Consider the following 56,907-nt stretch of genomic DNA (forward strand, 5'->3'; position numbering starts at 1 on the left):
CGCCTTGGCGTCGTCGAGCTCACGCGCCTTGCGCGCGTTGCTCTGACTGACCAGGTAGAACACCCCTGCGACCAGCAGTACCAGCACGACAACCCACACGACGGTGCCCACGGTTACCTCCCACACCAGGTAAACCGTCAACGAGTGAACGACGGGCGTAGTTCCGTCAGAACACCTCAGGGCAATGCGGCTCTTCCGTACCGATGAACGCCAACGTCAACATGTCCACGTGTCCTGGCGTGTGTTCCACCACGCGGTGTGCACGCTTGAGCACGGAAAGCCGTACACCGCCGAGGAAAACGCTGCCGAGTGCGGCCGCGTCGAGAGAGACGTCCGCCGGATCCTCGGTGCGGGTGACGACCGCTTCACCACCCTTGACGGTGAAGCGCCAGCGGCCGGAGTTCCACGGGCAGAACGAGTCCTCGACCTCGATCACACTGTCCACATCGGACGAGTAGCGCCGCAGCGGCAGCGCGCGGTCGACGTCGACGATTCGCAGCCACAGCGCATCGACGAGGTCACGGCTCACCTGCCGCGGGTTGCCGACCATGTGCAGGATCGGGTCGTCGGCGGCGGTGTAGAAGGAGAGCTCGGCCGTCAGATCGGTGTCGAGCAGGAACCGGTACAGGTCCGCGTACGCCTGCTCGGTCTCGCACACCAGCTCCCGCACGTGCAGCTCGTCCTGCGGCCCGCGCGGACTGCGGCCGCCCTTGACCCGGAACACGACGTACCCCTCGGGGTGCAGGCAGTAGCGGTACGCGGTGAGTCCGTCGCGGTCGACCTCGCGGTCGGCGAGCTGCACGTCCCACGTCGCCTCGACGCGGTTCAGCCAGCCGACGCGCGTGCGGCGCACCCGGTCGTGCATCTCGCGCATGAACGGCATCGCCTCCTCGCGGCTCACCTGCCGGATGCGGGTGCCGCTCACCGGGACGCCGGGGTGGAACGCCACCCGCGTCGGCATCGTCATCCGGTTGAGGCTGGTGGCGAGCTCGCCGTAGCCGAACCGGCGGTAGATCGAGCCCTCCGACGCCCAGAGGATCGCGATCGGCTCACCCGACTCGTGCAGGCCGTGCAGCTGGGTCTTCATCAGCAACGACGCGACGCCCCGGCGCCGATGGCCCGGTTTGACCGTCACGACGGTGACCGCGCCGGCCGGTGCCTGAAGACCACCCGGAACGGTGATCTCGCGGGTCAGGATCCCGGCGGTGCCGATGATCTCGTCGCCGTCGAGGACCACGTGCGCGCGGTCGTGCTCGATCACTTTGAGCCACTTGCTGTCCACGCCGCGGGGGTCGTCGTTGAACGCCCACGCCATCACCCGTTGGAACTCGGGGATGTCGGATTCGGTGATGGTCCTGATGCTCAGCGCCGAGTCAGCCATGGCAGCAGTGATACGCCGCCACGGCGTGACTCGCAGCTCAATTACCGCTGGACCGACTTGATCTCGCAGAACTCGTCCAGGCCGAACCTGCCGAACTCGCGGCCGTTGCCCGACTGGCGGTAGCCACCGAACGGCGCGCTGGTGTTGAACGCGGCGGCGTTGATGTCGACCTGACCGGTCCGCAGCCGCTTGGCCACGCGCAACGCCCTGTCGGTGTCGGCGGAGAACACGCCGCCCGCCAAGCCGTAGATGGTGGAGTTCGCGATCCGCACCGCGTCGTCCTCGTCCACGTACGGCATGACCGACAGAACCGGCCCGAAGATCTCCTCCTGGGCGATCGTCATCTCCGGCGTGACGTTGCCGAACACCGTCGGCGTGACGTAGAACCCTTGCGGCAGAGGCGATTCCGGCCCACCGGCGGCAAGTCGCGCGCCCTCCTCGACACCCTTGCGGATGTAACCGATCACGCGGTCTCGCTGGGCCTTCGACACGGCCGGTCCGATGCGGGTGGACGGGTCCGCGGGGTCGGCCGGCGTGTACTTGGCCGCGGCCTGGGCCGCCAGTTCGACGGCCTCGTCGTGGCGGTCGGCGGGCACGAGCAGCCTGGTCCACGCGCTGCACGCCTGGCCGTTGTTCATGAACGAGTTGGCGACCGCGATCTTCACCGCCCGGCCGAGGTCGGCGTCGTCGAGCACGATGCACGCCGACTTGCCGCCGAGCTCCAGCGCGACCCGCTTGACCGTCTCGGACGCCACCGCGGACACCCTGCGCCCGGCCTTGGTCGAGCCGGTGAACGACACCATGTCCACGTCCGGGTGCGCTGCGAGCGCCTCACCGACGACCGGCCCGGTGCCGTGGACGAGGTGGAACACGCCCGCCGGCACGGCGCCCACGATGATCTCGGCGAGCAGGTCGGCGGTCCGGGGCGCGAGCTCGCTCGGCTTGAGCACCACGGTGTTGCCCGCGGCGAGCGCCGGCACGACCTTCGCGACCATCTGCTGCAACGGGAAGTTCCACGGCGTGATGGCGGCGACGACACCGATCGGCTCGCGGAAGATCAGCGAGTTGCCGATCTCCTCGGGCTCGAAGTAGCCGCTCTCCAGCACGTCCGCGACGCCCTCCGCGATGGCGATCGGGTTCGCGACCTGGACCTTCTGGCTGAACGTGATGGGCGTGCCCATCTCGCTGGTCATGGTGGCGGCGAGCTCGCCCGCGCGCTCCTCGAGGCCTTCGACGACGGTGCGGACGATCTTCGCGCGCTCGTCCACCGAGGTCTGCGACCACGCCGGGAAGGCGGCCACCGCGGCGGCCACGGCCGTGTCGACGTCGGCCGGTGTGCCCTCGGCGAGCGTGCCGACGACTTCCTCGGTGGCGGGGTTGACGACCTCGATCACGAGAGCCCTCCAGGCGGATGTGACACTTGATGCACTGACGGCCTCCAGGGTGTCACATCGGGTCGCGGTGCACGAGGGGCGACTCACCCACTCGAAGCCGCCACCAGACCCGCGAGCCGCCGCTCCCGCAGCACCCTCAGGTGCACCGCCGCCCACGTCCGGTACGGCCGCCACGCCTCGGACACCTCGGCCAACGGCCGCCCGTACCGGTGAGCCACCTCGTCGGTCAGCCGGGACTCGTTGTGCGGCACGGCATCCGGCGCGTTCGCCCCGCGCAGCACGACCAGCTCGGCGGCGAACGGGCCCAGCCCCTTGACCTGCTGCACAGCCAGAACGGCCGCCGCGGGCTTCATCGAACGCAACGTCACGGCGTCCAGCAGGCCGTCGAGAGCCGCCTCGGCCACCGCGCGCAGGTACTCGGGCTTGCGACCGGGCAGGTCCAGAGAAAGCCCCAGCAGCTCCGCCGGTGCCGGGAACACGCCGTCACGGGACAGCGAGGCCTTCAGAGCGGCCGCCTGCGTCACGCGGATCCGCTGCGACAGCACCGACCAGGCCGCGGCCTCGTACGGCGAGTAGAAGCCGCACGGCCGCAAGCCGGGTAACGAGGCCTGAGCGGCGGCGATCACCGGATCGCGCGCACCCACCTCAGTCCAGGCCCGGCCGTCGACGTCCAGGGACAGGAACCGGCTCACCTGCGCCGCCGCCAGGTCGAGGTCGCCGGCGCCGGACAGGGAAAGAACAGCTGTGGCGCCGCGCTGGGTCACCGAGACCGAAGCACGACGCCACTCACCCTCGACCAGGAACGTCGCCTGCAGCGCCTCGCCTTCGCGCGCAGGCAACGCCGATGGTGTGAAGCCCTCCCAGAAGGCCCGGGACGTCGCCAGCGACCAGGGCCCCTGAACCGCGACTTCGACGTGGTGGTGTGCCATGGTCGAGGACGTTAGCGAGCACCACCGACAAAGAACTCAGCTGAAGTCCAGCTCGCCCGACCTCGTGCGCTTCAGCTCGAAGAAGTACGGGTAGCCGGCGAGCAGCCGGGCGCCGTCGAAGATCTTGCCGGCCTCCTCGCCCCGCGGGATCTTCGTGAGCACCGGACCGAAGAACGCCACGTCGTCGATGTGGATGGTCGGCGTGCCGACGTCCATGCCGACCGGGTCCATGCCGCGGTGGTGGCTCTTCTTCAGCTCGTCGTCGAAGTCGGTCGACGTCGCGGCGTCCGCCAGCTCGGCGGGCAGCTCGGCGTCGGCCAGCGCCAGCTTGATGACTTCGTCGAAGTCCTTGTTGCCCTCGTTGTGGATCCGGGTGCCCATCGCCGTGTACAGGCGCGGCAGCACCTCGTTGCCGAACTTCTGCTCGGCGGCGATGGCGACGCGGACCGGACCCCAGCCCTTGGTCATGAGCTCCTTGTACTGCTCGGGCAGGTCGCGGCCCTCGTTCAGCACGGAAAGACTCATCACGTGGAAGCTCAGGTCGATCTCGCGGACCTTCTCCACCTCGAGGATCCACCGGGAGGTGATCCAGGCGAACGGACAAAGAGGGTCGAAGTAGAAGTCGACCTTCGCCTTGTCGGCCATGCGTGCCCCTTCAGTCGCGTTCTGTCGCGTTGGGTGCGGTTATCGCCCCATCAGCCCAACCAGATCACCCTGTCATCTCTTCCCGGACGCCGGTTCCGTGATTGGATGCGGGAGTCATAACCATTCCCGACGACGTCAGCGCGTAACCAAACGCGTGGCAGACGAGGTGACCAGTGGCCGCGCCCAACCTCACCCGCGACCAGGCTCAGGAACGTGCTGAGCTGCTGGAAGTGGAGTCCTACCGGATCGAGCTGGACCTGACCGACGGCGGCGGAAAGCCGGGTACGGACACGTTCCGCTCCACCACCACCGTGGTGTTCCGCAGCCGGACTCCGGGTGCTTCCTCGTGGATCGACATCGTGGCGGCGACCGTGCACCGCGCTGTGCTGAACGGCGGCGAGCTGGACGTCTCCGACTACCGCGAGGAGGACGGCGTCAAGCTGCCGGACCTCGCGGAGACCAACGAGCTCACCATCGAGGCCGACTGCCGGTACATGAACACCGGCGAGGGCCTGCACCGGTTCGTCGACCCGGTCGACGGCGGTGTGTACCTGTACTCGCAGTTCGAGACCGCGGACGCCAAGCGCATGTTCGCGTGCTTCGACCAGCCCGACCTGAAGTCCGTCTACTCGATGAAGGTGACGGCGCCGCACGACTGGAAGGTCATCTCGAACGGCGAGATCACCGCCACCGAGGACGGTGAGGGCGGCGCGGACGTGCACACGTTCGCCACCACCAAGCCGATGTCGACCTACATCGTCGCGCTGGTCGCCGGGCCGTACGCGGAGTGGCGCGACGAGTTCGTCGAGGGCGACTTCCGCATCCCGCTCGGCATCTACTGCCGTGCCTCGCTCGCGCCGCACATGGACGCCGAGCGCCTGTTCACCGAGACCAAGCAGGGCTTCGGGTTCTTCCACAAGGCGTTCGGGGTGCAGTACCCGTTCGGCAAGTACGACCAGTGCTTCGTGCCGGAGTTCAACGCGGGCGCGATGGAGAACGCGGGCTGCGTCACGTTCCTGGAGGACTACGTCTTCCGCAGCCGCGTCACGCGCTACCTCTACGAGCGGCGCGCGGAGACCGTGCTGCACGAGATGGCGCACATGTGGTTCGGCGACCTCGTGACCATGCGCTGGTGGGACGACCTGTGGCTGAACGAGTCGTTCGCCACCTGGGCGTCCGTGCTCGCGCAGGCCGAAGCCACCGAGTACCGCCAGGCGTGGACGACGTTCGCGAAGATCGAGAAGTCGTGGGCGTACCGGCAGGACCAGCTCCCGTCGACGCACCCGGTCGCCGCGGACATCTCCGACGTGCAGGCGGTCGAGGTCAACTTCGACGGCATCACCTACGCCAAGGGCGCTTCCGTGCTGAAGCAGCTCGTCGCGTACGTCGGCCTGGAGAACTTCCTGGCGGGCCTGCGGGTCTACTTCGCCAAGCACGCCTGGGGCAACGCGACGCTCGCGGACCTGCTGGGCGCGCTGGAGGAGGCGTCGGGCCGCGACCTGTCGTGGTGGAGCGCGCAGTGGCTGGAGACGACCGGCCTGAACCTGTTGCGTCCCAAGTTCACCGTTGACGCCGACGGCCGCTTCACCGAGTTCGCGGTGCTGCAGGGCGGCGCGCGTCCCGGTGCCGGTGAACTGCGCACGCACCGCATCGCGATCGGTGTCTACGACGCTGACTCTTCGGGCAAACTCGTCCGCACGCACCGCCACGAGCTCGACGTGACCGGCGACCGCACCGAGGTTCCGGAACTGGTCGGCGTGCACCGCGGCAAGATCGTGCTGGTCAACGACGACGACCTCACGTACTGCACGATGCGCCTCGACCCGGACTCGCTGGCCGGGCTGATCGACCACATCTCCGACATCGCCGAGCCGCTGCCGCGCACGCTGTGCTGGTCGGCCGCGTGGGAGATGACCCGCGAGGCCGAGCTGAAGGCCCGCGACTTCGTGAACCTCGTGCTCGGCGGTCTGCACTCGGAGTCCGAGGTCGGTGTCGTGCAACGGCTTCTGCTGCAGGCCCAGACCTCGCTGTCGTCGTACGCGGACGACTCGTGGCGCGCGGAGGGCTGGCGCCGGTTCGTGGCGAAGGCTCTGGAGCTGGCGCAGGCGGCCGAGCCGGGCTCGGACCACCAGCTGGCGTTCGTGAACGCGCTGTCGTCGTCCGTGCTGGACGAGTCCACTTTGGACGTGCTGCGCGGCTGGTACGACGGCAGCGCGGTTCTGGAAGGCCTGGACGTCGACACCGACCTGCGCTGGCGTCTGCTGCAGGCCCTCGTCGCGCACGGCAAGGCGGACCTGCCGGAGATCAACGCCGAGGAGGAGCGCGACCCGACCTCCACCGGCCACCGCCGCGCGCAGCAGGCCCGTGCCCTGCGCCCGACGATCGAGGCCAAGGACGAGGCCTGGGACCGCGCGGTGAACGACGACGACCTGCCCAACGCGGTCAGCGAGGCGATCATCGCGGGCATCTCGCACCCCGGACAGAAGGAGCTGCTCGCGCCGTACGTCGAGCGCTACTTCGCCGACGTGAAGAGCGTGTGGGACCGCCGCACGTCCGAGCGCGCGCAGTCCATGGTCGTGGGCATGTTCCCGGCGTGGTCGATCGCCAGGTCCACTGTGGAGGCCGCGGACGCGTGGCTCGCCGACGAGCACCCGCCGGCGTTGCGCCGCCTGGTGTCCGAGGGGCGTGCCGGCATCGTGCGTGCTCTGGCGGCTCAGGAGTTCGACCGCTCCTGAAAATCGCTCGATGATGACGGCCCTGTGGCGCTTCGACGCGTCACAGGGCCGTCCCGTCTCTTGGGGGAAGTTGTGAACGAACTCGTGAAGCGCTGGTGCGCGGGCTGGACCAAGGCCGACGGGCTGGTGGGACACGAAGGCCCGGGGTGGCTGGAGATCCGCGTCGACCGGCCGGGCCGGCGCATCGAACGCGTCGTCACCGACGAGTCCACCGTGACCGGACTCACCGCTCTGACCGGTCAGGACGACTGGCTGACCGTGCCGACGAGGTCTCCGGAAGCCGTCACGAAAGCCTTGCAGGGTGCCGGTTTGACCGTGCGCGCACCGGAGACGTTCATGCGACGCACGCTCGCCGATCATCCCGCTCCGCAACCGCCCGATGGCTACTCGGTGGTGGTGACGCGCGAGAACGTCATTGAAGTCCGCCTGTTGCACAACGGCGCACCAGCGGCGAGCGGACTGATGGCCGTGGTCGGTGAAGACGCTGTGCCGCACCGCATCCAGACGTCACCGGAGCACCGGCGCCGAGGCCTCGGCAGTGTCGTGATGGGCGTGCTCGCCCAGGAGGCCGTAGCGGACGGCACGACGACCGGGCTGTTGTTCGCTTCGGACGACGGCCTGCACCTCTACCGCAGGCTCGGCTGGGAGGAGGTCGCCGATGTCGTCATCGCCCGCAGGGACTGAGACCCTCGTGGAGCGCTGGCACCGCGGCTGGATCGCGGCTGACCAACTGACTTCCCACTACGAGGACGGCTATCTGGTCGTCGACGTCAAGCGACCTCATCGGCGGGCCGAGTGGATCGCCACCGACGAGGCGAACGCGACGGCGGTGGCCCACCGCGTCGCTCTCAAGCGCGAACCGACCTGGCTCAGCGTGCCGACGCACTCGCCGGAAGCGGTGTGCCGGGCCGTGGAGAACGCCGGACTGGTGGTGGCCCGGCCGGATGAAGCCTTCATGCGGTGCACGCTCACCGGCCACCCGAGGCCGTCCGTCCCAACCGGATACACGGTGGAAGTGGAGCGCACGTCCGTGATCCAGGCGCGGATCCTGTCGTCGACCGGTGAGGAGGCGGCGAGCGGCCTGATGGCCGTGGTCGGTGAAGACGCCGTGGCGCACCGCATCTGGACCGAGCCCGAGCACCGGCGGCGTGGCTTGGCGAGCGTGCTGATGGGTGCCCTGGTGCACGCGGCGGTGGCAGAGGGCGCGACGACCGGGTTGCTGTTCGCCTCAGCCGAGGGCGCACACCTCTACGCCCGGCTCGGCTGGGAGAAGGTGTCCGACCTCGTGGTGGCGCGCAACGACCGCGCCGACGTGCAGCCGTGGGTGGACCTCGGCACGGTCGCACGACAAGCGTGCCTCGACGACACCACCGGCCTGGGTCCGGACGACGTGGTCGAGGGCGAACGCGAGATGGAGGGGCTGTTCGTCACCGACGAACCAGGCTTCCACCTCGCGCTCGGCGAAGCCCTGCTGGGACCTGGCCGGCACTTCGGCCGCACGCTCGACGAACTGCGCGTTCACCTCGCCGCCCGCTCCGGCTTCACGCTGAAGAAGTGGCACCAGTGGTACGTCGCCTCCGCGGCGATGCCGACGTACTTCGAACGCGTCTTCGCGCTGCTGAACGAGTACGGCGTCCTGGACAGCAGGCTGTCGGCCCTGGTGGCCGAACACCACCCGCACTTCCTGCTGTCCCGTCAGGTGCGCCGGTGGTACCAGGCCTGGTGCAAGACGATCGGCCGCAAGCCCCGCAACCCGTCGCACAACATGCTTCCCGGACGGGACGGAGAGGTCGTCGTGGCCAGTTCGGACTCACCGAACTACCACGTGAGCGTCAACACCGAACACGCGGACCGGCTCGTGTACCCCACGATCGACGTGGACGACGTGCTCACCTACGCCCGTCTCCGCGGTCGTCCCGCGGGTCCGCTGGAGAAGTTCCTGCGCACCGATCTCACCGCGCCCACCGAGGTTCCGGAGGGCTGCACGGTGTCGGTGACGCGCGGCGAGGTGATCTCGGTGCGGATCACCCGTGACGGCGAGCTGGTCGGGTCCGGCACGATCGGCGTGCACGGCGAGGACGCGGCTCCGCACGACATCAGCGGCCAGTTCGAGGTGGTGCTCGGTGTGCTCGTCGACGAGGCGCGGAAAGCCGGTGCGCGCACGGGGTTCGTGATCACCGCCGAGCCCGGCCGCTACCAGGGCTGGACCCAGGTCTCCGACGTGGTGATCCTGCTCAAACCGTAAAGGCCCCCGGCGCGTGCACCGGGGGCCTTCACAACGGAGATCAGGAACGCGGTGCGTTGCCCGCCTGGTCGGTCAGCATGCGCAGGCCCGACACGAGGCCGCCCGCGAGGTCGCCCTCCTTGAAGGACGCCACCATGCTCATCACCGCGAGCTTGGCGCCGCGGTCGGGGAGACGGCGGTGGGACTCCTCGCCGGTCACGACCTCGACGACGCGCTCGCCCGGCGACACGGCCACCAGGACGTGGTGCGACGGGCGGTCGGTGGAGGCGTGCAGCTCCTCCGCGCGCTCGCGGGAGGACGAGCCGAGCTCGCCCAGGTACACGCTGAAGTCGAGGCCGGTCGTGCGGCTCGACAGCGTCAGCGCCTCGTCCAGCTGCGCGAGCTGGGTCGGCGTGAACGGCAGCTCCGGCGCGTGCGGCTCGTACATCTTCGCCACGGACACACGGCCGCTGTTCGTCACGACGGCACCGACCGGCAGCGTCGACGGGTCGACGGCCTCGATCGCCTTACCAGTTGCCACGGGCACCTCCCTTGGCGGTCGAGCCCGAGGTAGCGGGCTCGGCGGCGCTGTGGTGCTCCGCGCTCAACCCGGCCGGGTTCGCGCTCCACCACACCGGGGCGTAGCCCCACTCCTGGCCGGGCCGGTACCGGGGAATCCGGGTGGCCTTTGGCCTCACCGTCAGCAGCGTGATCACGCCGTAGATCGCCAGCGGGATCAGCGCGAAGACGAGAACGGTCTCCACGATGGTCACGGCGGGTACGGTAGCCCAACTCACCCGCGCGTGAGCGGCCGGGCCAGCGTGATCGCGATCAATCCCACGATCGAGCCGCCTAGCAGAGCTCCGGCCGCCGTGGACGCGACATGGTGCGGAACCACCGGTTCGGCGAGACCGAGCACCTGGATGGAGCAGAGCGCCGGTCGTGGCCGTGCAGAACGGCTGTGATTGCGGCAGCAACTACCAGTGACGGCGGGTCGACGGGCTCATGCGGTCACGAGCGCGGGCCGCACGCTCCGGTCACGCGTTCTGGGGTATGACGCATATCACGTTCCTCTGGCTCGGAGGCTACGCAGCGTGCCGATACCGGCCAGTAGAGGCAATGAGTGCTCTCGTGCGGCGCAGCGGTTACACCCGGTCAGTCCTCACCCGGTCGGATGCGAACGGGTGCCGGTTTGGGGTCTTGTTCCCGGATCACCCACCTCTTAGCTTTTCACCTATACGGGTCTTGCGCACCCGTCCCGAGAGTCCTGGAGGACACAAAATGTTCACGATGACCCGCCCCCAGGCCGTGACCTTCACTCTTCTGAGCTACAAGGACGATTCAGTGCGTATTACGGCAAGTGACTCCGTCCGGATCACGATGGACGACTCCGTTCGGATCACCGCCGACGATTCGGTCCGGATCACGGCGTCCGACTCGGTGCGCATCACGATGGACGACTCCGTGCGCATCACTGCCAGCGACTCCGTGCGCATCACCGCCGAGGACTCGGTCCGGATCACCATGGACGACTCGGTGCGCATCACCGCCCACGACGACTCCGTCAGGATCACGGCGCTCGACGACTCGGTCCGGATCACCGCGCTCGACGACTCCGTGCGCATCACCGCTCAGCAGGACAGCGTCCGCATCACCGCGCGTGAAGACTCCGTGCGCATCACGATGGACGACTCGGTCCGCATCACGGCCCACGACGACTCGGTGCGCATCACGGCGCGCCAGAACGACTTCTCCCTCGCGGCCTGACCCGGAAAGCCAGATCAGGCCGCGGGTTCACCCAGGTACGGCAGCCACTGCGGATCAGCCTCGGCCACCCCGGCGAGCAGCCGCCAGTGAGGACCACGTGGCGCCGCGGGAACGACGCGCAGCCGCCAGCCCAGTTCGGACAGCAGCTTGTCCGCCTTGCGGTGGTTGCACTTCGCACAGCAGGCGACGCAGTTGGTCCAGGCGTGAGGTCCGCCACGAGAGCGCGGCACGACGTGGTCGATCGTCTCGGCCCGCCCGCCGCAGTAGGCGCAGCGATAACGGTCCCGGTGCATGAGCCCGGCACGGGTCATCGGCACACGACCGCGATAAGGCACCCGCACGTAGGTGCTCAGCCGGATCACGGACGGCACGAGCACCTCGGACTTCGACGAGTGCAGCACCAGCCCGGAGGCGTCTCCGTGCACGACTTCGGCCTTGCCGCACACCACCAGGACTACCGCCCGGCGCAGTGACAGGGCCGTGAGCGGCTCGAACGTGGCGTTCAGCAGCAGGACCTTGCGTCTTCCCCAGGGGAAAATCGCCGGTGTCTGACCGGAACCTCCCCCGTCTCGCTCCCCATCGGGCACTGCCCGCAGTTCGGCCTGTTTTCGGCATGGGGGCACCGTCGGCGCCGTCTCGCCGGCCAGCGAGGCGCCGATAGGGGTCGGTTGTCGGTCTGGCACGCGACCACCTCCACCGGTTCAGCCATAGGAGACCACACTTACCAGCAAAAAATCACGTGTGATAAGTGACGCGTCATGGATGTGTGATCAAACCCGGGGTGAACCAGCTCCCTATCGGAGATGGTTTTCATCGCCCGCTACCCTTGACAAGGTGACAGAGGCACCTTCCACTCCACTGCCTGCGACGATCACCTACCCGATCGCCGAGCGGCTGAACCTCGCCGAGCAGATTCACGGGCGCGAAGTCGCCGATCCGTACCGCTGGCTCGAGGACACCGCGGACCCGCGCACGCAGGCGTGGTCGCAGGCGCAGGACGTGCTCGCACGCTCCTGGCTGGACGCGATGCCGGGCCGCGCACGCCTGAGCGAGCGGCTGAAGGAGCTGATGCGCACGGGTTCGGTGTCCACCCCGACCTGGCGCGCGGGCAGGGCGTTCTTCACGCGCCGCGGTCCCGAGCAGGACCACCCCGTCGTCGTGGTGCGCGAGACCGACGGCACCGAACGCGTCCTGCTCGACGTCAGCGCGCTCGACCCGTCCGGCAGGACCACTCTGGACGGCTGGTCCCCCAGTCTCGAAGGAACGCGGCTGGCCTACCAGGTCTCGATCGGCGGCAACGAGCACTCGCTGCTGCACGTCATCGACGTCGAGACCGGCGAGCTCATCGAGGGCCCCATCGACCGGTGCCGCTACTCCGCGATCGGCTGGCTGCCGGGCGGTGAGGAGTTCTACTACGTACGCCAGGTCGACCCGGCGTTGCTGCCCGACGACGAGAAGCTGTTCCATCGGCGCGTGTGGCGCCATCGCGTCGGCACCGACCCGGACACGGACCTCAACGTGCACGGCGACGGCCTGGAGCACACCTTCTACTACACGCTCAACCTCTCGCAGGACGGCCGCTGGCTGATCGTGAGCGGTGCACCGAGCACGACGAAGCACGACTCCGTGTGGATCGCGGACCTGCACGGCGACGGCGCGCTCAAGCCCGTGATCCTGTCCGAGGCCGGCGTGCAGTGCTCGGCGTTCGTCGCGCGCGACGGCAGGCTCTACCTGCACACCACCCTGAACGCGCCACGGCAGCGCCTTTGCGTCGCGGATCCGGCGAACCCCACCGAGTGGACCGAGCTCATAAGCGAGGAACCGGACTCCGTGCTGGACGGTGTGCGCTGGCTCGACGGCGACCTCGTCGTCGCCCGCACCAGGCACGCGGTGTCCGAGCTGCACCTGCACGACGCCGCGACCGGTGCGTACAAGCGGCAGATCCCGCTGCCCGGCACGGGTTCGGTGCACGGCATGTCCGTCGTCGACGCGCACACCGGCCACGACCAGGACACGGTGTGGTTCGGGTGGACGGACTTCGTGACACCGCAGTCGGTGTACCGCTTCTCGACGTCCACCGGCGAAACGGTGCTGCACGAGGCCGCGCCGGGCCGCGTCGAGCTGCCGGCCGTGAAGACGCAGCAGATCGCATACACGTCCAAGGACGGCACCACCGTCCGCATGTTCGTCGTGAGCGGCGAGCAGAAGCCCGACCTGCCCCGTCCCGCGCTGCTCACCGGCTACGGCGGCTTCGCGATCGGCCGCGGCCCCGGCTACAGCGCGACCACGCTGGCCTGGGTGGAAGCGGGCGGTGTGTGGGTGCACGTGTCGTTGCGCGGTGGCGACGAGGAGGGCGAGGACTGGCACGTCGCCGGCATGCGCGCCAACAAGCAGAACGTGTTCGACGACTTCCACGCGGCTGCGGAACGCCTGGTGCGCGACGGCTGGACCACGCCGCAGCAGCTGGCGATCATGGGCGGTTCCAACGGCGGCCTGCTCGTGGGCGCCGCGCTGACCCAGCGGCCCGAGCTCTACGCCGCCGTGGTGTGCTCAGCGCCACTGCTGGACATGGTGCGCTACGAGAAGTTCCTGCTCGGACGGTTGTGGGCCGACGAGTACGGCAGCGCAAGCGTTTCCGAGGAGCTGGGCTGGTTGCTCTCCTACTCGCCTTATCACCGAGTGGTAACGGACGTTGAGTACCCTTCCGTGTTGTTCACGGTGTTCGAGTCGGATTCTCGTGTGGACCCCAACCACGCCAGGAAGATGTGCGCGGCACTGCAGCACGCTTCGTCAAGTGATCCGACCAAGCACCCCGTGCTGATCCGCCGCGAGACCGAGGTCGGTCACGCGGGCCGTTCGGTCAGCCGGACGGTGGCTCTCGCCGTGGACCAGCTGACGTTTCTCGCGAATGCCACTGGCATGGAGTTGTAGGAGGGCACGACCACGTGTTGGCGCAGAGTCCAGTGGATGACGCCGCGAACAAGACCGCGCAGGCGGTCAAGTTCTTCGAGGAGTACGGGCCCGCGATCCTGGCGGGCGCGATCAAGATCGTCCTGATCCTGATCGCGGCCTTCGTGATCAGGGCCATGCTCCGCAAGGTCATCGACCGGATCACCACGCCGGGCAAGGAAGGCAAGAAGCCGGGTCTGCTCAAACCCTTGAGAGAACGCGCTCCGCAGGCGCTCGGGAACCTCGTCTCCGAGCGCCGCGAGCAGCGGGCGAAGACCATCGGCTCGGTGCTGAAGTCGATCGTCACGATCATGGTGTTCGGCATCGCGTTCCTCGAGATCATGATCGTCATCAAGCTCGACGTCACGCCGGTGCTGACCTCGGCCGGCATCCTCGGCGTCGCCATCGGTTTCGGTGCCCAGAACCTGGTCAAGGACTTCCTGTCCGGCATGTTCATGCTGCTGGAGGACCAGTACGGCGTCGGTGACGTCGTAGACCTCGGCCCGTCGATCACCGGCACGGTCGAGGCGGTCGCGCTGCGCACCACGACGATCCGGGACACGGGCGGCACGGTCTGGTACGTCCGCAACGGCGAGATCCTGCGCGTCGGCAACTCGTCGCAGGGCTTCGCGGTCGCGGTCGTCGACCTGCCCCTCGGCTACGGCGCGAACCTCGCAGAGGCGACCAAGATTCTGGAGCACAAGGCGGCGGAGGCCACCGCGACGGAGCCGCTGTCCAAGGACGTCACCGCCAAGCCGGACGTCCTCGGCGTGGAGAAGTTCACCCCGGACGGCATCACGCTCCGGGTGACGGTGAAGACGCGGCCGGGCCGTCAGTGGGCGGTCCAGCGCAACCTGCGCGCTCAGCTGATGCCCGCACTGGAGGAAGCCGGCTTCACCGCGAAGTGACCGCGCACGGCGCAGGGTGAGTTAGAACACCCATTCGAGACGGTGATCACCCGGCGTCCTGCCAGTTCACACCCCTATGGCGAAGCGAACAGCCGGGGCGGCCTGCGCGCGGTGGCTCGCGTGAGTCAGGATGGACGTGTGGGCAACCCCGTGAGCTTCTTCGAACAGGTCGGTGGCGAGGAGACGTTCCACCGCATCGTCGCGCGCTTCTACAAAGAGGTGAAGGCCGACGAGATCCTCCTCCCCCTGTACCCGGAAGAGGACCTCGGACCTGCGGAAGAGCGACTACGGCTGTTCCTCATGCAGTACTGGGGCGGCCCTCACACCTATTCGGAGAACCGGGGCCACCCGAGGCTGCGGATGCGTCACGTGCCGTTCAAGATCGGACCGATCGAACGCGACGCGTGGCTGCGCTGCATGCGGATCGCCGTCGACGAGGCCGGCCTGGACGAGGCACACCGCAAGCAGCTCTGGGACTACCTGGAGATGGCCGCGAACAGTCTGATGAACAGCTGGTCCTGAGCGCCCATCACCCGAACGGGTCCTTTCGCAGCGATACGAATGGCAGGATGACCCCCCGTGCGACGATCCTCCGACCTCACCCCCGAGATCGCCGAAGAGGCCGCCTGGTGGCGTGACGCCGTCTTCTACCAGGTGTACGTGCGCTCCTTCGCCGACTCCAACGGCGACGGCGTCGGCGACCTCGACGGCATCCGGTCCCGCCTCGGCTACCTGGAACTGCTCGGGGTCGACGCCCTGTGGCTCACCCCGTTCTACCGCTCGCCGATGGCCGACCACGGCTACGACGTCGCCGACCCGCGTGACGTCGACCCGCTCTTCGGCGACCTGGCCGCGTTCGACCGGCTGGTGGCGGACGCGCACGAGCACAACATCCGGGTGACCGTCGATCTGGTCCCGAACCACACGAGCGACCTGCACGAGTGGTTCCAGGAGGCGCTGCAGGCCGGTCCCGGCAGCATGGAGCGGTCGCGCTACATCTTCCGCGAGGGCCGCGGCTTCGACGGCTCGCAGCCGCCGAACAACTGGGTCTCCGTCTTCGGCGGCCCCGCCTGGACCCGCGTGCCCGACGGCCAGTGGTACCTGCACCTGTTCGCGCCGGAGCAGCCCGACCTCAACTGGGACCACCCGGAGGTCCGCGCCGACCTGGAGCACACGCTGCGCTTCTGGCTGGACCGCGGCGTCGACGGCTTCCGCATCGACGTGGCGCACGGCATGGCCAAGCCCGAGGGCCTGCCGGACATGGAGATCCGCACGCAGGTCCCCGGCGTGCTGTCCGACGACGCGCACGACCCGCGCTTCGACAACGACGGCGTGCACGAGATCCACCGCATGATCCGCAAGGTCATGGACGGCTACCCCGGCACCATGGCCGTCGGCGAGATCTGGGTGAAGGACGACGAGCGCTTCGCCGCCTACGTCCGTCCCGACGAGCTGCACCTGGGCTTCAACTTCCGCCTGGTCGAGGCGGGCTTCGACGCCGACGCCGTGCGGTCGGCCATCGAGCACTCGCTGGGCGCCGTGGCTCTCACCGGCACGCCCGCCACGTGGACGCTGTCCAACCACGACGTGGTGCGGCACGTGACCCGCTACGGCGGCGGTGCGCTGGGCGAGCAGCGGGCCCGCGCGATGACGCTGGTCGAACTGGCGCTGCCGGGCGTGATCTACCTCTACAACGGCGAAGAGCTCGGCCTGCCGAACGTGGAGCTGCCGGACTGGGCCCTGCAGGACCCGACCTGGGAGCGTTCCGGCCACACCGAGCGCGGCCGTGACGGCTGCCGCGTGCCGATCCCGTGGGAGGGCACGACCCCGCCGTTCGGGTTCTCCACGGCGGTGAACACGTGGCTGCCGCAGCCGAACGAGTGGGACCACCTCACCGCGGAGGCCCAGCTCGAGGACCCCGGTTCCATGCTGTCGCTGTACCGCGAGGCGCTGGAGCACCGGAAGTCCAACGCGGCGTTCTCCGGCGAGGAGCTCGAGTGGTACGGCGCCCCGGCGGGCTGCTTCGCGTTCCGCCGCAAGGGTGGCGGGCTGATCTGCGCTTTGAACACGTCGGGTGCGTCCGTGCCGCTGCCTCCCGGGCAGGTGCTGCTGTCGTCCGGCCCGATGGACGGCGATCAGCTGCCCCCGGACACCGCGGTCTGGCTCGTCTGACCGGCTGAGGCGGCCGCGAGCAGCGGCCGCCGGTAGGGCTTGTAGTTGTCGGCGCGGTCGTCGTACGGGTACGGCACGACCCTGATCGTGGTGCCGCACCCGCCGCGTTGCTCGAAGGCCCAGTACGACTCGCGGCGGACGTCGGCCCAGCCCACGAAGATCGTGGCGTGCCGCGTGGTGCGGTCACCGTTCGCGTCGATCAGCACGTCCCCCGGCTGGAGCTCGTCCTTCGTGATGGGCGTGCTCACCCCGACGAGGTCGACGGTGTTGAGGCCGCCGCGGGCGCAGGTCAGTCCCCACGCCATGGAGACGTAGCCGGAGCAGTCGGTGCGGTAGGTGCCGTGTTCGTTGGTGTGCAGCGCTTCCTGGCTGTACGGCACGCCGACCCAGCTGGCGGCCCTGAGCAGGATGTCGTTCATGAATGCGCGAGGGGGCCGCGGGATCTGCATCCCGCGGCCCCCTCGTCCCCCGATCAGTAGTTGGTCAGCTGGAACTCTGCGACGCCGCTGGTCTGGTTGACCCAGGAGCCGTACGGGCCGCCTTCCTTCACGGTCAGCGCGCCGTTGTCGGTCAGGACGCCGATGCGTCCGGCCTTGGCGTCGACCTCGATGGCCTTCGCGGAGCCCAGCTGGTTGATCCAGCCCGCGTAGAGGGTGCCCTGCTTCACCGTGGCCAGGCCGTCGTTGAACACGACACCGATGTAGTCGCCGGAGAGGTCGAAGTCCTTGACGTTGTTGGTCTGCTCGACCCACGAGCCGTAGAGGCCGCCGTCCTTGACGGTGAGCGAACCGTTGGTGCGCAGCGCTCCGATCCGGTCAGCCGCGATCTCCAGGTCGGCGACGTCACCGAGCTGCGTCGTCCAGGTCTCGTAGAGGTTGCCCTTCTTCACGTACGCGGTGCCGTCGTTGCTGACCACACCCAGGTAGTCGCCGGAGAGCTCGACTTCCTTGGCGTTGCCCATCTGCTCGACCCAGGTGCCCTGCGGGCCGCCTTCCTTCACCGCGACCGTGCCGTCGGTGCGCACGATGCCCACGCGGCCCTTCGACGACTCCAGCGAGAAGTCCTTGACGCCACCGGTCTGGTTGTACCAGGTCTCGTAGAGGTTGCCCTGCTTGACGAACAGGTCACCGGACGTGGTCAGGACACCGATCATGTCGCCGTCCACTTCGGACTTCACTACACCGCCGCTGTACTCGTTGAGCCAGCTGTCGTAGAGGTTGCCCTCCTTGACGTGCACCGAGGAGTCGTTGAAGCGGACGCCGATGCGGGACACGGCGGAACGGACGTTGCCGGCCCCGACCGGGCTCACGAACGCGGAGATGGTCTGACCGTTGATCACCTGGCCGACGCGGCCGACCCCGGTCGAGTACCGGACGGTCGAGTTCATCTCGGTGGTGCCCCCGGAGTTGCCGTTGATCGCGCGGATCGTGCCGTCGGCGTTGACCGCGTCGACGAGGGCGACGTGCTTGGCCCTGCCGGCACCGAAGTAGTCGTAGACGATCGCGTCACCGACCTGCGGGACGTAGGACGCGTCCTTGTGGATCGTGCCGTTCTGCTCGCCGTAGAGGTAGAAGCTGCCCGCCGCGGGGTTCAGCCGGTCCGTGTAGAGGTTCCGGTTGCCCCAGACCCATCTGGCGAAGTCCGCGCACCACGCGTGCTGGAGGCGGCAGCTGTCCATGAAGCCGCGTCCACCGAGGCTGTTGGTGTCGCACGTCGTCTTGCCGAGGTTCGCCGCGGCCAGGTCGCGGACGTCGGTGCGGGTGTCCGCACTGGCGGGAATCGCACCGAGAGCGAGGATCACGCCGGCGATCGCGGTGGTCATCGTCTTGCGGATCATGACTGGTTCCCCCTGCTGTCACACGAGGCGGTGAGCACCCCCAGGTAGCTCACCGGCTCGTCATCTGCTCTCGGTGCGATGGACCAAGACTCGGGGACGCCGCTGAAAGAAACCTCAGACCGGTCTTTCAGAAAACTTTCAGAACGGACAGCGAAGCTTCACCCTGACGAGCTTCCTGCAGGTCACGGGCAGTTCGCTCACGCCAGACGGGCAGGCCCAGCGCCTCCCACCACTGCAGCGAGCGCTCGAGGCGTCGCACCGCCTCGGCGTAGTCGCCGTCCGCGAGGTGCAGCTCGCCGAGGGTGCGCAGGACGAGGGCCTGGCCGAAGCCGTCGCCCATCTCGTTGCACACGGTCAGGCTCGCGAGGAGCTCCTCGTGCACCTCGGCACCGCGTCCCTGCCGGATGCGAACCTTGGCGAGCGCCTGCACCGCGTAGGCGGACATCAGCGGGTCGTCCATGCCGCGCAGGAGCGTGACCGCCTCCTCGCACCACCGGGCGGCGTCGTCGAGCCTGCCGGCGGCGCGGTGGACGATGCCGACCGACCTGACCGCGATGGCCCTGGCCCTGTCGTCACCGAGCTCGGTGTAGAGGCGGACGGCCTCCTCGCACGCGTTCAGCGCCTCGGTCAGCTCGTCCTGCTCGGTGAGCACGCGCCCGAGCCCGTGCAACGCCTGGGCGCGCAGCTGAGGTTCGGTGAGATCGGCCAGCGCGCGGTCGAGGGAGGCACGTGCGTCGGCCAGCTGACCGGTCTCGCGCTGCACCGTGCTGAGGTCGAGCCACACCTTCGGGTCCTCGCGCAACGCGAGCGACTGCTGGTAGCAGGACGCGGCCTCGTCGAAGCGGTCCTGCTCGTAGCGCAGCCAGCCGAGTCCGGCGAGCAGCCTGGCCTCACCGTCGGTGTCACCGGCGCGGCGGGCGGCTTCGAGGGCCGCGGAGTGCGTTCGCCACCACTGGCCGAACAGGTTGCGCACGGAGAACCGCGACGAGCACAGCGCGGCCGCGAGCCTGGTCGCGACGTCGGTCAGATCCAGTTCGCTGACCCGTTCCACGACGCCGACGAGCCCGGTCTGCTCGGCGTCGAACCACGCCTCGGGGTCGGCGAGGATCTCGTCGACCTGGTCGGCGTCGAGGTGCGGGTTCACGACGTCGATGTCGAACGTGGCGTGCGGCATCCGGCTGCCCGCGGTTTCGACCAGCGCGAGCCACGCCTCGGCGGCGCGGGTGGCGGCGGTGGCGAAGTCCGTCTCCTCGGACTCGCCGCGCTCCCTGGCGAACGCCCTGGTCAGGTCGTGCAACCGGTACCTGTCGCCGCCGGTGTCGTCCAGCAGCTGCGCGTCGACGAGCCGTTGCACGACGTCTTCGGCGTCGTAGCGGTCGCAGCCGAGCAACGGCCCGACGACCCAGCCACCGAACGAGGAGACGTCCAGCAACCCGAGCCGCCGCAGCGCTGCCCGTTCGGTCTCCTCCAGCCCGTCGTAGCTCAACGCGAGACTGCCGCGCACTTCGAGATCGCCCAGCGTGAGTTCCTGCAGGACGCGGTGCTGCACGCGCAGCCGGTCGGCGAGCCTGCGCAGCTGCCACTGGGGCCGTGCGGCGAGCCGGGCGCCCGCGATGCGAAGGGCCAGCGGCAGATGTCCGCACAGCCGCACGATGTCGCGGGCCTCGTCGAGCTCGGCTCCGACCCGCCGGTTGCCGACGACGGTGTCGAGGAGCTCCAGCGCCTCTTCGTCGTCGAGAACGCCGAGGTCGAGCTGAGTCGCGCCCTCGAGCGCGCTGAGCCGCTCTCGGCTCGTGACAAGCACAGCGCTCGTGTGTCCGCCCGGCAGCAACGGCCGCACCTGGCGTTCGTCCGACGCATCGTCCAGTACGACGAGCACGCGCCGGTTGGCGAGCAACGAGCGATAGAGCTGTGTGCGTTCGTCGATGTCCTGTGGCAGGTCCACGACGCCGAGCGCGCGCAGGAACCCACCGAGCACTTCGGCGGGATCGGACCTCACGGTCTGCACTCCCCGCAACGACGCGTAGAGCTGGCCGTCGGGGAAGTCGTCGCGCAGCAGGTGGGCGACGTGCATGGCGAGCGTGCTCTTGCCCGCGCCGGGCTTGCCGTAGACGGCGCACAGCCGTGAGCCGGTCGCCTCCTGCCTGAGCTTCTTGAGCAGTTCGGCGGTCTCGGTGCGTCGCCCCGTGAAGTCGGCGATGTCGAACGGCAGCTGGCTCGGCCGGGTCACCTCGACCGGTTCGGGCTGGTGGTCGTCACCCTGGAGGACGAGGTCGTGGGCCTGCCGCAGCTCCGCGCCGGGTTCGAGGCCCAGCTCCTCGTCGAGGACGGTCCTGCCCTCCTGGTACACCGCGAGGGCGTCGGCCTGCCGTCCCGCCTGGTGCAGCGCGCGCATGAGCTGGGCGCGCAACCGTTCGCGCAACGGCTGCCCGGCGACCAGGCTCGTCAGCTCCGCGATGTCGGTGGCGTCACCGCGCTGAAGCTCAGCCTCGACCCGTTCCTCGATCGCCGCGTACCGCAGCTCTCCCAGCCGTGCGCGTTCGTTGTCGGCCCACGTCCCCTGGGCGCCGCCGAGCGGTTCGCCCCGCCACAGGCCGAGAGCCTCGCGGTAGAGCGCGGGATTCTGCTCGGACCGTGCGCGTGCCACGAGGTCGACGAACTTCTTGTGGTCAGTGGTTCCGTCGAGCCGGTAACCGCCGGCGTCCCGGCTGATGACATCGACCTTCAGCGACCGGCGGATCGACGACACGTACGTGTGCAGCGCCGCGCGCGCGGTGTCCGGCGGGTCCTCGCCCCAGACGGCGTCGATCAGCGAGTCGACCGGCACCGTGCGGCCGGCTGACAGCGCGAGGACCGCGAGCAGCGTCCGCGGCTTCGGCCCTCCCACCGGCAGTGCCCGGCCCCCGTCGACGACCTCGATCGGTCCGAGGAGGCGAAACTCCACTGGTCAACCCCCAGAGCTAGTCGTTCGTCCTTAGTAAAACGTCAGGGGGCCTGGAACATGACGCCGGAGCGGAAGTGCGATCCGTATCACACGGCCCGTTTGCCCTCCACCACCAGAAGTACACCGAACACGAGCACGAGCGCGGCGAGTTGGGCGATCGCGAGCCACAACCCGATCGGCACGGTCGCGAGTGCCGCGATCACTGCGGCGGTCCGCCACGTGTTGCTGCCGATCCGCAGCCGCCACCGGAAGTAGATCTCGCCCAGCAGGAAGATCGCCGCGCCGCCACCCAGCGCCAGCGCTCCGCTGAAGTAGAGGTGCTCGGTGGCGTGCCCGATCGTCTTCTTCACCCCGACCGCGACGACGACGATGCCGAGCAGGATCGGCGCGTGCGCGAACCCGAACGCCGAGAGCGCCGCACGTGCACGGTCGGACGGCGTCATGCTCGCGAGGTTGTGCTCTGCGCGCGCGTCCTGCTCACGGCCGAAGTAGCACCACCAGAGCTGGTAAACCAATGCGAGACCGAGCAGGGACGCCACGACGAGCTGCAGGTTGATCGGCAGTCCCGCCGCCCCGATGCCGATGGCGATGATCGACTCGCCGAGCGCCACGATGACCACGAGCCCGTGCCGTTCCACGAAGTGGGCCGACCTGATCTGGAACTCGCCGTGCCGCCGGTTCACGTACGGCGACAGGATCATGAGCACGACCGCCGCGGTCCACGCCACCGCCCGCCACGTGCTGGGCAGGAACCCACCGACGAACACCAGTCCCGCCGACCCGAGGTTGAACGGCGCGAGCCTCGCCATGGCCGCCGCCGATCCCGGCCCGGCCGCCGAGATGAACAGCCCGGAGTGCACCAGGTTCACGATCAGGTACCCGATGCCGAACGCGATTCCGGCGGTGCCGAACGCGTTCGGCACCGCCAGCGCGATGACCAGGAATCCGCCCATGCCGCCCATGAGCAGCAACCGCCGGAGAGTGGTGTTCGGCGGGACGGCGTTCGTCAGCCAGACGTACCCGAAGTACATCCAGAGGATCACGAACAGCATGATCACGATCTGCGCGAACCCCAGCGGCGACGTGTCGTCCGCCAGTTTGCCGGTCAGCTGCGTGATCGTGAAGACGAAGACCAGGTCGAAGAAGAGCTCCAGCGTGGAGACGCGGTACTCGATCTCCTCGTGCGTATCGGCGGACACGCGCGACATCGTGCCACGATCATGCGGCCCGGATCAGACGATCAGCGGCAGCATCGAGTGCCTTCTGCGGACCACGGCGCCGAACTTGGCGTCGATGCGCAGCCACGAGTCGGTCGCGGTGACCCGGACGTCGCCGTTCTCGCCGAGGAAACCCATGCCCGACAAGGCGAACAGGCACCGCAGCGGGATCTTCACGTCCAGCCCGGACCCGCTGACCGTCAGCACGGTCTGGTCGAGCAACGACGCGGGAGGCGTCCCGTGCGGGCCGGTGTTCTCCCGCGCCACCTCGACGCCTTCGTCCGCGAGCTTCGAGACGACCTCGACGGGCAGCCGGTCCACCATCAGCCAGCCCTCGGCGGGCGGCAGGGCCGAACGCCACATCAGGTCCTTTGCGGGTCCGGGGTCGATGCGTTCGTCCCGCATGACCGCGAGGCCCGTCAGCAACTCGGAGCCCGACACCGTCACGTCGGTCGGATTCGCTTGCCCCGCAACGGTTCGCGTGGCGAGCGTGTCGAACGGCGTGGCGACCCACGCGTCCAGCAGTTCCTCGTTGCGGTTGCGCAGCCGCACGACGGTCTGGCCGTCGAGCCGCACCGCCCGCGCCGCGAACGCCCCGAGGTCGTCTCTCTCGGCCGCGTCGGCCAGCACCAGCTCAGGCACCATTACCCCCTGCTCGCCACCCGGCGAGGAAATCGCGCTCGGCGTCGGTCAGGCGCCGAGGCCGTGCGGTGGTCACGTTGTAGGGCGCCATGAGCGTCTCCGCCTTGGTGACCACGGGACTGTTCGGCTCGCGGCTGCCGCGCACCACGTAGTCGAGCGTGAACGACGCGGACTTGAGCTCCCGCACCGACATCTCGACCACGACGTCCTCGCCCGTGAACACGATCGGCGCCAGGTAGTCGACGACGAGCCGCGCCACGACCATGCCCTCGGCCATCTCCTTGACGCCGTGCCGGGCGGCCTCGGTGAACAGCAGCTCGATGCGGGCCTCTTCCAGCAACGTCACCGTGTTCGCGTGGTTGACGTGGCCGAACGCATCCATGTCCGACCACCGCGGTCGCACACCCGTGACGAAGACACCCATGCAGGGACCCTACAGCCCGCGAACCTTCACAGGATCTCCACGCCAGCCGATCGAAAGTCGACAGCCGGCTCTCGCCAACCGAGCTGCGTCACGCGCGCCGCCGATCACCCTGCAGGCTCTGCTACCGCGTTCTTCGGCAGGCTGTTCGCACCGATCGCGGTGATCCCCGCCATCCCCGGCGGACGAGGCTGCGTTCTTCCCGCCCCATGTTCTTCCGGCCCCACGAGTTGGCGCCGGTGCCGTTCGGCTGTCCTCGATCGTCTTCGTCGCGTGCTGTCAGGTTCTGATCGTGGCGTTGTGAGGAGTGCTGCACCGGCGGACCGGGGCACCGCGTTCGAGCCCTGCGTGCTCGGGCGGACGAGTCACGATCGGTACCGTCCCTGCCGCGGTCGGGGTGCTCGGCCCCGGCTGCTCACCGTGCTGCACACGCTCCCCCCGCGCGCTTCCTCCTGGCGCAACGATTGAACGGCGATTTCGGTTCCCGGCGCCTCCAAAATCCTGTGGACAACTCGCGGCTACATCGGCCGCGTACCTCCTGACCTGCGAAACGCTACCGGAAAGGCGCCAGGGGCCTGTGGAGTTGTCCACAGGCCCCTGGCTTTCGGCTGGTGCTCGCTACCTGACCATGCTCCGCACCTGGCGGGCGGCGACGGAGAGCGTGGCCAGGTCCAGCTGGTGGACCCGGTTGATCTCCTCCAGCGCGCCGCGAGAGCGAGCCAGGCGGGAAGCGTTGGCCTGCTCCCACTTGGCGATCTTCTCGGTCGGTGTGTCGCCCTCGTCGCTCGCCCTCAGCACGTCGATGGAGATGGCCCGCAACGACGAGTAGAAGTCGTCGCGCAGAGCCAGCCGAGCCAGGGCGTGCCAGCGGTTGCCGCGTTCCAGGCTCGTCACCGAGTCCAGCATGTGGTCGATGTCGAGGTGGTCGGACAGCGCGAAGTACACCTCGGCCGTCTCCCGGTGCGTGCGCTCCGGGCCCGCGCCGCCGGTCGGCCCGAACTCGCGTTCGGCCAGCTCGGCGATCTCGGTGACGTCGAGCAGGCCGTACATGTACAGCAGCGCGGCGACCTTGCGGGCCAGCTCGGCCGGGACGCCCTGTTCGACGTACCGGTCCGCCTTGTTTGCGACCACGTCGTACTCCCTGCCCTGCAACAGGTCGAAGGCGTACGGGCTGAGCTCCTCGACCACGCCGCGGAAGCGGTTGATCGTCGAGCCCACCGCCAGCGGCTGCGGGCGGTTCGAGAGCAGCCAGCGGGACGCGCGGTCGAGCAGCCGGCGGGTCTCCAGGACCATGCTGTCCTGGACCGCCGTCGGAACCACGTTGTCCAGCGCCTGGATCTCGCGCCAGATCGCCGGCAGGTCGAAGACCTCGGTCACGACGGCGTAGGAGCGGACCGCGTCGGTCGCCGACGCGCTCATCTCCTCGGCCAGCCGGAACGCGTAGGACACGCCGCCGCCGTCGACGACCTCGTTGACGACCACCGTGGTGATGATCTGCCTGGCCAGCGGGTGGTTCGGGATGGCAGCCCCGAAACGCTCGCGCAGCAGGGTCGGGAAGTAGTCCGGCAGCTTGTTCTTGAACGTGTCGATCGTCGGGATGTCGCTCGCGAGCAGCTCTTCCTTCAGCGTGAGCTTGGTGAACGCGAGCAGCGTGGCGAGCTCGGGCGAGGTGAGGCCCTCGCCGTTCTTCTCCAGCGCCTTGAACTCCGCCGGGCTCGGCAACGCCTCCAGCTCGCGGTTGAGCGCACCGCGCTGCTCGAGGTCGGCCGTGAGGCGCGCGTGCACCGACAGCATCGGGGCGGCGTGCGCCCTGCTGACGCCCAGGACGTTGTTCTGCGAGTAGTTGTCGGCGAGCACGAGCTCGCCGACCTCGTCGGTCATCTCGCCGAGGACCTCGTTGCGCTGCTGCTGCTCCAGCGAGCCCTCCCGGACCAGGTGGTCCAGCAGGATCTTGATGTTGACCTCGTGGTCGGAGCAGTCGACGCCGGCGGAGTTGTCGAGCGCGTCGGTGTTGACCTTGCCGCCGCTGCGCGCGAACTCGATGCGGCCGCGCTGGGTCAGCCCCAGGTTGCCGCCCTCACCGACGACCTTCACGCGCAGGTCGGCGCCGTTGACGCGGATCGCGTCGTTGGCCTTGTCGCCGACGTCGGCGTGCGACTCGGTCGACGCCTTGACGTAGGTGCCGATGCCGCCGTTCCAGAGCAGGTCGACCGGCGAGAGCAGGATCGCCTTCTTGAGCTCCGGCGGCGACAGCTTCTCCACGCCCTCTGCCAGTCCCAGCGCGACGCGGGCCTGCTCCGAGATCGGGATCGACTTCGCCGACAGCGGGAAGACGCCGCCGCCCTCGCTGATCAGCGAGCGGTCGTAGTCGTCCCACGACGAGCGCGGGACGTTGAACAGCCGCACCCGCTCGGCGAACGAGGTGGCCGCGACGGGGTTCGGGTCGATGAAGACGTGCCGGTGGTCGAACGCGGCCACGAGCCGGATGTGCTCGGACAGCATCATGCCGTTGCCGAACACGTCACCGGACATGTCGCCGATGCCGACGACGGTGAACTCCTCGGACTGCGTGTCCACGCCGAGCTCGCGGAACGAGCGCTTCACGCTCTCCCACGCGCCCTTGGCCGTGATGCCCATGGCCTTGTGGTCGTAGCCAATCGAGCCACCGGAGGCGAACGCGTCGCCCAGCCAGAAGCCGTAGCTCTGGCTGACGCCGTTCGCGATGTCGGAGAACGTCGCGGTGCCCTTGTCCGCGGCCACGACGAGGTACGTGTCGTCGCCGTCGTAGCGCACGACCTGCGGCGCGGGCACGACCTCGTTGTTGATCAGGTTGTCGGTGAGGTCGAGCAGGCCCGAGATGAACATCTTGTAGCAGGCGATGCCCTCGGACATGAAGTTCTCGCGGTCGATGCCGGGATCACCCGTCGGCGGGACCGGCTTCTTGACGACGAAGCCGCCCTTGGCGCCGACCGGCACGATCACCGCGTTCTTCACGGCCTGCGCCTTGACCAGGCCGAGGATCTCCGTGCGGAAGTCCTCGCGGCGGTCGGACCAGCGCAGACCACCACGCGCGACGCTGCCGAACCGCAGGTGCACGCCCTCGACCCGCGGCGAGTACACGAAGATCTCGAACTTCGGCCGCGGCGCAGGCAGGTCCGGGATCGCCTGCGGGTCGAGCTTGACCGACAGGTACGGCCGGGAGTTGCCGTCGGCGTCGCGGAAGAAGTAGTTCGTCCGCAGCGTGGCGTTGATCAGCGCGAGCAGGCTGCGCAGGATCCGGTCCGCGTCGAGGCTCGTCACGTCGTCGATCAGCTTGCCGATCTCGACGACCATCGTCTCGGTGCGGTCGGCCCGCGTCGGCTCGTCCAGGCGCGGGTCGAACCGGGCCTCGAACAACGCGACCAGCGCGATCGCCACGCTCGTGTGACCGAGCACGGCGTCCTCGATGTAGTCCTGCGAGTACGGCGTGCCCGCCTGCCGCAGGTACTTCGTGTACGCGCGCAGCATCGCGGCCTGCTGCCAGGTGAGCCCGGCCTGCAGCACCAGCGAGTTGAACCGGTCGACCTCGGCCTCACCGCGCCAGACGGCGGCGAACGCGTTCTGGAACCGCTCGCGGACGTTCTCGAGGTCGGCCTCGGACAGCTGCGCGAGCGCGGCCGAGTCGATGCGCAGGCCGAAGTCGTAGATCCAGCACTGCACGCCGTCTTCGCGGGCGATCTCGTACGGCCGCTCGTCGACCACGATGACGCCCATGCGCTGCAACATCGGCAGCACGTCGGACAGCGTGATACCGGCACCGGTCACGAACAGCTTGAAGCGCCGCTCCCCCGGCTCGGCGTCCTCGGGCACGTAGAAGACCATGTCGAGGTCGCCCTCGACGAGCTTCTCGATGCGCCGGTAGTCCTCGAGACCCGTGGAGGCCGGGAAGTCCTCCTTGTAGGCCTCCGGGAAGACCGAGGCGAACCGCTGGCCCTGTTCCGTGGCCGACTCGGCGCCGAGGTCGTCGCCTCCGACGGCCTCGACCATGCGGTCGTCCCAGCTGCGCACGGCCTCGGCGAGCTTGGCCTGGATCGCATGGACGTCCGGCTCCAGCGTGCGCGCGGGGTCCGTGTGCACCATGAAGTGCACGCGGGCGAGCGCGGACTCGCCGATGCGCGCGCTGTACTCGAGGTTCAGGCCACCGAGCTCGGCGAGCAGCACCTCCTGCATCGCGAGGCGGCTCGTCGTCGTGTAGCGGTCGCGCGGCAGGTAGACCAGGCACGAGAAGAAGCGGCCGAACGGGTCGCGGCGCAGGAACAGCCGCAGCCGCCGCCGTTCCGCGAGAGCGATGACGCCCGTCGTGGTCTGGTACAGCGTGTCGCTGTCCACCGAGAACAGCTCGGTGCGCGGGTAGTTCTGGATCACCTCGAGCATCCGCTGGCCCGAGTAGGACTGCAGCGGGAAGCCCGCGCGGTGGATCACCTCGCGCACGCGGCGCTCGATCACCGGGATGTCGAGCACGTCCTCGTGCAGCGCGGTGGTGCTGAAGATGCCCAGGAACCGGTGCTCACCGGAGACGTTGCCCTCGGCGTCGAACGTCTTCACGCCCACGTAGTAGGGGTAGACGCTGCGGTGCACGCTGCTCTGCGCACTCGCCTGCGTCAGCACCAGCAGCTCGGGGCTGAGCGCCTGCGCGCCGTTGTCCGGCCCGGCGGTGAGGCTGCGCGCCGCGAGGCTGTCCTGCCGAAGCACACCGAGACCGCTCGCGAGCACGGCCCGCAGCGCCGGTTCGCCGTCCTCCTGCACCAGCTCGTACTGCCGGTAGCCCATGAACGTGAAATGCCCGTCCGCGAGCCATTTGAGCAGCTTCGCGCCGTCCGTGGTGTCCTCGGACGAGTCCTTCTCCAGCTCCTCGGCCAGCTGCAGCGCCGTGGTCACCATGCGGTCGGTGTCCTCGACGACCTCGCGGACGTCGGTGAGCACCGTCAGCAGCCGGGTCTCGAGCTCGCGGGCCCGATCGGGGTCGGTGATGAGGTCGACCTCGATGTTCATCCACGACTCGGCCAGCGCATCCGCGGGCGGATCGGCCGGATCCGCGAGCGGCAGCACCTCGGTGCGCTCACCGGTGACCGGGTCACGCCGCACGACGACGATGGGGTGCACAACGCGCTGCACCTGCACACCGCCCCGCGTGAGCTCGGACGCGACCGAGTCCACGAGATAGGGCATGTCGTCCGTGACGACCTGGACCACGGTGACAGGACACTGCCACCCGTCGGTCGCCCGTGTCGGGTTGAGGATGCGCACCGCGGCGCGTCCGGGAACGCGGCTCTCGGCGAGCTGGTAGTTCGACCGCACCGCTCCGACCAGGTCCACCGGGTCGTCGTCGTTGACTTCCTCGGCGGGCACGTGCCGGTAGAAGAGGCGGATCAGATCAGCGAGTTCGGGGGCATTGGCGGCGGCCCGTTCGATCAGCTCGTCACGGACCTGCTCAGGACTGGCCGTTCGACTGTCATCACCCGCGGCGGGTACCGCGGAGATGTCGTCGGTTCGGGTCGGGGCTCCAGTCGAGGTCATCTTCAGGCGACTCCACGCTATCCGGCACCTCTGTGTGCCGGGTCCGCCCCCACCCTAGATGGGGTGAGGGCCGTCACCGGCAACGGGAGGGGCACTGTCGAACCACTGAATCGAGGGCTGAATCGAGTCACATCATCAGTCGTGACAACACATTCCGCATCGCGGGCGCGCCACGAACGCGGCTGGTTCGGACGGTCCGCAACCACCCGATCCGTGGCACACAACAGATCACGGGCCCGGCGTACACCGACCGCCGAACCGAGGAATTCCCCCAACCGCACGCTCAGGTGCGCACGGGCGAGTTGGGCAAGGCTTGAGGTGTGGCGCTGACCACCTCACACCCCCGGCAACGTCCACCCGGCCGGCCCGTCCGGGCGAACGGGACGGATGGGACCGGTCGTCTCGTTATCCGGGGCGGCACCCACGGGGACGATCGGGCCGGTCTTCTCCTGTTCGGACTCGGCCGGTGCAGCTGGGGTGGGGGCCGCTTCCGGTTGGGAGGCGAAGGGCTGGGAAGCGAAGGGCTGCGAGCCGAAGGTGGGCTGGCCGAACGGCTGCTGGGTGTAGGGCTGCTGTTCGGCGAACGGCTGGGCGAAGGGCTCGGCTGCTGGCTGTGGCACGTAGGGCTCAGCGGCTGGCTGTGGCACGTAGGGCTCAGCGGCTGGCTGCGGCACGAACGGCTCGGCCGCGGGTTGAGAGGTGAAGGGCTGCGGCTCGACCGAGGGCTGTTCCGGGAGGAAGTAGGACTCCGAGCTCAGCCGGCTGTCACCTGTTTCCTGCGGTACCTGCGGAGACCCGAAGGACGGACTCGTCCCGGAGGCGTCCGAGCTGGGCAGGGCTTCGGCCGCAGTGTCCTGCCGGGTGCCGAAGGACGGGCCAGTGCCGAAGTACGAGTCGGAGCTGGGCCGGGCCTCCGTCGAGGAGTCATCCGGCTGCAAGCCGTACGCAGAGCCGAAACCTGAGTCCGCGGCCGGGCGAGCCTCCGCCGTCGACTCCGCTGACAACGGCGGCAAGCCGAAGCGAAACATCGAGTCCGAGCTCGACTCGGCACCCGCCCCGGACTCCACCGACTCCTGCGAGCCGAACGACGTCTCCGACACCGCCGATGCCTGCGACGAGCCGAACGACTCCCCTCGACCAGCCGCGGAGTCCGCGCTGGCCGGCTCGGAGGCGGTTTCGGCGCTGGACCCCGATTCACCGGCCGACCAGTCCGCAGGGGACAGGTCGGCGGCTTCGAGCTGCTCCTCGTCGGAGCGACGGCCCGTTTCGTAGGCCACCAGCGCCTCGGCGAGCAGATCCGCGAGGCTGAGGTCGCTCGGCCTGCGACGACTGCTCGGACGGCCCGCCCGGCCACCAGATTCGCCTGCCTGCTCGCCCGACGGCGTGCTGATCGGCGTCGTGGCGGGAGTGGCGTCTGCCGACTCGCTGCTCACTTGAGCCGACGCGTCAGGCGACTCGGAGCCCGTGGCGAAGAAGTCGTACTGCGGGGCCGAGTCGGAACCGCTGGCGAAATCAGGTTGGGCTGAACCCTCTGGCGCCGTCACGCCGGGCAGGCTGGTGGGGTCGGATTGCGCGCCGAACCCGGTCTCAGAGCCGACGCCGGACTGACCGGCCGAGTCGGGCTGTGTGCCCGGAGCGGGGTCGGAGCCGAAAGCCGGTTGCGTGCCGAAGCCCGTTTGGGTTCCGAAGGCGGGCTGGGTGCCGAAGGTCTGCGTGCCGAACGTCGGTTGCGTGCCGAAGGCGGGTTTCTCGGCCGGGTCGGGGCGGGGTACCGGGACCGTCGGGACGTCCGAGGCGTCGTCCTCCACGTCCGCGGAGCTCAGGAAGGTGCTCGACATCAGGTCCGGCTCGGAGGGCTGCGGGATCTCGTCCGGCGTCGGCACCGACGGGATCGGGTCCGGGACGGGCGGCAGCGGTTCGCGGTCTGGTTCCGGCTCCGGGGAGGCAGCCGGCTTCGGGGCGCTGAAGTCGAGCGAGCTGAAGTCCAGGTCGGGGAGCCTGCGCTCGTCCGGGTCTTGGGCGGCCGAGGGAAAGCCTGATGCCGGGGTGTGCGGCGGGTAGGCCGGCTCGTCCAGGTGGGGGCCGAAGTCCGGGGACGCCGGCGGGCGGGCGAACGCCGCGGACAGGCCCGAACGGCTGGGGCGGTCCGGGGTGCTCTGGTCGCCGAGGTGGTTCGGCTGGTCCTCTGGAGACGAATGGGCGCCGGCCGAGGCGGCGAAGGGGTTCTGCGGTTCTGCGCCCGAGTCCTCCTGGCGGAGGCGGGACGGGGGTTCCACCCGCCACGACGGGGTGTCGGACTGCGACTCGGTGTCCCTCGCCCGGCGACGGCCGCCGGCTCGCAGCCCCTGGGCCTTGAGCATGTCGAGCACGCTTTCCGGCTGGGACGTGCCGGTTTCCTCGCGGGCGGCTTGCGCGCGCGCTGCCTCCTCGCGGGCAGCGGCTTCGCGTTCGGCGGCCTGACGCGCGACTTCCTGATGAGCCGCTTCCTGGCGGGCGACGTCCCGGCGCACCGCCTCCTGACGGGCGGCTTCCCGGCGAGCCTCTTCCTTGCGAGCGGCCTCTTCGCGGGCGGCCTCCAGACGGGCCGCTTCCTGACGCGCGGCCTCCAGACGAGCCGCCTCCTGACGCGCAGCCTTCTCGCGGGCAGCCGCTTCCAGACGCGCGGCCTCCTGACGGGCGGCTTCCTGCCGCGCGGCCTCTTCACGGGCGGCTTCCTGGCGGGCAGCCTCTTGGCGCGCGGCCTCCTGGCGCGCCGCTTCCTCCGCGGCCCGAGCTTCGCGTTCCGCCTGAGCACGTTGTTCGGCGCGGGCCTGGCGTTCCGCCTCGATCTGGCGGCGAGCCTCGCGCTGCAACTCCATGAGCTGCTGCTCGACCTTGCGCTTGCGTTCCTGCTCGACGGACAGCTGCGGCTGCGGCGCCGGCGGTTCCGGGGCGGGAGGGGTTTCGGTGACGGTGGTGGGCTGGTCGTCCTCGATCTCGCCCGCGGCCACACGGGCGGCGCGACGGCGGCCGCTCACCATGGCTCCCGCAGAGGCGATCAGGCCCGAGGCCGGGACGGTGCGATCAGAGGAAGGGGACGGGGATGCGGGTGGCAGTTCCACAGGTTCCGGGGTTTTGTCGTCGGGCTCGCCGAACGGCTGGACCATGCGCCACCGGTCGGCGGCGTGCTGGCGGGCCGCGGACAAGCCTTCCACGGTCATGTCTTCGGCGGCGCGGCGAACGCGCCTGTCCTTCAAGCCCTCGCCCTTGCGGACCTGGACCGGGCGCCACTGGCGCAGCTGTTGCTTCAGTGCGGCGGACAGCACACCGTCGGTGACGGCGGGCATGCCCTCGACCGGGCGGAGCAGGCTCGCCAGTTGCTGGTGCAGGTCGGCCGGCTGTCTGTGGACGCCGGAGAACTCGGCGGCGAGTCGGGCGCGCACCGCGTAGACGGCGCGGGCCCGGCGGCGTTCGGCAGCGTGAGCCGAACGCAGGTTCGTCAGCGCCTCGGCCAGTTCACCGGACACCTCGTGCACGTGGGCCAGCGCGAGCAGGCTTTCCGCCATCAGGGTGTCGAGCTGATGGCGTTCGGCGCTCACCGCGGCTTCGCGCAGCATCTCCCTGGCGAGTGCGACCCTGCCCGCGGGCAGGTGCACTCGTGTCGCCAGAGCCAGGCGCAGCCAGCCGGTGGTGGACGCCGACGGCGCACGCACCGGGCGGTCGAGCAGCGGGGTGCCGGCCGCGCTCGCGTCGAGCAGGCGGTTCGCGTCCATCAACGCGAGCACCAGCTCCAGGGTGAGCCGGCCGAGCCCCTGGCCGCTGTCCGCCGACGGGTCCGTGAACCTGCTCAGCAGGTCGAGGCCTTCACGTGCGGCACCGATGGCGGCGGCGATGTCGCCCCACCGCCGGTGCTGCGCCGCCTGCACCGCGCGGATCAGTCCGCGCAGCAACAGGCGGGTGTCGTCGTCCAGCGTCGTATCGGCGACGTAGAGCTGGTCCGCCTCCGCGAGCGCGAGGGTGGGTTCGTCGCCGCGGCCGACGGTGACGAGGCATTCGCTGGCCTGCACCAGAGCCGACGCCCGCAGCTCCGCGGGCACGTCCGGCGCCTCCAGCACGGGCGTCACCGCTGCGAACCCCGTCAGCGGTGCGCCTACGGATCGCGCGCACGCGGCGAGCTCCACCCGCAGCAGCCACGCGGTCTCGTACTCACCGGCGGCCTCGGCCGCCTTCAACGCGTCGATCGCGCGGTCGGCGATGCGGACGCCGCGGCCGACGCGGTTGCCCGCGAAGACCACCAGCGACTCCGCCCGCAGGCGGTCGGCCTCGTCGTGACGGGCGGAGGCGAGCGCAAGTGCGCGCTCACCCAGCACCAGAGCGAGCTCCGGTGCGCGCCAACGCAGCCGCCAGGCGGGCACGACCAGCGTGCTCACCTCGACGTTCGCCTGCGTCTCGCCCCTCGCCGCCACGACGTCGCCGTTGCCCTCTCAGTCCCGTGTCAGCTTGCGATACGTGACACGGTGCGGGCGGGCCGCTTCGGCACCCATGCGCTCGATCTTGTTCTTTTCGTAACCTTCGAAGTTGCCCTCGAACCAGTACCACTGCGACGGGTTCTCGTCCGTGCCCTCCCACGCGAGGATGTGCGTGGCGACGCGGTCGAGGAACCACCGGTCGTGGGAGATCACGACGGCACAGCCGGGGAACTGCTCGAGAGCGTTCTCCAGCGAGCCCAGGGTCTCGACGTCGAGGTCGTTCGTCGGCTCGTCCAGCAGGATCAGGTTGCCGCCGATCTTGAGCGTGAGCGCGAGGTTCAGGCGGTTGCGCTCACCACCGGACAGCACGCCCGCGGGCTTCTGCTGGTCCGGCCCCTTGAAGCCGAACGCGCTGACGTACGCGCGCGACGGCATCTCGACGTTGCCGACGTGGATGTAGTCGAGCCCGCCGGACACGACCTCCCACACGTTCTTCTTCGGGTCGATGCCACCGCGGTTCTGGTCGACGTACGACAGCAGCACCGTCTCGCCGACCTTGACGTCGCCCGCGTCCGGCTGCTCGAGGCCGACGATCGTCTTGAACAGCGTGGTCTTGCCGACGCCGTTCGGGCCGATGACGCCCACGATGCCGTTGCGCGGCAACGTGAACGACAGCCCGTCGATCAGCACCCGGTCGCCGAAGCCCTTCTTCAGCTTGTCGACCTCGACCACGACGTTGCCCAGACGCGGGCCCGGCGGGATCTGGATCTCCTCGAAGTCGAGCTTGCGGGTCTTCTCCGCCTCGGCCGCCATCTCCTCGTAGCGACCCAGACGCGCCTTGGACTTGGCCTGGCGGGCCTTGGCGCCGGAGCGCACCCACTCCAGCTCGTCCTTGAGGCGCTTCTGCAGCTTCTGGTCCTTCTTGCCCTGGACCGCGAGACGCTCGGCCTTCTTCTCCAGGTACGTGGAGTAGTTGCCCTCGTAGGGGATCGCGCGGCCGCGGTCGAGCTCGAGGATCCACTCGGCCAGGTTGTCCAGGAAGTACCGGTCGTGGGTGACGGCGAGCACGGCGCCGGGGTACTGCGCGAGGTGCTGCTCCAGCCACAGGACGCTCTCCGCGTCCAGGTGGTTGGTGGGCTCGTCGAGCAGCAGCAGGTCGGGCTTGCTCAGCAGCAGCTTGCACAGCGCGACGCGGCGGCGCTCACCACCGGAGAGCTTGGTGACCTCGGCGTCCGGCGGCGGGCAGCGCAGGGCGTCCATCGCCTGCTCCAGCTGGGAGTCGAGGTCCCACGCGTTGGCGTGGTCGAGCTCCTCCTGCAGCTTGCCCATCTCCTCCATCAGCTCGTCGGAGTAGTCGGTCGCCATCAGCTCGGCGATCTCGTTGAAGCGGTCCAGCTTCACCTTGATCTCGCCCAGGCCCTCCTGGACGTTGCCGAGGACGGTCTTCTCCTCGTTGAGCGGCGGTTCCTGCTGCAGGATGCCCACCGAGTAACCGGGGGACAGGTAGGCCTCACCGTTGCCGGGTGTGTCCAACCCCGCCATGATCTTGAGCACGCTCGACTTGCCGGCGCCGTTGGGACCGACCACACCGATCTTCGCGCCGGGGTAGAACATGATCGTGACGTCATCGAGGATGACCTTGTCACCGTGCGCCTTGCGCACCTTTTTCATGGTGTAGATGAACTCGGCCATGGCGGCGATCGTAGAGCGGTGCTCGGAGGCTCCTGACCTCGGTCGCCGACAAGCCCGTGTTCACCCTCGGATCAAGCGTCACGCGAGTCGGTGACCTGCCCGTTCCGTTCGAACGTGAACGACTCTCGGCGATCGGTCCTCAGCGGCCCCGATCTACGAGCTTCCCTCCTTCGTGGATCGCAGTGCGTACATCTTCACCGGCGGCGCTGCCGGATCGGGTGGGATCGGGGAACTCCCGTGCCTGGTTGCCCCGAAGGGCGCAAGATCAAAACGGCACGGGTTCCTCGGCGAGATCATGACTCACCCGCGGTTCAACGACGGGAGCGGAGCCGAGTGACTGCACACGGCTCAGATCCAGCCCGATGTGCGACGCGTCCAGGTTGAACGCCGTCTTCTTCACGTCGTCCTTCTCGTAGTGACGCATGCGCAGCTTGCCCTGGACGATCACGGGATCACCTTTGGACAGCGCGGTCTTCACGCTGTCGGCGAGCTTGCGCCAGCACGACACACCGAGCCAGAGCGTCTCGCCGTCCTCCCAGTCGCCGATCGCCGTGTTGTACCGGCGTTCGGTGGAGCTGAGTTGGAAGAAGGCGTTCGTCTTGCCGTCGTCGCCGAAGCGGTACGAGATGTCACTCGCCACATGTCCAACGACGGTGACCAGCGTGGAATTCCAGGACATCGGGTTCTTGCCTCCAGGTCGTGGGGTTGCTGGTCCAGGTTGCTCCTGGCAGGGGCGGAGGGAGCGGGGTGGACGGGGATCTGTGGATTACTCGCGGGTTGTGGACAGGTCGGGATCTTGGACCGCCTCGGACCGCGAAATTGTCGGAGGTGTCTGCTAGTGCGCCGTTCGAGCCGAGCGAGTGAGTGAGCGCCCACTCATTGACATGAGTGAGGACTCACTCATACAGTTGCGGACGTGCCAGAGGAACCTCGCCGCCGCCGTGCCCCCGCGATGAGCCCGGAAGATCGCCGAGAAGCGATCGTCCAGGCGACGTTGCCGCTCGTCGTGAAAGCCGGCGCGAACGTCACCACCAGCCAGATCGCCGCGGCCGCGGGCATCGCGGAAGGCACGGTGTTCCGCGTCTTCAAGGACAAGGCGGAGCTGCTGGACGCGTGCATCCAGCGCGCCCTGCACTCCGACGAGGAAGTCGCCCGCCTCGAAGCGATCCCGGCGGACGTGCCGCTGGAGGAACGGCTGACCTCCGGAGTAGCCACGTTCAGCGGCTACCTCGACCGCATGTGGGGTGTCATCGGCGCGTTGCGCGAGTCCGGCTACCAGCCGCGCGACGAGGACCACAAGAAGCACAAGGGACCACCGGTCGGCATGCAGCAGCTGTCCGAGGCCGTGGCAGGCCTGTTCAGCGAGGAGGAGATGCGGGTCAGCCCCGATCTCGCCGCCCGGATGCTGCTCGGCGCCGTCTTCACGAACCGCATGGGCGCGGGCTTCGGCCAGACCACCGCCGAACCCGCGACCATCGTCGACCTTTTCCTGCACGGCGCACTCAAAGGGGGAGACAGATGAGTGAGCTCATGATCGAAGCCACCGATGTCAGCAAGAAGTTCGGTGACGTCCACGCGCTCGACGGCGTGAGCGTCACCGCGAAGAAGGGCTCCGTTCTCGGCCTCCTCGGCCACAACGGCGCAGGCAAGACCACGCTCGTCAACATCCTCACCACCATGCTGCCGCTGTCGGCCGGCAGCGCGAAGGTCGCCGGCTTCGACGTCGTCAGGCAGAGCCACGAGGTCCGCAGCCGCATCGGTCTCACCGGGCAGTTCGCGGCCGTCGACGAGCAGCTCAGCGGCCACGACAACCTCGTGCTGATCGCCCGGCTGCTCGGCGCCAGCCGCAAGCAGGCCCACCTGCGCGCCGACGACCTGCTGGAGCAGTTCGACCTCACCGACGCCGCCAGGCGCAACGCCAAGACCTACTCCGGCGGCATGCGGCGGCGCCTCGACCTCGCGGCCAGCCTGGTCGGCAGCCCCGAGGTGCTGTTCCTGGACGAGCCGACCACCGGCCTCGACCCGGCCAGCCGCCTCGCGATGTGGGAGATCGTCGAGAAGCTCGTCGCCGACGGCACCACCGTGCTGCTCACGACGCAGTACCTCGACGAGGCCGACCGGCTCGCCGACTCGATCACCGTGCTGTCCCACGGCAAGGTCGTCGCGTCCGGCACCAGCGCCGAGCTCAAGGCCCAGGTCGGTCAGCGCACGGTGACGGTCACGCTCGACTCGGCGTCCGATGTGGACATCGCGATGAAGGCCGTCAACGCCGTGGGACTCCATCCCGTCGTGGAAGGCCTCACGCTCACAACGCCTGTCAGCGCCTCACGCGACCTTGCAACGGTCGTGCGCGCGTTGGACGACAACGGCTTGGAGGCGCACGAAATCGGCCTCAAAGAGCCGACCCTGGACGACGTCTACCTCACTCTCGCCGCGAACTAGGGGGAATCATGGCGACCTTGACCTGGCACGGCAGCAGCTACCCGACACAGGTTCTCGTGCTGACCGGCCGCTCACTCAGAGCGTTGTTGCGCACGCCCGCACTGGTGTTCTTCAGCGTGTTGCAGCCGTTGATCATGCTGACGCTGTTCAGCCAGATCTTCAGCAGCATCACGTCCACGGCGAACTTCCCGCCGGGCATGACCTACATCAACTACCTGCTGCCCGCGATCCTGGTGAACACAGCGATGCAGTCGTCTCTCGCGTCCGGCATCGGACTTGTGCAGGACATGTCGAACGGTGTGCTCGCACGGTTCCGTTCGCTGCCCATCCGCCCGAGCACGGTTCTGCTGGCGCGCAACCTCTCCGACGCGGTTCGCACGGCGTTCCAGCTCGTGCTGATGATCGCGTTCGGCGTGCTCGTGTTCGGCTTCCGCCCCGACGGCGGCATGGCCGGCACACTCGCCGCCCTCGGCCTCGCCCTGGTCGTCGGATGGGCACTGAGCTGGGTGTTCATCGCGATCGCAGCGTGGGTGCGCAAGGCGGAGCTGATGCAGACCGTCGGCTTCCTCGCGATGTTCCCGCTGATGTTCGCGTCCAGCGCGTTCGTGCCGGTGGGCGGCCTGCCCGGCTGGCTGCAGGCGATCGCGAAGGTCAACCCGCTGACCTACGCGGTCGACGCCGCCCGCAGCCTGGCGCTCGCCCACCCTGTGACCGGGGTGGTCGGCGCACTGGCCACGAGCGGCGCGATCGCCGCCGTCGGCGCGTACTTCGCGGTCCGCGGGTTCCGCAGGCCGCTGTCTATCTAGTCCTTGCCCGCCATCTTGCGGAGCATCGCGTTGTAGGCCTCGAGGTCGGCGTCGCCATCGGCGTCGGCCTTGCGGTCCAACCGCTTCGCGTCGCGGCTGTCCTGGCGCGCCCACTGCGTGAGCAGGGCGACCATGACCACCAGCAACGGGAGCTCCCCCGCCGCCCACGCGATGCCACCGCCGAGTCGCTGGTCCTCCAGCAGGTTCTGCACCCACGGCAGCGAGAGGCCGCGGTAGAACTGTTCGCCGATGACGGTCTGCGAACTCATCAGCACGACGCCGAAGAACGCGTGGAACGGGATCGACGCGAACAACAACCCCAACCGGCCGAGCGGCGGCAGCTTGTTCGGTGACGGGTCAACGCCGATCACAGGCCAGTAGAAGACGTAGCCGGCGAGGATGAAGTGGGCGTTCATCGCGAGGTGCGCCCAGTGGTACGGCAGCGCGGCCTCGAACAAACCGGAGAAGTACAGCGCGTAGAAGGACCCGACGAACAACGCCAACGCGACGAAGGGGTTCGTAAGCAGACGCGCGACCGGTGAGTGCACGAAGGCCAGCACCCACTCTCGTGGCCCCGGCACCTCTTTGTTGACCGGCAACGCACGCAACGCCAGCGTCACCGGTCCACCCAGGACGAACAGGATCGGCGTCAGCATGGACAGCACCATGTGCGCTTCCATGTGGACGCTGAACATCGCCGGCGAGTACCGGCCCATGCCCGACGACGTCGCGAAGAGCAGCGAGAAACACCCGCACAGCCACGCGACCGTGCGGCCGACCGGCCACTTGTCACCACGCTTGGCGAGCCTGCGCGCGCCCAGGACGTACAGCAGCGCGAGCGCCAGCGCCGCCGTTCCGTAGATCAGGTCGAAGCGCCAGTCGAACAGGATCTTCGCCAGCGTGGGCGGCCCGGCGAGGTCGTACCCGATGGCGATCTCCGTGCGGCTGGGCAGTTCGGTGCTGCCCGACGGAGGAGGAGTGCGCGCCAACGCCACCGCGAGACCGATGGTGAACATCATCAGCAGCACTTCGAGGCCGGCGAGCTTGAGCAACGCGTGCGGCTTGCCGTCGACAACGCCCTTCACGCCGCGTTCGCGCTGGAAGTAGCCGAAGACGCCCAACAGCAGCAGACACGCCACTTTGCCGAGCGTGAGCATGCCGTAGGTGGACGTGAAGAGGTCGAACGGAGTGATGCGCACGAACGCGTTCACCACACCGGAGACCGCCATGACGATCCAGCAGACCAGCGCCACCTTCGAGAACCTCGTCGCGGCGAGGGGCAGGTGAGCACCGCCACGCCTGCCGTGCGCGAGCAACGCGATCAGCCCGCCCACCCACAGCACCGCGGCGACGAGGTGGAACAACAGGCTGTTCGTCGCCATGTCGTGCGAACCGCCGGACGACGAGTGACCGGTGACGGCCACCGGGACCAGCGCGAAGATCGCCAGGAACAGCAGGACCGTCGTCCATCCCCACGACAGCACCAACCGGCAGGCCAGTGCGAGCAAGCTCACGATGATCGCCGTCAGCATCCACGCCTTGGACTGCTCCAGCAGCATCGCCGTCGCGATCATCTGGCTGAGGGTGAAGGAGCCGACCGGGCGGTCGATCGCGGCGGCTGTGGTGAACGGCACCGACAGCACGGCACCGACCAGCCACACCAACGCGAACCACCCAGCGGTGCGCATCGCGGCGTAGCCGTCTGCTGCGAGAGTGCCGTTCTTCTGCGGTGGCACGAGGAACGCCGCCAACAGCAACGAGCCGATGGTCACCACCGCGCCTGTCTCCGTCAGCACGCGCACGACGAGCAGCCCTGCCGGAGGGTTGCCCGAGAGCGCGCTCAGCGCGACGGCGGCCAGCGCCGCCACCGCGAAGCCGATGACGACGAGGGGCACCAAACCCGTTCTGGTGGAGCGTTCGATTGCCACGTCCGGGAGCCTACGACCCTCTAGGGTTGCGCCGTGTGAGACGTTCTCTCCTCCTCCTGCTCACCCTTCTCGCGGTCGCCGGCTGCTCGTACCGCATCCAGGGTGAACCTGTCGCAGCGCCGCCGCCTCCGCTCGCCATCGCGACGCCGCGCAAGACCGCCGGAGTCGACCCGTGCGGCCTCGTGACGGAGAAGGACCTCAAGCCGATCGGGACGCTGCAGGTCCAGCCCGCGCCTCGCAAGGAGATGCCGAACTCGTGCCTCTTCAGCCTGAAGGAGAGCGCGTACGTGCTGGTGGCGGTCCCCTACCGCTCGTTCGACGAGTCGAAGAACGTCCAGAAGAAGGGCCGTGAGGTCGAAACGAGCAAGCACGCCACGTGGCTCAGCTGCGGCCAGCAGGAGAAGGACATGGTGTGCACGGCCACCATCGCCGTGACGCACACCGAGTCGTTGTTGGTCGCCATCGGCATGAGCGGCGCCACGGAAGCGAAGGCACGGGACGCGCTGGAGCCGATCGGCCAGCAGGCGCTCAAACGGATGCCGGCTGCCTAGCGGCCCGCCTGGCCAGCCACGTCGCCGGAATGATCAGCGCGGTGACCAGCGCCACGAACCCGAGCGACACCACGAGCGAACTGACGTGCGCCAGCCCGCCCACGATCGGCGGGCCCGCGAGGAACCCCGTGTAGGCGATCGTCGTCACGAGCCCCAGCTCCCGTTCGCCACCGCTGCCGTCCGCACGCTTGCCCGTCTCGCTCGCCAGGTCCATGACCACGGGGAACGAGAACGCGAGCCCGAGGCCGGCCAGCCCGAACCCGAGATACCCGGCGGCCGGCAGAGGGACGAGCACGGCCGTTGCCAGCCCGGTCGCGGCAAGGCCACCACCCGCGGCGAGCAGGCGGTGCGGACCGAGCGTGCGTTGGATGGGTTCGCCGAACCACCGTGCGAGCGCCATCGCGACGGAGAAGCCCGCATAGGCGTATGCACCTGCTGCGTCGCCCATGCCTCGTTCACGCACCATGAACAACGCCGACCAGTCCGCCGCCGCCCCTTCCGCGATGGCACTGCACAGCGCGACGCTCGCCAACAGCCAGAGGACAGGGCTCTTGAGCACGTTCGTGCGTTCGGCGACTTCTTCCCTATGGCGCTCCCCTACTCCTCCGGGGATCTTCTGCGCGATGACTGCGGTCACCAACAGACCTATGAACGCCGCCAACAAGAAGTGCCTCATAGGTGACCACTGCGCCTGAGCGGCGGCGGCGCTGCCCAACGAGCCGATGAGACCGCCGACGCTGAAGCCCGCGTGGAACTGCGGCATCAACGGCCGTTGCAGATCGCGGACGACGACGACCGCGGCGACGTTCATCGACACGTCCATCGCGGCGACACTCGCACCCAGTGCGATGAGAGTCAGCCCCAACTGCAAGGTCGACTGCGAAAGCGCCAGCACGGGCAGAAGCAACGGACTGAGGAGGCTGCTCGCTATCAGCACTCCACGCGATCCGTAGACCGCGCACACCCGTGCCGCGAGCGGCGCCGTGACGGCCAGCCCGACACTCGCCCCGAGCAACGCCAGCCCGAGGCTGCCCACCTCCGCGCCGACCTGCTCGGCCAGCGCGGGCACGCGTGCCGCCCACGTGCCGAAGACGGCGCCGTTCAACAGGAAGACGACGAACGTGGCCAGGCGTGGGGACATGCGTGCCAGCATGACTGAAGCGCTTCAGCCGCGCCAGTGATTTGGGTGCGATCTGTCGCATACGATGCTTTCGTGGACTCCGATCGCCGACGCCGGCCGACGCTGGACACCGTCGCCGCCGCGGTCGGGGTTTCCAGGGCAACGGTGTCGAACGCGTACAACCGTCCCGATCAGCTCTCGTCGTCGTTGCGCGAACGCATCCTCGAGACGGCGCGCTCTCTGGGCTATGCGGGCCCAGACCCCGTTGCACGCTCTCTGGCCACACGGTCGTCGGCAGCCGTGGGCTTCATGCTGCCGCAGGGCCTGTCCGGCGCGTTCTCGGATCCGGCGCTGTCGATCGTGCTCGACGGCCTGGCGTCGACCGTCGACGGCCACGACCACAGCCTGGTCCTGATGCCGGGCGACGCCACGGGCGGCCCGCGCCCTTCGATCGTGACGCGAGCCCAGGCGGACGTGATGGTGGCGTACTCACTGCCCGACTCGGCTCCCGCGCTGGACGCGGTGGCCGCCCGCGGACTCCCGTTGGTGGTCATCGACCAGCCGGTGCTGCCCGGCACGGCACGAGTCGAGGTGCAGGACCACGAGGGCGCATCACTAGCCGCGGCACACCTGCTCGGCTTGGGACACACCCGCTTCGGCGTTCTGACGTTCGCACTGCACCCGGACGGAGCAACCGGCCCCGTGTCGGCCGAGCGCCGTTCGGACGTGGGCTTTCGCGTCAGCCGCGACCGACTCGGCGGCTACCTCGACACTTTGGAAAAAGGCGGGGTGCGACCGGACAATGTTCCGGTGTGGGAGGCGCGCGGCAGTGATCGCGAACTCGGACGTCTAGGCGCGCGGTGGTTGCTCACCCGCGAGCCGCGCCCGAGCGCCCTGCTGTGCGCGTCGGACCAACTGGCGTTCGGCGCCCTCCAAGCGGCCCGCGACCTGAACCTGACCGTCCCGGGCGACCTTTCCGTGGTCGGCTTCGACGACGTCCCCGAAGCGGCCTACAGCGACCCGCCACTGACTACCGTGCGTCAACCCCTGGCCGACAAGGGCCGCCGAGCCGGCGAGCTGGCGCTGAAATTACTGGCCGGCGGCAGACCGCCACGGCCGACGAGACTCGACGTTTCCCTGGTGGAGAGAGCCTCAACGGCCCCACGGACGTGACCCTCATCACGTTTAGACTGTTTTCGTCACCCATTTGGACGTAGGGCGGAAACAGTCGATCGTCTTCGGACGATGTGTCCGGTGGGGGCGCCAGGCGACCACGATTCGTGGCCGTCTCCGAACCCCCTCCAGCCTCTGTAGCTCAGTGGAGAGAGCGAGGGACTTCTAATCCCGAGGTCGCAGGTTCGAATCCTGCCAGGGGCGCTGGAACGAATGGCCGCTGACCTGCACAGACAGGTCAGCGGCCTTCTTCGTTCCGTGGCTCTGCCCAGGTCTAGGCCCAGTAGGCCAGCCAAGCGTCCAGCGCCGGCCCCGGCGGGTTGAGCCGACGAGCCCTGGCAACGGTGTTCTCCTCGTCGTCAGGAACGACTTCAAGCGAAACCAGCACGCCCGCGCGAGCCTCGCCGACACCGAACAGTCCTTCGTCGGACAGCCTGTGCAGCGCCGTCTCCATCGCGCGCAGGCGAAGATCGAACTCCGCCTCGGACGCGTCGTCGTCGATGTCGAACACCTCCGGGCGCGCGGCGAACAGTTCGCGGACCGGCTTCAGGTGCTCTTCGCCCACGATCGAGAACGGCGAATCGGCGTAGGAGTAGCGGACGTCGTCGGCGTCCGTTCTCTGCGCCAGCGCCTCGTACGACCACGCCGACAGTGCCGGGCCGAACGCCTCGCCGGGTGTGGTCAGCGTGATGTAGTAGAACGTGTGACCCGGGTTGTCGCGGAACAGGTCCATGACGGCCGCACGAACGGCTGTGGTCAACGCATCCGCCAGGTCCGCTTCGGTCGGAATCATCAGGGCATGGAACCACGCCGGGACGCGCACGGCTGGTTACCCTGCCGCGTGGACAAGACGCGGTTGGGCATCGGGCTCGTCATCACTGTTCTGGTCGTGCAGACGCTCGCCAGCCTGCTCTGGAGCCCCGACGCGACGCTGACCGGGGTCGCGCTCGCCTTCAACGCCGTCGCCGCCGTGTCCACCGTGCTGCTGGCCAGGCGGGGCGGGCGGGCCGGCTGGGTCGTGGCCGGGTGGTGCGCCGGGTTCTTCGGGTGGCACGTGCTCGGGCTCGGTGAGTTGGCCGGGTGGTGGGCGACCGGGCTGGAGGCGGCCTTCGTCGTCGGGTCGCTGTACCAGCTCTCGGTCGTCTACCAGGCGGTCATGGCCACGGCGGCTGGGTTTGCCGTGCACCTGTTGTTGCCTCGGCGCTAGAACTGGGCGGTGGCCACGTAGGTGTCGAAGCTGGTGGCTGGGCGGCCCAGCAGGCGGCTCACGTCGTCGGTCGGGGTGGCCAGTCGGCCGTGGCGCATGCCGTCGAACATTTCGTTCAGCTCGGCGGCCACCTGTTCCGGGACTCCTTGGGAGAGCAGGAGGTTCCGGTACTCCTCACGGGTGAGGCGCACCAGTTCTGCTGGGAGGCCGCTGGCCGTGGAGATCTTGGCCAGGGCCGCGGTGAACGTGATGGCTTCGGGACCGGTCAGGGTGTAGGTCTGGCCGTGGTGGTCGTCGGTGGTCAGGGCCAGGGCTGCCACCTCGGCTACGTCCTGGACGTCCACGAACGGTTCCGGGGTGTCGTCGACCGGGAGAGACAGGCGGCCGGCACGGATCTCGGGGTGCCAGACGTCCTCGGAGAAGTTCTGGTTGAAGTTGTTGGCGCGCAGGATGGTCCAGGACAGGGTGCTGGCCCGCACCGCTTTCTCGGCGGCCTGCATGCCTTGGAAGAACTGCTCGGGCGTTTCGTCGAGGCCCCTTCCCGAGAGCAAGACGAGGCGTTGGACGCCGGACGACTCTGCCAGTTCCACGAACGGGGCTGCCATCGCCGGGTCTTCTGGTGCGATCACGTAGGCCGCGTTTACGCCGTGCACGAACGGTTTCCACGTCGTGGGGTCGTTCCAGTCGAAGCCGGTGGCACGGGAGGCGCTGCGAACCTTGGCGCCGAGGGATTCCAGGGTGCGGACCACGCGACGGCCCGTCTTGCCGGTGGCGCCTAGGACCAGGATCTCTTGTGTCATGCAGTGCAGCCAACCCGGCATCGCGGGTGGCGGACATGGGTGAGTGTTCATCGATGATGTTCGATCGTCCGGACGTATCGTGTGAGGCATGGAGCCGTTCGACGAACTGCTGCGCGGGGTGCGCGCGGATGGGGCTGGGGTGCGCCGGGTCGAGATGGCCGGGACGCGGGTGTTGTCCGGGCTCACGTTGTACGCGGTGGCGTCGGGCGAGGTCACGGTGCTGGGCGAGACCGCGAAGGCCGGGGACATCGTCGTGGTGCAGGAATCCGTTGTCGCGGAAGGACGTGCGACGGTGGTCAGCGGGACCTACGAGGTCAAGGGTGCTGTGGCGCGGCGGCTGACGGCCGTGTTGCCGGACGCGCTGGTGGCTCCGGGGACCGACGACTGTGCTGCGTTCTACGCGGCGGTGGGTACTGGCGGGCCTGGGGTGGTGACGGATCGGTTGTTGGACTGGCTGATGGTGTGTGCGCTGCGGGAGTGGTTCGACCGCGAGCACGGCGCCGGGTGGCTCGCGGCACGGGCGGACGAGGTGGTCGGGCCGGTTCTCGAGGCGATGCACGCGCAGCCGGGGAAGGCGTGGACGCTCGCCTTGCTGGCCAAGGAGGCCGGGGTGTCGCGGACGACGCTCGCCGGGCGGTTCGCCAGGCTGGTCGGGGTGCCGCCGCTGACGTACCTCACCGAGTGGCGGATGACCGTGGCGGCCGACCTGCTCGCCGATCCGTCGCGCACGGTGGGGGCGGTGGCGCGGCAGGTCGGGTACGCGGACGCGTTCGGGTTCAGCGCCGCGTTCAAGCGCGTGCACGGCTTCAGCCCGAGCGAGTGCCGCAGCCGGTGCGCCGCGAGCGCGTGACGTCCAGGCAGCAACGGACGAAGTCGGCCACCACGTCGCCCGCGTCCGGGAGCCACGCGACGGCGACCTCGCTGGGGCTCACACCGGTCACCGGCACGTAGACCACGTCCGGTCTGGCGTGGAACCGGGACGCGCACGCCGGCACCAGCGCGATGCCGTGGCCGCCGGCGATCGCGCTCAGGAACTCGTCCGGCCGCTCCGTGACGGCGCCGACGCGGACCTCGCGACCGTCCCGTTCGGACAGAGCCAGCCAGTGCTCGCGCCAGGTTCCATTGAGCGACGGGGCGACGATCACCGGGTCGTCCCACAGCTCCTGGAAGGCGATCTCGTCACGTCCGGCCAGCGGATGCGCGGAAGGCAAGGCGGCGCAACGAGGTTCGGTGAACAGCGAGCGCACCTCGAACGACTCCTGACCGGGAAAGGGCAGGCGCAGCAACGCGACCGGCACCTCCTCCGCACCCAGCCCCGCCGTCGGGTCCGACCACGACGCCTGCTTCAGGTCGACCTGCCACCCCGGCCGCAGTCTGCCGAACGACGTGACGATGTCCTGCGTCGCGTCGTTCGCCGCGCTGGTGATGAAACCGACGCGCAGCACGCGCGCGGCGCTCCTGGTCTGGCTCACCGCGGCGTCCCAGTCCGCGAGCACCGGCGGCACGTGCGCGGCGAGGGCGTGACCGGCGTCCGTCAGCGTCATTCCGGTGCTGGACCTGGTGAACAGCCGCACGCCCAGCTGCGACTCGAGGTGTTTGAGCTGCTTGGTCAACGACGGTTGCGACACGAACAGCCGGTGCGCAGCGCGCGTGAGGTTGCCCTCCTCGGCGATGGCGGCGAAGTACCTCAGCAGCCTCGTGTCCACGTCCATCCGGTCAGGCTATGGAGACGGACATCAACATCAAGTGAACACACGACCGAGTTGGTGGTCCACCAACGCTTCCGCGGCCTTCGGTGACACCTGACCCATCAGCACCTGAAGCATCAGCCCGTCGACGAACGCCAGCAGCGCCATCGCATCCCGCTCGGAATCACCACCGGGACGCACGGAGCTGATCATCCCCGCCAGCCACGCCACCATCTCGCCGTGGCCCTGACGCAACGGTTCCGCGACGCGCGGTTCGACCACGGCGTGCGCGAGGAACGCCGCGAGCACCGGCGCCTCGGCACGGGCCGCGGGGCTCAACGGCAGGAGCTCCAGCAGGATCGCGCGCAGGTACTGCGCCGGGTCGTCCGGGAAGACCTCGCCGAGACGGGCGCCGACGCGTTCGCTGATCATCTCGAACGCGAACATCAGCATCTCGTCCTTGGTCCCGAAGTAGTGCTGGACGCGCCCCATCGACACGTTCGCCTCGGCGGCCACGTGACGCAGGCTCACGGCGTCCAGGCCACGCGCGGCGATCAACCGGCACACGGCGTCACCGATCTGGCGTCGGCGCTCGTCGTGGTCCACCTGCTTCGGCATGCGACATCTCCAATGCGATCGCATTGCATCCTACCCGCACCCTGTTTTACGATGCGATCGCATTGCAACAAAGGGGGCGACATGCAGATCTGGGACTTCGCCGCACTCACCTACTACCGCGTGCTCGATCGGTTCTCCGGAAGGCTCAACGCGCTGGCGATCGCCGAACTGGACCTGAAACCCGGCGAGGCCGTGCTCGACATCGGGTGCGGCACCGGGGCGTTGATCCCGGCTCTCGTCGAAGCCGTTGGGCCACGAGGACGTGTGGTCGCGATGGACTTCAGCCCGCGCATGGTCGCCATCGCCAGGAAGCGGGCGGCGAACGCCGAGGTGCGGCTGGCCGACGCGTGCACCACCGACCACGGGGCCGGGCAGTTCGACGCGGCGGTCGCGCTCGGAGCGTTCAGCGCGATACCGGACGTGCCGGCGGCGATCGCCAACGCGGCGGACGCGCTCCGGCCGGGCGGCCGGTTGTTCGTGTTCGACGTGCGGCTCGCCAAGAAGACCTGGACCACGAAGCTCCTGCGCACGGGCTACCGGCTGATCGCGGGCTTCAGCGGCGCCGACGTCGTCACCGAGCTCAGGAACGTGTTCGAGCACGTGGAACCGGTGTTCGCGGTCGAGGGCGAGACCACGACGGTGGTCGTGGCCCGCAAGGTCACGGATACGGCCACCCGTTCGGCGTGCACACCTTCCCGTCCTGCGGAATGACCGCGCCCTGCGGCACGCCCCGGGTGATGCGCACGATCTCGTCGTTCGCCACGCTGAACGTCTGCTGCATCATGACCGGCGCCGGTCCGCCCGCCGCCTCGCACGGGCGGTGTCCCTGGCCGAACGCGTGGCCGACCTCGTGGTTGACCATGTACTGGCGGTACGAGGTCAGGTCGGGCAGGAAGGCGACGGCGCCGCGGAACCAGCGGGCGGCGCTCAGGAACACCAGGTTGCCGTTGCGGCACGAGACGTCCACCGGGATCTCGTAGCCGCACACGGCGCGTGCGGTCTGTTGCGAGGTCAGCCTGATGCGCACCGACGCCGGGCCAGCGACACGTTGTACCGAACGCTCGCCTTTCGCTGTCCAGCCGCGCGGATCTGCCAGCGTGGCGTCGACGAATGACGCGAAGGCCTGCTCGTCGACCGTGATGCCGTCTTCGACCTCGACGGCGTAGGTGCGCAACGGGCCGGTGCCGACGGCCGGTCCTGAGCCCGGGACGACGTGAAAGGTGGCGGCTCCGGTGGCGGGGAAGTCGGAGCCGTCGGGCAGGTCCGAGCTGGACGCGTAGACGCGCGGCGGCGGTGAGGGCGGTGGGAGCGGTGAAGGCACGGCGGAAGAGGACGACGGCGGCGGAGCCGGAGCGGTGGTCGGCGCGGCCGCGGGGGACGTCTCCCCTGCCAGTTGCGAGGTGGTCAGCAGGAGCGCCGTCAGTGCGACAGCCCCCAGAACCAGGTGCACCTTCATGACCGCAACGCTCGCCGGAACTGATGAAGAACCTGTTTACGTCCCGCTTGACTGTCGTGAAGACCTGCATACTGCGAACTGTGTGTGCCCACATCCTCGTCGCCGAGGACAACGTTCACCAGGCGGAGCTCGTGCGCCGGTACCTCGAGCACGACGGGCATTCCGTGGTGGTCGTCCACGACGGGCGGGCCGCGATCGACGAAACTCGGCGCCGCAACCCCGATCTGCTGGTCCTGGACGTGATGATGCCGCTCGTCGACGGCATCGACGTGATGCGGGCCGTCCGCACCGAGTCCGACGTGCCGATCGTGCTGCTCACCGCGAGATCCACCGAGGACGACGTGCTGCTCGGGTTCGACCTGGGCGCGGACGACTACATCACCAAACCGTTCCGGCCCAGGCAGATGGTGGCGCGGGTGCGGACGATCCTGCGGCGCACCGGGCGTGCGCGCGAGACCAGCGCCACCGTGCTCAAGGTCGGCGGCCTGACCGTCGACCCGATCCGGCACGAGGTGCGCATCGACGACGAGCTGGTGAGCCTCACGCCAGCGGAGTTCCGGTTGCTGGCGAAGATGGCCGCGCAGCCGCAACGGGTGTTCACGCGCGAACAGCTGCTGGAGGACGGGTTCATCACGGCGCGGACGGTCGACGTGCACATGATGAAGCTGCGCCGCAAGATCGAGCATGATCCGCGACGGCCGGAACGGCTGCTCACCGTCTACGGCATCGGGTACAAGCTCGTATGAAAAGCCTGCTCGTTCGGTTCTTCCTGTTCTCCCTGGTGATCGCGGCGTGCTCGATCGCGTTGACGGCGTGGCTCGCCAGTCAGGCGACCACCGGCGCGATCCGGCAGGAGCAGGGTGAAGCCCTCGCCACGGACGCGCAGATCTACGACGGGCTGCTGAAGGCGGCGGCCACGCACCGGAGCTGGGCCGCTGCCAAGTCCGAAGTGGACGATCTGGCGCGGACGTTCAACCGGCGCATCGCACTGACCGACCGCAACGGCAAACCGTTGCTGGACACCGGCAACGCGAGCTCTCCACCACTGCCCGTCAACCCCAAGGTGTCCGTCGACCCGCTCAACGTCGACTCGTGGCTCAAGCCGGGTGCGGGCAAGATCGACCCGCGGGCGGTGGGGCCGTTCATGCTCACCGACGACGAGCACGCGAAATTGCGGAGCTACGCGGACCGGTTGTTGCAGTGCAACGACAAGATCACCATCGTGGAGCAGCCCAACCGCAGGCCGCGGCTCGCGAACGACGAGCCCGGCAATCTGTCCCAGTGGGAGGACTGCACGGTGGGCGACCAGCTGTACACGCTGACGCCGACCGAGACAGCCGCCTACGCCGAGCTGCACGGGCTGTTCAAGGGGTGCGTCAGCCGGCTGCCCCAGACCTACCGGTTCGGGCCGAAGGACGGGCCGATCCCACTCGACTGGGAGATCACGACCGTCAAGTACTCGGATCCCCCGGTCGCGGAGTGCATGGACACCGCGCGCCGCGAGCAGCTGCGGCCGTGGGTGGCCGAGTACGCGCACGCGTTCATCACCGAGCCGACCGGCGCCGGACCGCAGACGATCGACCTGTCGACGACCGGGACCAAGCAGATCATCCTGGTGGCGCTGGGAATCCTCGCGCTCGCCGGGTTCGCGTCGTGGATCACCGCGACGCAGCTGGTCCGGCCCATCCGGGCGTTGACCACCGCCACCAGGCGCACCGCCGAGGGCGATCGGACCGTGCGCGTCGACGGCGGCGCGGGCGAGATCGGTGAGCTGGCCAAGTCGTTCAACGCGATGTCCGAGAAGCTCGCGGAGACCGAACGGCAGCGGCAGGCCATGGTCAGCGACGTCGCGCACGAGCTGCGCACGCCGCTGGGCAACATCACCGGCTGGCTGGAGGCGACGCAGGACGGCCTGGCGGAGCCGGACCCGCACCTGATCGACATGCTGCTGGAGGAATCCCTTCTCCTGCAACGACTCGTGGACGACCTGCACGACCTCGCCCAGGCCGACGCGGGCACGTTGCGGTTGCACCCCGAACCGATCGCGCTCGACGACGTCGTGGAGCAGGTGGTGAACTCCCAGCAGAACCGCGAGATCCTGCTGCGGGCGGAGACCACGCCGGTGCACCTCAGCGCGGACCCGGTGCGGCTGCGCCAGGCGCTCGGCAACCTCGTCGCCAACGCCGTCCGCTACACCCCGCCCGGCGGCGAGGTCGTCGTGAAGCTCTTCCAGGAGCAGAGCAACGCGGTCCTCGAGGTCGCCGACACCGGTACGGGCATCGCCCCGGACGACCTGCCGCACGTGTTCGACAGGTTCTGGCGAGCGGACAAGTCCCGCAGCCGCCGCACGGGCGGCAGCGGGCTCGGCCTCGCGATCACGCGGCACCTGGTGGAGGCGCACGGCGGCACGGTGTCGGTGATCAGCGAGCTCGGCCGCGGTTCGGTGTTCCGGATCAGCCTGCCGCTGTGATCAGGTCCATGTTGATCATCCCGGCCGCCTGGGCGCCCTGGGCGGCGGCGACGATCACGATGGCCGCCGGGTCCGTGACGTTGCCTGCTGCGTAGACACCCGGCACGCTCGTGCGTCCCTTTCCGTCCGTGCGCACGAACGGGCCGACAGGGGTCTCCTCGGTCTCCGCACCCAACGCCAGCAGGAACTCGTCCCGCGGTTTGACCGGTGCGGAGTACACGAGCGCGTCGGCCGGAATGCGGTCGGAACCGGAGATCACCGCGACGAGCCGGTCGTCCTCCACCTCGATGCTGTCCACCGACGGAACGTGCGTAACGTCGTCCGACCACTGCCTGACCAGCGCGACCTTCATCTCCTCGCCGAACACCGCGAGCTTCTGGTCGCGGACCTCGTAGCCGTGGCAGTACGGGCAGCTGAAGACGTCCCGGCCCCAGCGCTCGCGCAGGTGGTCCGGCACCTCGTCGACCAGACCGGTCGCGAACAGCAGCCGCTGGGCGTGCACGGTGCGCCCGCTCAGTTCGACCGCGAAGCCGTCGTCCGTCTTGGTCACTCCGGCGACCGTGTCGTTGACGATCTCTCCGCCGTAGCCCTCGACCTCGGCGCGACCGTGCTTGAGCAGGTCCAACGGCGAGAGCCCGTCACGAGAGAGGTAGTTGTGCATGTGCGCGGCCGGCTTGTTGCGCGGCTCGGCACCGTCGACCACGAGCACGCTGCGGCGCGCCCTGGTCAACACCAGAGCGGCGCTGAGTCCGGCCGCTCCCCCACCGATGATCACTACTTCGTGTCCCATGGCTCAAGAGTGCGGTCGACAGTCCAGTTTTGGCAAAGTATGTTGCCGTTATGGCAACAACCTTGGGACAACGGCTCGCCGCGCTGCGAGCCGAGCACGACCTGACGCTGGCGACGTTGTCCGAGATGACGGGCATCTCGAAGTCGACGCTGTCGCGCCTGGAGACCGACCAGCGCAAGCCGACCCTGGAGCTGCTGCTGCCGTTGTCGCGGACCTACCAGGTGTCACTGGACGACCTGGTCGGCGCGCCCGAGGTGGGCGATCCGCGCGTCCAGATGAAGCCGCGCGAGCTCGACCACGGCCGTGTCGGCATCCCGCTGACGCGCTCGATCGGCCCGCTGCAGGCGTGGAAGATGATCCTCAGCGACGCCGAGCTGCACGAACCGCGCGTGCACGAGGGTTACGAGTGGTTCTACGTGCTGAGCGGACGGATCCGGCTGCGGCTCGGCGACAAGGAGGTCGTGCTGCGGGCGGGCGAGGTGGCGGAGTTCGACTGCCGTCAGCCGCACGCGCTCAGCAGCGCGGACGGCCAGCCCGCCGAGATCATCAGCCTGTTCGGCAAGCAGGGAGAACGCATCCACACCCGCGCGGCGCCGCCCAACAGGTCATAGTGGACGCATGTGCCGAAACATCCGGGTGCTCCACAACTTCGAACCGCCGGCCACGTCCGACGAGGTGCAGGCCGCGGCGCTGCAGTACGTGCGGAAGGTGAGCGGGGCGGCGAAACCGTCGGCGGCGAACCAGGCCGCGTTCGACCAGGCCGTCGCGGCGGTGGCGGCGGCGACGCAGGAACTGCTCGACGCGCTGGTGACGACCGCGCCGCCGAAGGACCGCGAGATCGAGGCCGCGAAGGCGAAGGCGCGCGCGGCGGAGCGGTACGGGCGGACGGGCTGACCGCTCAGTGGCGGACGCGGGTGTCCAGGTACATGCAGATGAGCTTGGCCGCGATGCCCGCGGAACCGACGATGAAGGCCTGGTCAGGCCCGAGCGTCACGGCGATGGCCCACAGCAGCAGGGCGATCAGCACGAGGATGACCGTGACCTGGGCCGCGTGCGGCCACTGGTCGGGATGGACGAGCCACCTCGTCGGCTGCCGCGGCTGCGGAACCTCGACGTCACCCGCCCTATCGGGTGAACGCTCCGCCTTGACCGCCATCGTGCTCCCTCGCCGTGTTCTTCTTGACGAACTCCATTCTCCCGAGTTGATCTTCTACGGAGTGTGACTTCTGCCTGCCGTGCGGTGAGCGTTCAGTGAGCGTCGGCGAACGGCAGACGAACGGTCATCCGCGTGATCAGTGGCCAGTCCGTCACCGTCCACTTACCGATTGAGGCCGAAGTCGCAACTGTGAGTGCCACCCGTTCGGTTGAATGTTCAACTCTCCGTGACGGTTAGCCCGTTCGGCGCAGTCCCGTTTTTGTCAGACCCCTCGGATAACGTCAGGTGAAGAGAGCGGTACGAGGGGAGAAAGCGTTGCCGGACAACAACGTCAGCGTCACCGCACTGTCGTTCACCGAGTACGTCATGAGCGGCCAGCGTGGACGCATCAACATCGTCTCCGAGCAGCGGGGGATGTACCTGGCCTCCGACACGAGGGTCTGCGGGTTCTACAACCCGATCCGCGACGCCATGCGCCGAGCGGTCAACTCCACCGAACCTGAACTGGAGCTGAAGAAGGCGGTCATGAACGCCAACCGGACGGGGCAGCCGCGGGCGTTCGAGGAGATCGCCGACGGTTTCCTGCCCTGGCTGGCGTCGTTCAAGGCGACCGGCGTGCCGGTGGAGGGGGCCACCTACCGCGCCGGCGAGCTCACCCTGAAGGTCCGTCCGCACCTGGGGTTGCGCAAGAAGGACGGGTCGACCTTCGCGGTGCTCGTGCACACCAAGGAGACGCCGCTGACCAGGGAGGCGGCGAACGTCGGGCTGCGGATCCTGCAGCACACGATCTCGGACACGCTGCCGGGCGCCACGCCGATGGTCCTCGACGTGCGGCGCGGCAAGGCGTACCAGATGCCCGCGCGGACGAACCTCGGGAAGCTGGACGTGCTGATCGCGGCCGAGGCCATGGGGTACGTGACGCACTGGAAGCTGTCAGGGCTGTTCGAGTCGGTTCACGCCGTGTAGGGGGCGGTGGGCGACGCGGCCCGTCTGGGGGGTCGGGCCGCGTCGTCGTTGCTGGGGAGGCTGCGTCACCGGGGAGGTTGTGGCGCGGAGGTTGCCATGGCTGAAGGTTGCCGCAGCTGAAGGTTGCCGCAGCTGAAGGTTGCGGCGACTGAAGGTGTTCGGGTTGCTGGCGGTACACACAACCTCGTTGCGTGCCAAGGCAGCGCCGGCCCGTGGAGCACTGCTGAACGCGGCCTCGACCCCCGTTCTGGCGCGGCTGAAGGCGTCACCGCCCGGACGTGCCGGCCGATCCGGTCAGCAGGCCTTGAGCATCACGGCCAGCGCGTCGTGCTCCGCCTGGTCCGCGGTCAGCTTGTAGGAGACCTTCACCGAGATCCAGTGCTGCGCGTACGTGCACCAGTAAGCCTCGACCGGCGGCTTCCACTTCGCCGGGTCCTGGTCGCCCTTGCCGCGGTTGGACTTCGCGGTCACCGCGATCAGCTGGATGCCGCCGAGGTCGTTCGCGAACGCCTTGCGCTCGTCGTCGGTCCACTTGTCCGCGCCGGAACGCCACGCTTCGGCCAGCGGGATCGTGTGGTCGATGTCGACCTCGGCCGCGTCCTTGATCACCACGTTGTCGTAGGGGCTGTTCCAGGTGCCGGAGACCGCCTTGCAGTCCTTGTCCGTCTTCACGTCGGTGCCCTGGCGCTGCAGCACGATCTCCCTGGTGTCGCAGGAGTTCCCCTGCGAGGCCCAGTGCGGGAACCGGTCGCGGCTGTAGCCGGCCATCTTGCCCTCCGGCGCGATCTTCAGCGCGCCCAGGTCCTTGGAGCCCGACGGCGCGGCGCCGGTCGGTACGGGCGAATTCTCCTGGGACGACTGGAGCTTCGTCAGGTACCAGCCCAGTGCCACGAGCAGTACGAAGACCACCAGTGACGTCACCGCCGCGCGATTCATGCGGCAATGATCGACCATGCGGATCACGAGCCGATCAAGCGGCCCGTGATCCGCGTGTCACAGTTCAGGGACGGGAGGTCAGGTAGCCGCCCATGTTCTTGAAGTACTCGTGGGCCTTGAGCTCGGTGCCGTCGGCGATGCGAACCTTCTTGACCAGCAACGCCTTGCTGCGGCCGCGCCGGGCCTCGGCACCCGCGACGACCGCCACGCCGTCGCCCTCGCGGTAGAAGATCCGGCCGGGAGTGCCGCCGTACACGGCCTCCGAGACCTCCGCCTCGATGATCTCCAGGCGCTGACCGCGGTGGAAGCAGAACGCGCTCGGGTACGGCGCGCACTGTGCCCGCACCAGGCGGTCCAGCTCCTCGGCGGTCCACGAGAAGTCGATCCGCAGGTCCTCCTCGGCGCGCTTGTGGAAGAACGAGGCCTGCGACCGGTCCTGCTTCACGAAGTCCGTCCGGCCGGACGCGATCTCGGCGAGGCCGTCGACGGTGATCGGGCCGAAGAGCTCCAGCGTCTTCGCGAACAGGTCCGCCGTCGTGTCACGCGGGCCGACCGGGACCGAGCGCTGCAGCACGATGTCGCCGGCGTCGAGCGTGTCGTCCATCATGTGCGCCGTCACGCCGACTTCCTTCTCGTCGTTGAGAAGCGCCCAGATCAACGGCGAGAAGCCCGCGTACTTCGGCAGGAGCGAGTCGTGCACGTTCAACGTGCCGTGCTTGGGCAGCGCGAAGACCTGCGGCGGGATCCAGGTCCGCCAGTTGCAGGCGACGATCACGTCCGGGTCGGCCGCGCGAAGCTTGTCGAGCAGCTCCTGGTCCTCCGGACGTTCGCGGACGACGACCTCGACGCCGTTCTCGCGCGCCAGGTCCTCGACCGAATCGCTCCAGATCTTCTCGTACGCACCCTCACCCCTGGGGTGGGTCACCACCAGTACGACCT

50 protein-coding genes and 1 tRNA gene (2 of these 51 running past the window's edge) are annotated in these 56,907 nt (G+C 69.0%); 22 read left to right on the forward strand and 29 right to left on the reverse strand.

Translation table 11 applies throughout. The features are described from left to right. The 5 genes from ACFOWZ_RS32895 to ACFOWZ_RS32915 all read right to left on the reverse strand — a co-directional run. Nucleotides 1-111 carry the 5' portion of a hypothetical protein gene (locus tag ACFOWZ_RS32895; RefSeq protein WP_382377851.1) on the reverse strand. The gene continues 606 nt to the left of window position 1, outside the view, so 111 of the gene's 717 nt are visible here — the first part of the coding sequence; the start codon lies at nt 109-111; its stop codon lies beyond the left edge, outside the window. Nucleotides 112-166: 55 nt separating this feature from the next. Continuing rightward, the gene (locus tag ACFOWZ_RS32900) at nt 167-1,381 is read right to left on the reverse strand and encodes a GNAT family N-acetyltransferase (protein ID WP_382377852.1); all 1,215 of its coding nucleotides are present in this window, start codon (nt 1,379-1,381) and stop codon (nt 167-169) included. Between the two features lie 41 nt (nt 1,382-1,422). After that, nucleotides 1,423-2,775 (reverse strand): aldehyde dehydrogenase family protein, encoded by a 1,353-nt coding sequence (locus tag ACFOWZ_RS32905; RefSeq protein WP_382377853.1) that lies wholly within the window; start codon nt 2,773-2,775, stop codon nt 1,423-1,425. A gap of 83 nt (nt 2,776-2,858) precedes the next feature. Next, complete coding sequence (locus tag ACFOWZ_RS32910; protein ID WP_382377854.1) at nt 2,859-3,704, reverse strand: DNA-3-methyladenine glycosylase family protein; 846 nt, start codon at nt 3,702-3,704, stop codon at nt 2,859-2,861. Between the two features lie 36 nt (nt 3,705-3,740). Further along, nucleotides 3,741-4,349 carry a mycothiol-dependent nitroreductase Rv2466c family protein gene (locus tag ACFOWZ_RS32915; protein WP_382377855.1) on the reverse strand — a complete coding sequence of 203 codons (609 nt, stop codon included), beginning with the start codon at nt 4,347-4,349 and terminating at the stop codon, nt 3,741-3,743. Between the two features lie 173 nt (nt 4,350-4,522). On the opposite strand from ACFOWZ_RS32915, the gene pepN reads away from it, so the two are divergent. From pepN to ACFOWZ_RS32930, 3 genes are all read left to right on the forward strand, one after another. Next, complete coding sequence (gene pepN, locus ACFOWZ_RS32920) at nt 4,523-7,084, forward strand: aminopeptidase N (protein WP_382377856.1); 2,562 nt, start codon at nt 4,523-4,525, stop codon at nt 7,082-7,084. 72 nt (nt 7,085-7,156) lie between these two features. Continuing rightward, nucleotides 7,157-7,768 (forward strand): GNAT family N-acetyltransferase, encoded by a 612-nt coding sequence (locus ACFOWZ_RS32925; RefSeq protein ID WP_382377857.1) that lies wholly within the window; start codon nt 7,157-7,159, stop codon nt 7,766-7,768. Then, a complete protein-coding gene (locus ACFOWZ_RS32930; RefSeq protein WP_382377858.1) occupies nt 7,743-9,329 on the forward strand; it encodes a GNAT family N-acetyltransferase in 1,587 nt (528 codons plus the stop codon). The genes ACFOWZ_RS32925 and ACFOWZ_RS32930 overlap by 26 nt, the downstream gene beginning before the upstream one ends. Before the next feature lie 40 nt (nt 9,330-9,369). Here ACFOWZ_RS32930 and ACFOWZ_RS32935 read toward each other — a convergent pair whose 3' ends face one another. Together ACFOWZ_RS32935 and ctaJ are read right to left on the reverse strand one after the other, a co-directional pair. Then, nucleotides 9,370-9,849 carry a DUF5130 family protein gene (locus tag ACFOWZ_RS32935; protein ID WP_030468195.1) on the reverse strand — a complete coding sequence of 160 codons (480 nt, stop codon included), beginning with the start codon at nt 9,847-9,849 and terminating at the stop codon, nt 9,370-9,372. After that, nucleotides 9,836-10,081 (reverse strand): aa3-type cytochrome oxidase subunit CtaJ, encoded by a 246-nt coding sequence (gene ctaJ / locus ACFOWZ_RS32940; protein ID WP_030468196.1) that lies wholly within the window; start codon nt 10,079-10,081, stop codon nt 9,836-9,838. The genes ACFOWZ_RS32935 and ctaJ overlap by 14 nt, the downstream gene beginning before the upstream one ends. A 607-nt stretch (nt 10,082-10,688) precedes the next feature. Between ctaJ and ACFOWZ_RS32945 the strand changes: the two genes are divergently transcribed. Next, nucleotides 10,689-11,075, forward strand: a complete 387-nt coding sequence (locus ACFOWZ_RS32945) for a DUF2345 domain-containing protein (protein ID WP_382377859.1) — start codon at nt 10,689-10,691, stop codon at nt 11,073-11,075. Nucleotides 11,076-11,089: 14 nt separating this feature from the next. Here ACFOWZ_RS32945 and ACFOWZ_RS32950 read toward each other — a convergent pair whose 3' ends face one another. After that, a complete protein-coding gene (locus tag ACFOWZ_RS32950; protein WP_382377860.1) occupies nt 11,090-11,758 on the reverse strand; it encodes an HNH endonuclease in 669 nt (222 codons plus the stop codon). Nucleotides 11,759-11,909: 151 nt separating this feature from the next. Between ACFOWZ_RS32950 and ACFOWZ_RS32955 the strand changes: the two genes are divergently transcribed. The 4 genes from ACFOWZ_RS32955 (at nt 11,910) to ACFOWZ_RS32970 (ending at nt 17,104) form a co-directional block, all read left to right on the forward strand. Further along, nucleotides 11,910-14,006, forward strand: a complete 2,097-nt coding sequence (locus ACFOWZ_RS32955; protein ID WP_382377861.1) for a prolyl oligopeptidase family serine peptidase — start codon at nt 11,910-11,912, stop codon at nt 14,004-14,006. 32 nt (nt 14,007-14,038) lie between these two features. After that, entirely contained in the window at nt 14,039-14,932 is an 894-nt protein-coding gene (locus ACFOWZ_RS32960; protein ID WP_382377862.1) for a mechanosensitive ion channel family protein, read from the forward strand. 138 nt (nt 14,933-15,070) lie between these two features. Continuing rightward, the gene (locus ACFOWZ_RS32965; protein WP_030468201.1) at nt 15,071-15,454 is read left to right on the forward strand and encodes a globin; all 384 of its coding nucleotides are present in this window, start codon (nt 15,071-15,073) and stop codon (nt 15,452-15,454) included. A 57-nt stretch (nt 15,455-15,511) separates the two neighbouring features. Then, nucleotides 15,512-17,104, forward strand: coding sequence for a glycoside hydrolase family 13 protein (locus tag ACFOWZ_RS32970; protein ID WP_382377863.1), 1,593 nt, complete (start codon nt 15,512-15,514; stop codon nt 17,102-17,104). Here ACFOWZ_RS32970 and ACFOWZ_RS32975 read toward each other — a convergent pair. From ACFOWZ_RS32975 to ssb, 10 genes are all read right to left on the reverse strand, one after another. Further along, nucleotides 17,068-17,523: a hypothetical protein gene (locus ACFOWZ_RS32975; protein WP_382377864.1), complete on the reverse strand. Its 456-nt coding sequence runs from the start codon at nt 17,521-17,523 to the stop codon at nt 17,068-17,070. The genes ACFOWZ_RS32970 and ACFOWZ_RS32975 overlap by 37 nt on opposite strands. 53 nt (nt 17,524-17,576) lie before the next feature. Next, nucleotides 17,577-18,941, reverse strand: a complete 1,365-nt coding sequence (locus ACFOWZ_RS32980; protein ID WP_382377865.1) for a CHAP domain-containing protein — start codon at nt 18,939-18,941, stop codon at nt 17,577-17,579. Nucleotides 18,942-19,068: 127 nt separating this feature from the next. After that, nucleotides 19,069-21,885, reverse strand: a complete 2,817-nt coding sequence (locus tag ACFOWZ_RS32985) for an AfsR/SARP family transcriptional regulator (RefSeq protein WP_382377866.1) — start codon at nt 21,883-21,885, stop codon at nt 19,069-19,071. Nucleotides 21,886-21,971: 86 nt separating this feature from the next. Further along, nucleotides 21,972-23,084 (reverse strand): low temperature requirement protein A, encoded by a 1,113-nt coding sequence (locus ACFOWZ_RS32990; protein WP_382377867.1) that lies wholly within the window; start codon nt 23,082-23,084, stop codon nt 21,972-21,974. Nucleotides 23,085-23,117: 33 nt separating this feature from the next. After that, entirely contained in the window at nt 23,118-23,744 is a 627-nt protein-coding gene (locus ACFOWZ_RS32995; protein WP_382378079.1) for a hypothetical protein, read from the reverse strand. Beyond that, complete coding sequence (locus ACFOWZ_RS33000) at nt 23,737-24,168, reverse strand: acyl-CoA thioesterase (protein WP_382377868.1); 432 nt, start codon at nt 24,166-24,168, stop codon at nt 23,737-23,739. Before ACFOWZ_RS33000 ends, ACFOWZ_RS32995 begins: the two co-directional genes overlap by 8 nt. Nucleotides 24,169-24,783: 615 nt before the next feature. Beyond that, nucleotides 24,784-29,721, reverse strand: a complete 4,938-nt coding sequence (locus ACFOWZ_RS33005) for an NAD-glutamate dehydrogenase (RefSeq protein WP_382377869.1) — start codon at nt 29,719-29,721, stop codon at nt 24,784-24,786. A gap of 335 nt (nt 29,722-30,056) precedes the next feature. Continuing rightward, nucleotides 30,057-34,166, reverse strand: coding sequence for a hypothetical protein (locus tag ACFOWZ_RS33010; protein ID WP_382377870.1), 4,110 nt, complete (start codon nt 34,164-34,166; stop codon nt 30,057-30,059). 18 nt (nt 34,167-34,184) lie between these two features. Next, a complete protein-coding gene (gene ettA, locus ACFOWZ_RS33015) occupies nt 34,185-35,861 on the reverse strand; it encodes an energy-dependent translational throttle protein EttA (protein WP_030468212.1) in 1,677 nt (558 codons plus the stop codon). Nucleotides 35,862-36,126: 265 nt separating this feature from the next. Further along, nucleotides 36,127-36,540, reverse strand: a complete 414-nt coding sequence (gene ssb / locus ACFOWZ_RS33020) for a single-stranded DNA-binding protein (protein ID WP_382377871.1) — start codon at nt 36,538-36,540, stop codon at nt 36,127-36,129. Between the two features lie 237 nt (nt 36,541-36,777). Here ssb and ACFOWZ_RS33025 point away from each other — a divergent pair, with 237 nt between their 5' ends. Genes ACFOWZ_RS33025 through ACFOWZ_RS33035 form a run of 3 tightly spaced genes read left to right on the forward strand, consistent with a single transcriptional unit; the run spans nt 36,778 to nt 39,109 of the window. Continuing rightward, nucleotides 36,778-37,383, forward strand: coding sequence for a TetR/AcrR family transcriptional regulator (locus tag ACFOWZ_RS33025; protein WP_382377872.1), 606 nt, complete (start codon nt 36,778-36,780; stop codon nt 37,381-37,383). Continuing rightward, complete coding sequence (locus ACFOWZ_RS33030; RefSeq protein WP_382377873.1) at nt 37,380-38,303, forward strand: ATP-binding cassette domain-containing protein; 924 nt, start codon at nt 37,380-37,382, stop codon at nt 38,301-38,303. Before ACFOWZ_RS33025 ends, ACFOWZ_RS33030 begins: the two co-directional genes overlap by 4 nt. Nucleotides 38,304-38,311: 8 nt before the next feature. After that, entirely contained in the window at nt 38,312-39,109 is a 798-nt protein-coding gene (locus ACFOWZ_RS33035; protein WP_382377874.1) for an ABC transporter permease, read from the forward strand. Here the strand turns inward: ACFOWZ_RS33035 and ACFOWZ_RS33040 are convergent. Beyond that, entirely contained in the window at nt 39,106-41,037 is a 1,932-nt protein-coding gene (locus ACFOWZ_RS33040; RefSeq protein WP_382377875.1) for a cytochrome c oxidase assembly protein, read from the reverse strand. The genes ACFOWZ_RS33035 and ACFOWZ_RS33040 overlap by 4 nt on opposite strands. Before the next feature lie 35 nt (nt 41,038-41,072). Here ACFOWZ_RS33040 and ACFOWZ_RS33045 point away from each other — a divergent pair, with 35 nt between their 5' ends. Then, complete coding sequence (locus tag ACFOWZ_RS33045) at nt 41,073-41,588, forward strand: hypothetical protein (protein ID WP_382377876.1); 516 nt, start codon at nt 41,073-41,075, stop codon at nt 41,586-41,588. Here ACFOWZ_RS33045 and ACFOWZ_RS33050 read toward each other — a convergent pair. Then, on the reverse strand, nt 41,566-42,729 hold the full coding sequence (locus ACFOWZ_RS33050; protein WP_382377877.1) for an MFS transporter: 1,164 nt from the start codon (nt 42,727-42,729) through the stop codon (nt 41,566-41,568). The two genes, ACFOWZ_RS33045 and ACFOWZ_RS33050, sit on opposite strands and share 23 nt — an antisense overlap. A gap of 72 nt (nt 42,730-42,801) precedes the next feature. Here ACFOWZ_RS33050 and ACFOWZ_RS33055 point away from each other — a divergent pair, with 72 nt between their 5' ends. After that, the gene (locus ACFOWZ_RS33055) at nt 42,802-43,881 is read left to right on the forward strand and encodes a LacI family DNA-binding transcriptional regulator (RefSeq protein ID WP_382377878.1); all 1,080 of its coding nucleotides are present in this window, start codon (nt 42,802-42,804) and stop codon (nt 43,879-43,881) included. A gap of 131 nt (nt 43,882-44,012) precedes the next feature. After that, nucleotides 44,013-44,085, forward strand: a tRNA-Arg gene (locus tag ACFOWZ_RS33060). A gap of 70 nt (nt 44,086-44,155) precedes the next feature. Here ACFOWZ_RS33060 and ACFOWZ_RS33065 read toward each other — a convergent pair. Beyond that, a complete protein-coding gene (locus ACFOWZ_RS33065; RefSeq protein WP_382377879.1) occupies nt 44,156-44,674 on the reverse strand; it encodes a DUF4303 domain-containing protein in 519 nt (172 codons plus the stop codon). A gap of 6 nt (nt 44,675-44,680) precedes the next feature. On the opposite strand from ACFOWZ_RS33065, the gene ACFOWZ_RS33070 reads away from it, so the two are divergent. Beyond that, nucleotides 44,681-45,088, forward strand: coding sequence for a hypothetical protein (locus tag ACFOWZ_RS33070; RefSeq protein ID WP_382377880.1), 408 nt, complete (start codon nt 44,681-44,683; stop codon nt 45,086-45,088). Here ACFOWZ_RS33070 and ACFOWZ_RS33075 read toward each other — a convergent pair. Next, complete coding sequence (locus tag ACFOWZ_RS33075; protein ID WP_382377881.1) at nt 45,085-45,888, reverse strand: NmrA family NAD(P)-binding protein; 804 nt, start codon at nt 45,886-45,888, stop codon at nt 45,085-45,087. The genes ACFOWZ_RS33070 and ACFOWZ_RS33075 overlap by 4 nt on opposite strands. Before the next feature lie 88 nt (nt 45,889-45,976). Here ACFOWZ_RS33075 and ACFOWZ_RS33080 point away from each other — a divergent pair, with 88 nt between their 5' ends. Next, nucleotides 45,977-46,738: an AraC family transcriptional regulator gene (locus ACFOWZ_RS33080; RefSeq protein ID WP_382377882.1), complete on the forward strand. Its 762-nt coding sequence runs from the start codon at nt 45,977-45,979 to the stop codon at nt 46,736-46,738. Here ACFOWZ_RS33080 and ACFOWZ_RS33085 read toward each other — a convergent pair. Together ACFOWZ_RS33085 and ACFOWZ_RS33090 are read right to left on the reverse strand one after the other, a co-directional pair. Then, nucleotides 46,695-47,600 carry a LysR family transcriptional regulator gene (locus ACFOWZ_RS33085; RefSeq protein ID WP_382377883.1) on the reverse strand — a complete coding sequence of 302 codons (906 nt, stop codon included), beginning with the start codon at nt 47,598-47,600 and terminating at the stop codon, nt 46,695-46,697. The two genes, ACFOWZ_RS33080 and ACFOWZ_RS33085, sit on opposite strands and share 44 nt — an antisense overlap. A gap of 30 nt (nt 47,601-47,630) precedes the next feature. Further along, nucleotides 47,631-48,194 (reverse strand): TetR/AcrR family transcriptional regulator, encoded by a 564-nt coding sequence (locus ACFOWZ_RS33090; protein WP_382377884.1) that lies wholly within the window; start codon nt 48,192-48,194, stop codon nt 47,631-47,633. Between the two features lie 81 nt (nt 48,195-48,275). Here ACFOWZ_RS33090 and ACFOWZ_RS33095 point away from each other — a divergent pair, with 81 nt between their 5' ends. Then, on the forward strand, nt 48,276-48,905 hold the full coding sequence (locus ACFOWZ_RS33095; RefSeq protein WP_382377885.1) for a class I SAM-dependent methyltransferase: 630 nt from the start codon (nt 48,276-48,278) through the stop codon (nt 48,903-48,905). On the opposite strand, the gene ACFOWZ_RS33100 is transcribed toward ACFOWZ_RS33095, so the two are convergent. Further along, nucleotides 48,853-49,650 (reverse strand): DUF3152 domain-containing protein, encoded by a 798-nt coding sequence (locus tag ACFOWZ_RS33100; RefSeq protein WP_382377886.1) that lies wholly within the window; start codon nt 49,648-49,650, stop codon nt 48,853-48,855. The genes ACFOWZ_RS33095 and ACFOWZ_RS33100 overlap by 53 nt on opposite strands. Before the next feature lie 80 nt (nt 49,651-49,730). Here ACFOWZ_RS33100 and ACFOWZ_RS33105 point away from each other — a divergent pair, with 80 nt between their 5' ends. Then, nucleotides 49,731-50,396 (forward strand): response regulator, encoded by a 666-nt coding sequence (locus ACFOWZ_RS33105; protein WP_382377887.1) that lies wholly within the window; start codon nt 49,731-49,733, stop codon nt 50,394-50,396. After that, nucleotides 50,393-52,120 (forward strand): sensor histidine kinase, encoded by a 1,728-nt coding sequence (locus tag ACFOWZ_RS33110; protein ID WP_382377888.1) that lies wholly within the window; start codon nt 50,393-50,395, stop codon nt 52,118-52,120. Before ACFOWZ_RS33105 ends, ACFOWZ_RS33110 begins: the two co-directional genes overlap by 4 nt. Here the strand turns inward: ACFOWZ_RS33110 and ACFOWZ_RS33115 are convergent. Further along, the gene (locus ACFOWZ_RS33115; protein WP_382377889.1) at nt 52,104-52,910 is read right to left on the reverse strand and encodes an NAD(P)/FAD-dependent oxidoreductase; all 807 of its coding nucleotides are present in this window, start codon (nt 52,908-52,910) and stop codon (nt 52,104-52,106) included. The two genes, ACFOWZ_RS33110 and ACFOWZ_RS33115, sit on opposite strands and share 17 nt — an antisense overlap. Before the next feature lie 50 nt (nt 52,911-52,960). On the opposite strand from ACFOWZ_RS33115, the gene ACFOWZ_RS33120 reads away from it, so the two are divergent. Beyond that, complete coding sequence (locus ACFOWZ_RS33120; RefSeq protein ID WP_382377890.1) at nt 52,961-53,521, forward strand: helix-turn-helix domain-containing protein; 561 nt, start codon at nt 52,961-52,963, stop codon at nt 53,519-53,521. A gap of 7 nt (nt 53,522-53,528) precedes the next feature. Then, complete coding sequence (locus tag ACFOWZ_RS33125) at nt 53,529-53,804, forward strand: DUF2277 domain-containing protein (RefSeq protein WP_030468233.1); 276 nt, start codon at nt 53,529-53,531, stop codon at nt 53,802-53,804. A 4-nt stretch (nt 53,805-53,808) separates the two neighbouring features. Here the strand turns inward: ACFOWZ_RS33125 and ACFOWZ_RS33130 are convergent, their stop codons facing one another. Beyond that, a complete protein-coding gene (locus ACFOWZ_RS33130) occupies nt 53,809-54,066 on the reverse strand; it encodes a hypothetical protein (protein WP_030468234.1) in 258 nt (85 codons plus the stop codon). A gap of 285 nt (nt 54,067-54,351) precedes the next feature. On the opposite strand from ACFOWZ_RS33130, the gene ACFOWZ_RS33135 reads away from it, so the two are divergent. Beyond that, nucleotides 54,352-55,032 (forward strand): hypothetical protein, encoded by a 681-nt coding sequence (locus tag ACFOWZ_RS33135; protein ID WP_382377891.1) that lies wholly within the window; start codon nt 54,352-54,354, stop codon nt 55,030-55,032. Between the two features lie 294 nt (nt 55,033-55,326). Here ACFOWZ_RS33135 and ACFOWZ_RS33140 read toward each other — a convergent pair whose 3' ends face one another. Together ACFOWZ_RS33140 and ACFOWZ_RS33145 are read right to left on the reverse strand one after the other, a co-directional pair. Next, nucleotides 55,327-55,968, reverse strand: coding sequence for an HNH endonuclease family protein (locus tag ACFOWZ_RS33140; protein ID WP_382377892.1), 642 nt, complete (start codon nt 55,966-55,968; stop codon nt 55,327-55,329). Between the two features lie 64 nt (nt 55,969-56,032). Then, nucleotides 56,033-56,907: the 3' portion of a methionyl-tRNA formyltransferase gene (locus ACFOWZ_RS33145; RefSeq protein WP_382377893.1), read on the reverse strand. 73 nt of this gene lie beyond the right edge of the window; the window shows 875 of its 948 coding nt (coding positions 74-948); its start codon lies off the right edge, out of view — the gene reads right to left on this strand; it ends in the stop codon at nt 56,033-56,035.

The sequence above is a fragment of the Lentzea rhizosphaerae genome (genome assembly GCF_042649515.1).
In the GTDB taxonomy this organism is placed as follows: domain Bacteria; phylum Actinomycetota; class Actinomycetes; order Mycobacteriales; family Pseudonocardiaceae; genus Lentzea; species Lentzea aerocolonigenes.

Coding starts and splice junctions, on each gene's coding strand:
- ACFOWZ_RS32900 (WP_382377852.1), bottom strand. CDS start 1,381: ATGGCTGACTCGGCGCTGAGCATCAGGACCATCACCGAATCCGACATC.
- ACFOWZ_RS32910 (WP_382377854.1), bottom strand. CDS start 3,704: ATGGCACACCACCACGTCGAAGTCGCGGTTCAGGGGCCCTGGTCGCTG.
- ACFOWZ_RS32915 (WP_382377855.1), bottom strand. CDS start 4,349: ATGGCCGACAAGGCGAAGGTCGACTTCTACTTCGACCCTCTTTGTCCG.
- ACFOWZ_RS32930 (WP_382377858.1), top strand. CDS start 7,743: ATGTCGTCATCGCCCGCAGGGACTGAGACCCTCGTGGAGCGCTGGCAC.
- ACFOWZ_RS32945 (WP_382377859.1), top strand. CDS start 10,689: ATGGACGACTCCGTTCGGATCACCGCCGACGATTCGGTCCGGATCACG.
- ACFOWZ_RS32975 (WP_382377864.1), bottom strand. CDS start 17,523: ATGAACGACATCCTGCTCAGGGCCGCCAGCTGGGTCGGCGTGCCGTAC.
- ACFOWZ_RS32980 (WP_382377865.1), bottom strand. CDS start 18,941: ATGATCCGCAAGACGATGACCACCGCGATCGCCGGCGTGATCCTCGCT.
- ACFOWZ_RS33000 (WP_382377868.1), bottom strand. CDS start 24,168: ATGGGTGTCTTCGTCACGGGTGTGCGACCGCGGTGGTCGGACATGGAT.
- ACFOWZ_RS33005 (WP_382377869.1), bottom strand. CDS start 29,721: ATGACCTCGACTGGAGCCCCGACCCGAACCGACGACATCTCCGCGGTA.
- ettA (WP_030468212.1), bottom strand. CDS start 35,861: ATGGCCGAGTTCATCTACACCATGAAAAAGGTGCGCAAGGCGCACGGT.
- ssb (WP_382377871.1), bottom strand. CDS start 36,540: ATGTCCTGGAATTCCACGCTGGTCACCGTCGTTGGACATGTGGCGAGT.
- ACFOWZ_RS33030 (WP_382377873.1), top strand. CDS start 37,380: ATGAGTGAGCTCATGATCGAAGCCACCGATGTCAGCAAGAAGTTCGGT.
- ACFOWZ_RS33035 (WP_382377874.1), top strand. CDS start 38,312: ATGGCGACCTTGACCTGGCACGGCAGCAGCTACCCGACACAGGTTCTC.
- ACFOWZ_RS33050 (WP_382377877.1), bottom strand. CDS start 42,729: ATGTCCCCACGCCTGGCCACGTTCGTCGTCTTCCTGTTGAACGGCGCC.
- ACFOWZ_RS33065 (WP_382377879.1), bottom strand. CDS start 44,674: ATGATTCCGACCGAAGCGGACCTGGCGGATGCGTTGACCACAGCCGTT.
- ACFOWZ_RS33070 (WP_382377880.1), top strand. CDS start 44,681: ATGGAACCACGCCGGGACGCGCACGGCTGGTTACCCTGCCGCGTGGAC.
- ACFOWZ_RS33075 (WP_382377881.1), bottom strand. CDS start 45,888: ATGACACAAGAGATCCTGGTCCTAGGCGCCACCGGCAAGACGGGCCGT.
- ACFOWZ_RS33080 (WP_382377882.1), top strand. CDS start 45,977: ATGGAGCCGTTCGACGAACTGCTGCGCGGGGTGCGCGCGGATGGGGCT.
- ACFOWZ_RS33085 (WP_382377883.1), bottom strand. CDS start 47,600: ATGGACGTGGACACGAGGCTGCTGAGGTACTTCGCCGCCATCGCCGAG.
- ACFOWZ_RS33090 (WP_382377884.1), bottom strand. CDS start 48,194: ATGCCGAAGCAGGTGGACCACGACGAGCGCCGACGCCAGATCGGTGAC.
- ACFOWZ_RS33095 (WP_382377885.1), top strand. CDS start 48,276: ATGCAGATCTGGGACTTCGCCGCACTCACCTACTACCGCGTGCTCGAT.
- ACFOWZ_RS33100 (WP_382377886.1), bottom strand. CDS start 49,650: ATGAAGGTGCACCTGGTTCTGGGGGCTGTCGCACTGACGGCGCTCCTG.
- ACFOWZ_RS33110 (WP_382377888.1), top strand. CDS start 50,393: ATGAAAAGCCTGCTCGTTCGGTTCTTCCTGTTCTCCCTGGTGATCGCG.
- ACFOWZ_RS33115 (WP_382377889.1), bottom strand. CDS start 52,910: ATGGGACACGAAGTAGTGATCATCGGTGGGGGAGCGGCCGGACTCAGC.
- ACFOWZ_RS33120 (WP_382377890.1), top strand. CDS start 52,961: ATGGCAACAACCTTGGGACAACGGCTCGCCGCGCTGCGAGCCGAGCAC.
- ACFOWZ_RS33125 (WP_030468233.1), top strand. CDS start 53,529: ATGTGCCGAAACATCCGGGTGCTCCACAACTTCGAACCGCCGGCCACG.
- ACFOWZ_RS33130 (WP_030468234.1), bottom strand. CDS start 54,066: ATGGCGGTCAAGGCGGAGCGTTCACCCGATAGGGCGGGTGACGTCGAG.
- ACFOWZ_RS33140 (WP_382377892.1), bottom strand. CDS start 55,968: ATGAATCGCGCGGCGGTGACGTCACTGGTGGTCTTCGTACTGCTCGTG.